Source organism: Micromonospora sp. RHAY321, assembly GCF_023896955.1.
GTDB lineage: Bacteria > Actinomycetota > Actinomycetes > Mycobacteriales > Micromonosporaceae > Micromonospora.
In genome coordinates, this window is sequence record NZ_JAMHIW010000011.1 from 57,246 (window position 1) to 113,897 (window position 56,652).

General features: G+C 73.6%; 49 protein-coding genes and 2 pseudogenes (2 of these 51 running past the window's edge). 17 read left to right on the top strand and 34 right to left on the bottom strand.

What is annotated here, in order from left to right:
- On the bottom strand, positions 1-316 hold the 5' portion of the coding sequence (locus tag M8C17_RS21795; protein ID WP_252418384.1) for a hypothetical protein. 71 nt of this gene lie to the left of the window's left edge; only the first 316 of its 387 coding nucleotides appear in the window; its start codon is at positions 314-316; its stop codon lies beyond the left edge, outside the window.
- A gap of 200 nt (positions 317-516) precedes the next feature.
- Between M8C17_RS21795 and M8C17_RS21800 the strand changes: the two genes are divergently transcribed.
- A complete protein-coding gene (locus tag M8C17_RS21800; protein WP_252418385.1) occupies positions 517-1,938 on the top strand; it encodes a pyridoxal-dependent decarboxylase in 1,422 nt (473 codons plus the stop codon).
- Between the two features lie 144 nt (positions 1,939-2,082).
- On the opposite strand, the gene M8C17_RS21805 is transcribed toward M8C17_RS21800, so the two are convergent.
- Positions 2,083-3,060 (bottom strand): sulfite exporter TauE/SafE family protein, encoded by a 978-nt coding sequence (locus M8C17_RS21805; RefSeq protein ID WP_252418386.1) that lies wholly within the window; start codon positions 3,058-3,060, stop codon positions 2,083-2,085.
- A 97-nt stretch (positions 3,061-3,157) separates the two neighbouring features.
- Positions 3,158-3,622 carry an Rrf2 family transcriptional regulator gene (locus M8C17_RS21810; protein WP_252418387.1) on the bottom strand — a complete coding sequence of 155 codons (465 nt, stop codon included), beginning with the start codon at positions 3,620-3,622 and terminating at the stop codon, positions 3,158-3,160.
- 271 nt (positions 3,623-3,893) lie between these two features.
- On the opposite strand from M8C17_RS21810, the gene M8C17_RS21815 reads away from it, so the two are divergent.
- Positions 3,894-4,562, top strand: coding sequence for a YceI family protein (locus M8C17_RS21815; protein ID WP_252418388.1), 669 nt, complete (start codon positions 3,894-3,896; stop codon positions 4,560-4,562).
- A gap of 60 nt (positions 4,563-4,622) precedes the next feature.
- Here the strand turns inward: M8C17_RS21815 and M8C17_RS21820 are convergent, their stop codons facing one another.
- From M8C17_RS21820 to M8C17_RS21835, 4 genes are all read right to left on the bottom strand, one after another.
- Positions 4,623-5,507, bottom strand: a complete 885-nt coding sequence (locus tag M8C17_RS21820) for an acyl-CoA thioesterase II (protein WP_252418389.1) — start codon at positions 5,505-5,507, stop codon at positions 4,623-4,625.
- The gene (gene pyk, locus M8C17_RS21825; protein WP_252418390.1) at positions 5,504-6,952 is read right to left on the bottom strand and encodes a pyruvate kinase; all 1,449 of its coding nucleotides are present in this window, start codon (positions 6,950-6,952) and stop codon (positions 5,504-5,506) included. Before pyk ends, M8C17_RS21820 begins: the two co-directional genes overlap by 4 nt.
- Before the next feature lie 199 nt (positions 6,953-7,151).
- Positions 7,152-8,534, bottom strand: coding sequence for an FAD-binding oxidoreductase (locus tag M8C17_RS21830; RefSeq protein WP_252418391.1), 1,383 nt, complete (start codon positions 8,532-8,534; stop codon positions 7,152-7,154).
- 132 nt (positions 8,535-8,666) lie between these two features.
- Positions 8,667-9,032, bottom strand: a complete 366-nt coding sequence (locus tag M8C17_RS21835; protein ID WP_252418392.1) for a YciI family protein — start codon at positions 9,030-9,032, stop codon at positions 8,667-8,669.
- A 263-nt stretch (positions 9,033-9,295) separates the two neighbouring features.
- Here M8C17_RS21835 and M8C17_RS21840 point away from each other — a divergent pair, with 263 nt between their 5' ends.
- Positions 9,296-9,616, top strand: a complete 321-nt coding sequence (locus tag M8C17_RS21840) for a hypothetical protein (protein ID WP_252418393.1) — start codon at positions 9,296-9,298, stop codon at positions 9,614-9,616.
- Positions 9,613-10,110, top strand: a complete 498-nt coding sequence (locus M8C17_RS21845; protein WP_252418394.1) for a hypothetical protein — start codon at positions 9,613-9,615, stop codon at positions 10,108-10,110. The genes M8C17_RS21840 and M8C17_RS21845 overlap by 4 nt, the downstream gene beginning before the upstream one ends.
- Before the next feature lie 24 nt (positions 10,111-10,134).
- Here the strand turns inward: M8C17_RS21845 and M8C17_RS21850 are convergent, their stop codons facing one another.
- Positions 10,135-14,244, bottom strand: a complete 4,110-nt coding sequence (locus tag M8C17_RS21850; RefSeq protein WP_252418395.1) for a CHAT domain-containing protein — start codon at positions 14,242-14,244, stop codon at positions 10,135-10,137.
- 207 nt (positions 14,245-14,451) lie between these two features.
- On the opposite strand from M8C17_RS21850, the gene M8C17_RS21855 reads away from it, so the two are divergent.
- Entirely contained in the window at positions 14,452-15,324 is an 873-nt protein-coding gene (locus M8C17_RS21855) for an aldo/keto reductase (protein ID WP_252418396.1), read from the top strand.
- A 24-nt stretch (positions 15,325-15,348) separates the two neighbouring features.
- Here the strand turns inward: M8C17_RS21855 and M8C17_RS21860 are convergent, their stop codons facing one another.
- From M8C17_RS21860 to M8C17_RS21870, 3 genes are all read right to left on the bottom strand, one after another.
- Positions 15,349-15,741 (bottom strand): hypothetical protein, encoded by a 393-nt coding sequence (locus M8C17_RS21860; RefSeq protein ID WP_252418397.1) that lies wholly within the window; start codon positions 15,739-15,741, stop codon positions 15,349-15,351.
- A 13-nt stretch (positions 15,742-15,754) separates the two neighbouring features.
- Positions 15,755-18,007 carry a M48 family metalloprotease gene (locus M8C17_RS21865; protein ID WP_252418398.1) on the bottom strand — a complete coding sequence of 751 codons (2,253 nt, stop codon included), beginning with the start codon at positions 18,005-18,007 and terminating at the stop codon, positions 15,755-15,757.
- 171 nt (positions 18,008-18,178) lie between these two features.
- The gene (locus M8C17_RS21870; RefSeq protein WP_252418399.1) at positions 18,179-18,958 is read right to left on the bottom strand and encodes an alpha/beta fold hydrolase; all 780 of its coding nucleotides are present in this window, start codon (positions 18,956-18,958) and stop codon (positions 18,179-18,181) included.
- 202 nt (positions 18,959-19,160) lie between these two features.
- On the opposite strand from M8C17_RS21870, the gene M8C17_RS32195 reads away from it, so the two are divergent.
- Positions 19,161-20,516 (top strand): pentapeptide repeat-containing protein, encoded by a 1,356-nt coding sequence (locus tag M8C17_RS32195; protein ID WP_252418400.1) that lies wholly within the window; start codon positions 19,161-19,163, stop codon positions 20,514-20,516.
- 23 nt (positions 20,517-20,539) lie between these two features.
- Here M8C17_RS32195 and M8C17_RS21880 read toward each other — a convergent pair whose 3' ends face one another.
- Positions 20,540-21,121, bottom strand: a complete 582-nt coding sequence (locus M8C17_RS21880) for a TetR/AcrR family transcriptional regulator (protein WP_252418401.1) — start codon at positions 21,119-21,121, stop codon at positions 20,540-20,542.
- 217 nt (positions 21,122-21,338) lie between these two features.
- Here M8C17_RS21880 and M8C17_RS21885 point away from each other — a divergent pair, with 217 nt between their 5' ends.
- A complete protein-coding gene (locus tag M8C17_RS21885) occupies positions 21,339-22,805 on the top strand; it encodes an MFS transporter (protein WP_252418402.1) in 1,467 nt (488 codons plus the stop codon).
- A gap of 81 nt (positions 22,806-22,886) precedes the next feature.
- Here M8C17_RS21885 and M8C17_RS21890 read toward each other — a convergent pair whose 3' ends face one another.
- Positions 22,887-24,017, bottom strand: a complete 1,131-nt coding sequence (locus M8C17_RS21890) for a hypothetical protein (RefSeq protein WP_252418403.1) — start codon at positions 24,015-24,017, stop codon at positions 22,887-22,889.
- Between the two features lie 224 nt (positions 24,018-24,241).
- Between M8C17_RS21890 and M8C17_RS21895 the strand changes: the two are divergent.
- Together M8C17_RS21895 and M8C17_RS21900 are read left to right on the top strand one after the other, a co-directional pair.
- Positions 24,242-24,655: pseudogene (locus M8C17_RS21895) on the top strand (ASCH domain-containing protein); the annotation flags it as partial.
- 59 nt (positions 24,656-24,714) lie between these two features.
- Complete coding sequence (locus M8C17_RS21900; protein WP_252418495.1) at positions 24,715-25,122, top strand: hypothetical protein; 408 nt, start codon at positions 24,715-24,717, stop codon at positions 25,120-25,122.
- A 141-nt stretch (positions 25,123-25,263) separates the two neighbouring features.
- Here M8C17_RS21900 and M8C17_RS21905 read toward each other — a convergent pair whose 3' ends face one another.
- From M8C17_RS21905 to M8C17_RS21915, 3 genes are all read right to left on the bottom strand, one after another.
- On the bottom strand, positions 25,264-25,710 hold the full coding sequence (locus M8C17_RS21905) for a hypothetical protein (protein WP_252418404.1): 447 nt from the start codon (positions 25,708-25,710) through the stop codon (positions 25,264-25,266).
- Between the two features lie 345 nt (positions 25,711-26,055).
- The gene (locus M8C17_RS21910; RefSeq protein ID WP_121657199.1) at positions 26,056-26,319 is read right to left on the bottom strand and encodes a DUF6244 family protein; all 264 of its coding nucleotides are present in this window, start codon (positions 26,317-26,319) and stop codon (positions 26,056-26,058) included.
- A 202-nt stretch (positions 26,320-26,521) separates the two neighbouring features.
- On the bottom strand, positions 26,522-26,740 hold the full coding sequence (locus M8C17_RS21915; RefSeq protein ID WP_252418405.1) for a winged helix-turn-helix domain-containing protein: 219 nt from the start codon (positions 26,738-26,740) through the stop codon (positions 26,522-26,524).
- Positions 26,741-27,082: 342 nt separating this feature from the next.
- On the opposite strand from M8C17_RS21915, the gene M8C17_RS21920 reads away from it, so the two are divergent.
- The 3 genes from M8C17_RS21920 to M8C17_RS21930 are packed head-to-tail and all read left to right on the top strand — an operon-like array spanning position 27,083 to position 28,292.
- A complete protein-coding gene (locus tag M8C17_RS21920; RefSeq protein WP_252418406.1) occupies positions 27,083-27,238 on the top strand; it encodes a hypothetical protein in 156 nt (51 codons plus the stop codon).
- Entirely contained in the window at positions 27,235-27,855 is a 621-nt protein-coding gene (locus M8C17_RS21925; protein WP_252418407.1) for a hypothetical protein, read from the top strand. The genes M8C17_RS21920 and M8C17_RS21925 overlap by 4 nt, the downstream gene beginning before the upstream one ends.
- Entirely contained in the window at positions 27,852-28,292 is a 441-nt protein-coding gene (locus M8C17_RS21930) for a hypothetical protein (RefSeq protein WP_252418408.1), read from the top strand. Before M8C17_RS21925 ends, M8C17_RS21930 begins: the two co-directional genes overlap by 4 nt.
- A 58-nt stretch (positions 28,293-28,350) precedes the next feature.
- On the opposite strand, the gene M8C17_RS21935 is transcribed toward M8C17_RS21930, so the two are convergent.
- The 4 genes from M8C17_RS21935 to M8C17_RS21950 form a co-directional block, all read right to left on the bottom strand.
- Positions 28,351-29,259, bottom strand: coding sequence for a hypothetical protein (locus tag M8C17_RS21935; RefSeq protein WP_252418409.1), 909 nt, complete (start codon positions 29,257-29,259; stop codon positions 28,351-28,353).
- A gap of 31 nt (positions 29,260-29,290) precedes the next feature.
- Positions 29,291-30,136 (bottom strand): hypothetical protein, encoded by an 846-nt coding sequence (locus M8C17_RS21940; RefSeq protein ID WP_252418410.1) that lies wholly within the window; start codon positions 30,134-30,136, stop codon positions 29,291-29,293.
- Between the two features lies 1 nt (position 30,137).
- On the bottom strand, positions 30,138-32,669 hold the full coding sequence (locus M8C17_RS21945) for an FtsK/SpoIIIE domain-containing protein (RefSeq protein WP_252418411.1): 2,532 nt from the start codon (positions 32,667-32,669) through the stop codon (positions 30,138-30,140).
- 156 nt (positions 32,670-32,825) lie between these two features.
- A complete protein-coding gene (locus tag M8C17_RS21950; protein WP_252418412.1) occupies positions 32,826-33,623 on the bottom strand; it encodes an SGNH/GDSL hydrolase family protein in 798 nt (265 codons plus the stop codon).
- 202 nt (positions 33,624-33,825) lie between these two features.
- Here M8C17_RS21950 and M8C17_RS21955 point away from each other — a divergent pair, with 202 nt between their 5' ends.
- Positions 33,826-35,355, top strand: coding sequence for a M1 family metallopeptidase (locus M8C17_RS21955; RefSeq protein ID WP_252418413.1), 1,530 nt, complete (start codon positions 33,826-33,828; stop codon positions 35,353-35,355).
- 95 nt (positions 35,356-35,450) lie between these two features.
- On the opposite strand, the gene M8C17_RS21960 is transcribed toward M8C17_RS21955, so the two are convergent.
- From M8C17_RS21960 to gltB, 4 genes are all read right to left on the bottom strand, one after another.
- Entirely contained in the window at positions 35,451-35,987 is a 537-nt protein-coding gene (locus M8C17_RS21960; RefSeq protein WP_252418414.1) for a hypothetical protein, read from the bottom strand.
- 101 nt (positions 35,988-36,088) lie between these two features.
- The gene (locus tag M8C17_RS21965; RefSeq protein ID WP_308209579.1) at positions 36,089-37,564 is read right to left on the bottom strand and encodes an MFS transporter; all 1,476 of its coding nucleotides are present in this window, start codon (positions 37,562-37,564) and stop codon (positions 36,089-36,091) included.
- A 217-nt stretch (positions 37,565-37,781) separates the two neighbouring features.
- The gene (locus M8C17_RS21970) at positions 37,782-39,299 is read right to left on the bottom strand and encodes a glutamate synthase subunit beta (protein ID WP_252418415.1); all 1,518 of its coding nucleotides are present in this window, start codon (positions 39,297-39,299) and stop codon (positions 37,782-37,784) included.
- A complete protein-coding gene (gene gltB / locus M8C17_RS21975; protein ID WP_252418416.1) occupies positions 39,292-43,983 on the bottom strand; it encodes a glutamate synthase large subunit in 4,692 nt (1,563 codons plus the stop codon). Before gltB ends, M8C17_RS21970 begins: the two co-directional genes overlap by 8 nt.
- A gap of 144 nt (positions 43,984-44,127) precedes the next feature.
- Here gltB and M8C17_RS21980 point away from each other — a divergent pair, with 144 nt between their 5' ends.
- Positions 44,128-44,973 carry a GNAT family N-acetyltransferase gene (locus tag M8C17_RS21980; protein WP_252418417.1) on the top strand — a complete coding sequence of 282 codons (846 nt, stop codon included), beginning with the start codon at positions 44,128-44,130 and terminating at the stop codon, positions 44,971-44,973.
- A gap of 31 nt (positions 44,974-45,004) precedes the next feature.
- On the opposite strand, the gene M8C17_RS21985 is transcribed toward M8C17_RS21980, so the two are convergent.
- Both M8C17_RS21985 and lgt read right to left on the bottom strand, forming a co-directional pair.
- Entirely contained in the window at positions 45,005-46,192 is a 1,188-nt protein-coding gene (locus M8C17_RS21985) for an NAD(P)/FAD-dependent oxidoreductase (protein WP_252418418.1), read from the bottom strand.
- Between the two features lie 15 nt (positions 46,193-46,207).
- A complete protein-coding gene (gene lgt, locus M8C17_RS21990; RefSeq protein ID WP_252418419.1) occupies positions 46,208-47,392 on the bottom strand; it encodes a prolipoprotein diacylglyceryl transferase in 1,185 nt (394 codons plus the stop codon).
- Between the two features lie 101 nt (positions 47,393-47,493).
- Between lgt and M8C17_RS21995 the strand changes: the two genes are divergently transcribed.
- Positions 47,494-48,087, top strand: coding sequence for an NUDIX hydrolase (locus tag M8C17_RS21995; RefSeq protein ID WP_252418420.1), 594 nt, complete (start codon positions 47,494-47,496; stop codon positions 48,085-48,087).
- 161 nt (positions 48,088-48,248) lie between these two features.
- Here the strand turns inward: M8C17_RS21995 and trpA are convergent, their stop codons facing one another.
- Genes trpA through trpC form a run of 3 tightly spaced genes read right to left on the bottom strand, consistent with a single transcriptional unit; the run spans position 48,249 to position 51,132 of the window.
- Positions 48,249-49,052, bottom strand: coding sequence for a tryptophan synthase subunit alpha (trpA, locus tag M8C17_RS22000; protein WP_252418421.1), 804 nt, complete (start codon positions 49,050-49,052; stop codon positions 48,249-48,251).
- Position 49,053: 1 nt separating this feature from the next.
- Positions 49,054-50,292 carry a tryptophan synthase subunit beta gene (gene trpB, locus M8C17_RS22005; RefSeq protein ID WP_252418422.1) on the bottom strand — a complete coding sequence of 413 codons (1,239 nt, stop codon included), beginning with the start codon at positions 50,290-50,292 and terminating at the stop codon, positions 49,054-49,056.
- Positions 50,293-50,328: 36 nt separating this feature from the next.
- Positions 50,329-51,132, bottom strand: a complete 804-nt coding sequence (gene trpC, locus M8C17_RS22010) for an indole-3-glycerol phosphate synthase TrpC (protein WP_252418487.1) — start codon at positions 51,130-51,132, stop codon at positions 50,329-50,331.
- Between the two features lie 488 nt (positions 51,133-51,620).
- Here trpC and M8C17_RS22015 point away from each other — a divergent pair, with 488 nt between their 5' ends.
- Positions 51,621-51,893, top strand: a complete 273-nt coding sequence (locus M8C17_RS22015) for a hypothetical protein (protein WP_252418423.1) — start codon at positions 51,621-51,623, stop codon at positions 51,891-51,893.
- 28 nt (positions 51,894-51,921) lie between these two features.
- Here the strand turns inward: M8C17_RS22015 and M8C17_RS22020 are convergent, their stop codons facing one another.
- The 5 genes and pseudogenes from M8C17_RS22020 to M8C17_RS22040 all read right to left on the bottom strand — a co-directional run bounded on the left by M8C17_RS22020 (position 51,922) and on the right by M8C17_RS22040 (position 55,908).
- The gene (locus M8C17_RS22020) at positions 51,922-52,536 is read right to left on the bottom strand and encodes a Trp biosynthesis-associated membrane protein (RefSeq protein WP_252418424.1); all 615 of its coding nucleotides are present in this window, start codon (positions 52,534-52,536) and stop codon (positions 51,922-51,924) included.
- Entirely contained in the window at positions 52,533-54,089 is a 1,557-nt protein-coding gene (locus M8C17_RS22025) for an anthranilate synthase component I (RefSeq protein WP_252418425.1), read from the bottom strand. The genes M8C17_RS22020 and M8C17_RS22025 overlap by 4 nt, the downstream gene beginning before the upstream one ends.
- 58 nt (positions 54,090-54,147) lie before the next feature.
- Complete coding sequence (gene hisI / locus M8C17_RS22030; protein WP_252418488.1) at positions 54,148-54,579, bottom strand: phosphoribosyl-AMP cyclohydrolase; 432 nt, start codon at positions 54,577-54,579, stop codon at positions 54,148-54,150.
- A 180-nt stretch (positions 54,580-54,759) separates the two neighbouring features.
- A pseudogene (locus tag M8C17_RS31940) lies at positions 54,760-55,446 on the bottom strand (phosphoribosyl-AMP cyclohydrolase); the annotation flags it as partial.
- 69 nt (positions 55,447-55,515) lie between these two features.
- Positions 55,516-55,908, bottom strand: a complete 393-nt coding sequence (locus tag M8C17_RS22040) for a MerR family transcriptional regulator (RefSeq protein ID WP_252418426.1) — start codon at positions 55,906-55,908, stop codon at positions 55,516-55,518.
- Positions 55,909-56,017: 109 nt separating this feature from the next.
- Here M8C17_RS22040 and M8C17_RS22045 point away from each other — a divergent pair, with 109 nt between their 5' ends.
- Positions 56,018-56,652, top strand: partial view of an ABC transporter ATP-binding protein gene (locus tag M8C17_RS22045; protein WP_252418427.1) — the 5' portion only. It continues 124 nt past the right edge of the window; 635 of the gene's 759 nt are visible here — the first part of the coding sequence; it begins with the start codon at positions 56,018-56,020; its stop codon lies beyond the right edge, outside the window.

A 56,652-nucleotide genomic window follows, 5' to 3' on the forward strand; every position in this document is an offset into this window, starting at 1 on the left:
TCTGGAGCAGATCACCGTAGTAACGGTAGTAGTTACCGGTGCACTGCAGCGCGAACGTGTCCGTGTCCCTCTTGTACTTCGTGGAGACCTCACCCGGCTTGAGCAGGTAAGACGTGCCACAGGAACCGGTACCGTCGCACCAGTCCGCAATTGTCACCGGGTGTGCCGAGTCGTTGCGCACCACTCCGCAACCGGCAATTGAGCAGTTACCCGCCAACGCGGGGCCAGCTCCGGTCAACGTCGTACCGGCCACCGCGACGGTCGTCAGGAATCCGGCCATCGCCAGCCGAACAGCCTTCCGGGATGCCACCTTCACTGATTGTCCACCTTCCATGTATCAAATCCCCCGAGCCATCGAACCTAGTAGCTGGGGATTGCTGGGTCAACAGGCCCGCGACACCGATTTGGTGTTACCGGGGGTGGCAATACGGCACGGGTTGTGTTATCGATGCTGGCCTGTCTGACGTCTTGCCCCGCGGCGGGCGCACCTGATCGACTCGTCGGATGGTTGCCCACATGACCCCCGACGAGTTTCGTCGCGCTGGCCACGCCGTCGTGGACTGGATCGCCGACTACTGGGCGACGCTGGAGCAACGACCCGTCACCCCGGCCGACCCGCCGGGCACCGTGGCAGCCGCCCTGCCGGCCACGCCGCCCACCGCCGGCGAACCCGTCGAGGCGGTTCTCGCCGACCTGGACGCGATCGTCGTACCGGGGCTGACCCACTGGCAGCACCCGGGCTTCTTCGGCTACTTTCCGGCGAACACCTCCGGCCCCAGCGTGCTCGGCGACCTGGTCAGCTCCGGGCTCGGCGTGCAGGGCATGCTCTGGGCCACCAGCCCCGCCTGCACCGAGCTGGAGACCGTGCTGATGGACTGGCTGGCGCAACTGCTGGACCTTCCGTCGCGGTTCCGCTCGACCGGCGCCGGTGGCGGGGTCATCCAGGACTCGGCCTCCTCGGCGACCCTGGTGGCGACCCTGGCCGCGCTGCACCGGGCCAGCGGGGGCCGCTGGCGCGAGACCGGCATCGACCGGCGCTACCGCGCCTACACCTCCACACACGGGCACTCCTCCATCGAGAAGGCCGCGCGGATCGCCGGGCTGGGCAGCGACGGGGTCCGCGCGATCGAGGTGGACCCGGAGACCCAGGCGCTCCGGCCGGCCGCACTGCGAGCGGCGATCGAGGCCGACCTCGCCGCCGGGGACGTGCCCGCCATCGTGGTGGCCACCATCGGCACCACCTCCACCACCGCCGTCGACCCGGTGGCGGAGATCGGCGCCGTCTGCGCCGAGTACGGGATCTGGCTGCACGTGGACGCCGCGTACGCCGGTGCCGCCGCCGTCTGCCCCGAGCTGCGCTGGTCGCACAACGGTCTGGAGTACGCCGATTCGTACTGCTTCGACCCGCACAAGTGGCTGCTCACCGGCTTCGACTGCGACGCGTTCTGGGTGGCCGACCGCGGCGAGCTGGTCGAGGCGCTGACCGTGCTGCCGGAGTTCCTGCGCAACGCGGCCAGCGAGTCCGGCGCGGTCATCGACTACCGGGACTGGCAGGTCCCGCTGGGCCGCCGGTTCCGGGCGCTGAAGCTGTGGTTCGTGCTGCGCTGGTACGGCGTGGAGGGGCTGCGGGCGCACATCCGCTCCGGGGTGGCGCTGGCCGCCCGGTTCGCCGACCGGATCCGGGCCGACGACCGGTTCGAGCTGGCCGCGGCGCACCCGTTCTCGCTGGTCTGCTTCCGGCTGTGCGCCGACGACGACGCCAACACCGAGCTGCTGACCCGGATCAACCGCACCGGGCGGGTCCACCTGACGCACACCCGGGTCGCCGGCCGGTACACGCTGCGACTGGCGGTCGGTTCACCGCAGACCACCGAACGGCACGTCGACGAGGCGTGGACGCTGCTCGTCGACACCGCCGACGAACTGCTGGCCCGCTGACCGGCGTCAGTCGCGTCCGGCAGACTCCATCGAGCGCGATACCTGTGCGTCATGGTGATGACTCACAGGTATCGCACCGCCGCCGAACCGTGGCGGGTCTCCTGAACCGGCCGACGTGGCGGGCGGCGCCCGTGGTCGCCAGGGTCAACGGGCGGTCGGCGTACCGGCGGCGGTCAGGCGGACCGGCGCGGCGTCGCCAGCCACGCCCGGCCGGCCGGGCGTCGGGACCGGGGCCGGCGGCGGCGGGGCGGTGGCGACGCGGGCGTCACGGGTACGCAGGAGCGCCCGCACGGCCAGCACGAGTGCGGCCACCCAGCCGGCGACCAGGACGGCGTAGAGCACGGGGCGGACCGGGCCGTCCAGCCCTGCGGACCGGATCAGGGTGCGGGCGTTGGTCAGCACGATCACGCCACCGATCGCCGCGCCGAGCAGTTGGGCCGGCACGATGCGCACCAGCCAGGCGGCCAGCGGGGCGGCGATGAGCCCTCCGATGAGCAGGGCGGCCACGGTGGGGAGCAGGAACCCCTCTGTGCCCAGCCCGATCAGGAAGCCGACGCTGGCCGAGCCGGCCACCACGAACTCGGCGGTGTCCACCGAGCCGATCACCTTGCGCGGCTCCATCCGGCCGGAGACCAGCAGCGCCGGGGTGGCCACCGGGCCCCAGCCCCCGCCGCCGGTGGCGTCGACGAAGCCGGCGACCAGGCCGAGCGGGCCGAGGAAGCGCCCGCGCAGCCGCCCGCCGGCCCGGTTGGTTCGCAGCGGTCGGGCGAAGCGCACCAGCAGGTACGCGCCGAGCGTGAAGAGGATGCCGGCCATCCACGGCGCGGCCGACTCGGTGGAGATCGAGCTGAGCAGGGTCGCGCCGGCGAACGCGCCGATCGCGCCGGGCAGGGCGATGCGGGTCACCACCCGCCAGTCGACGTTGCCGAACCGCCAGTGCGCCACCCCGGCGGCGAGCGTGGTGCCGATCTCGGCCAGGTGCACCGACGCGGAGGCGGCGGCCGGGGAAACCCCGACGACCAGCAGCAGGGTGGACGACGTCAGCCCGTACGCCATGCCGAGCGAGCCGTCGACGAGCTGCGCGGCGAGCCCGACCAGAGCGAGGACCAGCAGCTTGCGCACGAGCGCCCCCTTTTCGGCATCTCCTATCGACTTGGTCGACAATGCGGCACGGAGAGGCCCGGGTCAAGGGTCTGATCGGTGGATGGGACGCCGGCGGTCAGATCCAGGCGCGGGGGTCGGCCGCCAGCTCGGTGACCCGGGCGGGCAGCGTGCCGGCGGCCACGTCGGCGACGCTGACCAACTCCAGGATCTCGCGCTCGCTGGCGCGCAGCGCGATCCAGACCTCCTGGAGCGCGCGTGCCGGACCGTGGTAGCCGAGCTGCTCCGGGCGCTGCCCGCGTACGTGCGCGAGCGGCCCGTCGATCACCCGGATCACGTCGGCCAGCGAGATCTCCTCGGCCGGGCGGGCCAGCCAGTAGCCGCCCTCCGGGCCGCGCTGCGCATGCACGATGCCGCCCCGGCGCAGCTGGAGCAGGATGCTCTCCAGGAACTTCGGCGGGATCTCCTGCGCCCGGGCGATCTGCTCGGCGGTGACCGGCCGGCCCCGCCCCGGGCCACTGGCCGTCGCGGCGAGCTCGGCGGCCGCGCGGAGGGCGTAGTCGACCCGGGCGGAGAGGCGCATGCCGGCAAGGTTAGCCCTCCGCCCGGCCAGCCGGACGGGCGACCCTGGGCCGATCGGCCACGCATCGACGACAACCGCGTCTGTTCGTACGCGTCGCCCCGGGCCGTCCAGGAATGGTGAAGTGCGTCATGAACCACCGTTAGGTGGGGCCCGAAACGCCGCTCGGGAGCGTCCCTATGCTGGGCGTGAAGTGCGACTGTCTGACCGTTTGCGCGACGCTCCGGCAGATATTGATAAACACCCGTGTGCAGCTCGGGGGGAAGGCAACACGATGACCGATATCGCGACACGCACCTGGGATGGAATGACCATCCCGGTGGCCGGCACCTATCGTCTCGATCAGGCGCACAAGCGGATCGGTTTTCTGTCCCGGCACATGATGGTGAGCCCGGTACGCGGCGAGTTCGCCGAGGCGACGGCCCAGATCTCGGTGGCCGAGGATCCTCTGCTCTCCTCGGTGACCGCGACCATCCAGACGGCGAGCATCACCACCGGCAGCGTCGACCGGGACACGCATCTGACGAGTGCCGACTTCCTCGACGTGGAGCGCTATCCCACTCTCGAATATCGAAGCACGGGCATCAACTGGAAGGGCAACGAGGACCCGATCTTTCAGTGGGCCCGGCTACGAAACCACCGTCTCGGCGCACGAGGCAGACGTCACAATGTGCCCCCGCAGCCAGAGCCCGCTCCCGGCCGATTCGTGCTCAGCGGTGAGTTGACAATCAAGGGGATCACCCGGCCGGTCGACCTTCAGGTGAATTTCGGTGGCGCCCGTCGTGATCCGTACGGGCAGAACATCTTCGGATTCAGCGCGACGGCCGACATCAACCGCGAGGACTACGGCCTGCTCTGGAACGTGGCGCTGGAAAGTGGCGGAGTTCTGGTGGGCAGGACGGTGCAGATCGAAATCGCTGGCGAGGCCATCCATCAGCCGTGACGCCTGCGTCCGGACAGTGATCCCCGCCGGGTGAGCACCCGGCGGGGATGACCGACAGCATCAGGCGCCGACGCGGCGCAGCAGACCCTCCTGGACGGCGCTGGCGATCTGCCGGCCGTCGGTGGTGAACATCCGGCCGGTGGCCAGCCCTCGCGCGCCGGACGCCGACGGGCTCCAGCAGTCGTAGAGGAACCACTCGTCGGCGCGGAACGGCCGGTGGAACCAGAGCGCGTGGTCGAGGCTCGCACCGACCACACCGCCGGGCCCCCACACCTCGCCGTGCACGGAGAGCACCGAGTCCAGCAGGGTGAGGTCCGAGGCGTAGGTGAGCGCGCAGGCGTGCAGCAGCGGGTCGTCCGGCAGCTTGCCGTCGATGCGCATCCAGACCCGCTGGTGCGGGTCGGCGGGCCGGTCACCGGGGCGGACCCAGCCGGGCTCGCCGACGTAGCGCACGTCGATCGGACGCGGGATCTGACCCCAGATGCCCAGCCGCTCCGGGTAGCGGGACAGCCGATCGGTCATCGTCGGCACGTCCTGCGGCGACGGCACCTCCAGCGGGGCCGGGGCCTGGTGGTCCAGACCCTCCTCGGCCCGCTGGAAGGACGCCGACATGAAGAAGATCGGCTTGTCGTGCTGGAGCGCGACCGCGCGGCGGACCGAGAAGGACCGGCCGTCGCGGATGTTCTCCACCTGGTACTCGATCGGCTCGACCGGGTCGCCCGGCCGGACGAAGTAGCCGTGCAGCGAGTGCACGAACCGCTCCGGGTCGACCGTGCGGCCGGCGGCGACCAGGGCCTGACCGGCGACCTGGCCGCCGTACACCCGCTGCGGACCGACCGGCGGGCTCATCCCCCGGAAGGTCATCTCGCCGGTCGGGTCGAGGTCGAGCACCTCCAGGAGCTGGTCCACCGCCGCCTGGCCGACCGCGACCGGGCTGTCGCTCACTGCAGCGCCCGCGCCGACGCCGCGTCGACCAGCGAGCCGAGCTGGTGTACGCGCAGCGTGTTGGTCGAGCCGGGGGTGCCGGGCGGGCTGCCCGCCACGATCACCACGTAGTCGCCCGGGTTGGCCCGGTTGAGACCGAGCAGCGCCTCGTCGACCTGGCGGAACATGTCGTCGGTGTGCTGCACGAACGGCATCAGGAAGGTCTCCACGCCCCAGGTCAGGGCGAGCTGGCTGCGCACCTCGGGGACCGGGGTGAAGGCCAGCAGCGGCAGGTCGCAGTGCAGCCGGGACAGCCGACGGACGGTGTCACCGGTCTGCGAGAAGGCGACCAGCGCCTTGGCGTTGATGGCGCGGGCGATCGACGAGGCGGCCACGGTGAGCGCGCCACCGTGGGTACGCGGGTCGTGCTGCAACCGGGGCACGCCGATCGAGCCGGACTCGGTGGTCATCACGATCTTGGCCATGGTGCTGACGGTCAGGACCGGGTACTTGCCGACGCTGGTCTCGCCGGACAGCATCACGGCGTCCGCGCCGTCGAGGACCGCGTTGGCCACGTCGGAGGCCTCCGCCCGGGTAGGGCGGGAATTCTCGATCATGGAGTCGAGCATCTGGGTGGCCACGATGACCGGCTTGGCGTTCTCCCGGCAGAGCTGCACGGCCCGCTTCTGCACCAGCGGAACCTGGTCCAGCGGCATCTCGACACCGAGGTCACCACGGGCGACCATGACGCCGTCGAAGGCCAGCACGATGGCCTCGAGGTGCTCCACCGCCTCCGGCTTCTCGACCTTGGCCAGCACCGGCCGGAACACGCCCTCCTCGGCCATGATGCCGTGCACGAGCTTGATGTCCTCGGCGGAGCGGACGAAGGAGAGGGCGACCAGGTCGACGCCGAGCCCCAGGGAGAAGCGCAGGTCCTCGGCGTCCTTCTCCGACATGGCCGGCACGCTGACCGCCACGTTGGGCAGCGAGACGCCCTTGTTGTTGGAGACCGGCCCACCCTCGGTGACCAGGCAGCGGATGTCGTTGCCCGTGACGTCGGTGACCTCGACGGCGACCCGGCCGTCGTCGATCAGCAGGCGGTCACCGGGCTTCACCTCGTGCGGCAGCCTGGTGTACGTGCAGGAGACCCGCTCCTTCGTGCCGATGATGTCGTCGCCGGTGATCACGACCGAGTCGCCGGTGCGCCACTCGTGCGGGCCGTCGGCGAACTTGCCGAGCCGGATCTTGGGACCCTGGAGGTCGGCGAGGACGGCCACCGGCTTACCGGCCGCCTCGGACGCCTCCCGGACCAGTCGGTAGACCGCCTCGTGGTCGGCGTGGCTGCCGTGGCTGAAGTTGAGCCTGGCCACGTTCATGCCGGCCTCGACGAGGCCCCGGATGCGCTCCGGGGACGAGGTGGCGGGACCAAGAGTGCAGACGATCTTCGCGCGGCGTGTCACGCCCATCAGGCTAGTCTCTCCTTCGGGTCGGACTCGGGGCCGACCCCTTGCAGGCAGCGGAACAGTTGTCCAACGACGCGCGGTGCGCGTCGGGCCGGCGGGCGGAACCGCACCGGGAACGTTGTGGCGACGGGCATCGGCGACCGCGCGCCGGGAATCGTACGCCTCTGCCGCCGCACACCCTCGGGGTGCTCCCGCCGGCCGCTCACCCGGCGTGCCCCACCGGCGGCAGGGTGGGCACCGCGGTGAGCAGGTCACGCGGGTCGTAGCGCCGCTTGGCCCGGCGCAGCCGCGCCCAGTTCGCGCCGTAGGCCGACCGGACCCGGTCGGTCTCCTCCGGGGCGAGCAGGTTGGGGTAGCCACCGGGCAGGGCGTGCGGGGCGAGCGCCGCCGAGGTGCGCTCGGCCCAGTCCCGGTGCGGCCCCACCACCCCGCCCGGTGGCCACACGGCGATGATCTCGGTCAGCAGGTGGTCGGCGCGCAGGCCGAACGCCGTGTCGGCGAGCCGGACCCGGCTGGCCGCGCCGTGGAAGTGGTGCAGGGCCAGCGCGGAGAACGGCGAGCTGACCTGCCGGGCGGCGTCGACCAGCACGTCGACCGCGCCGTCGGTGAGGGTGGGCAGCCAACGGGTCCGCAGCAGGTAGTGGTTGCCGTCGACCATCCCGCCGTCGAACATCCGCAGCGCCTCCGCGTACGGCAGCGGGCCGACCTGGTCGAGCAGCGGAACGCCCAACGCGCGCAGCCGGTCCACCCACGGGCGACCCAGGTCCAGGTCCGGGCCGCTGTAGAACGGGCAGACGAAGATCACCGGCTCGCCGGCCGGGCCGGGCAGGAAGCCCGCCATCACGGTGAGCTCGTCCGGGGCCTCGGCGAGGAGCGCGGCGTACCCGCGCAGGACGGCGGGCGCCTCGGAGAGCGCGAACATGATCATGCCGGCCAGGACGGCGGGCAGCCGGTGCGCCCGGTAGCGCAGCGCGGTGACGACGCCCAGGTTGCCGCCGCCACCGCGGAGCGCCCAGTACAGCTCGGCGGCGTGGTCGGCGTCGGCGGTGACCCGGCGGCCGTCGGCGAGAACCACCTCCGCCCCGATCAGGTTGTCCAGGGCCAGACCGAACCGGCCGCACAGCGGGCCGTACCCGCCGGCGAGGGTCAGCCCGGCCATTCCCACATCGCGGACCACCCCGGTGGGCACCACCAGGTCGTACGGGCCGGCGGCGGTCAGCAGGTCGTCGGCGGTCGCGCCGCCGGCCACCGTCACCGTGGCCGCGTCCGGGTCGACCTGGACCGCGCGCAGACCGGTCAGGTCGAGCACCAGGCCGCCGTCGCGCAGTGCCCGGCCGGCCCAGTCGTGCCCGCCGGAACGGACCGACAGTGGCAGGTGACAGCGGGCCGCGATGCCGACGACGCTGGCGACCTCGTCGGCGTCCAGGCACCGGGCGACCAGCGCGGGCGCACGCTCCACGGCGGCGTTCCACAGGCGGGTGGCGGCGACGAACCCGGGATCGCCCGGCTCGTGGAGCCGGTCACCGAGCAGAGCGCGCAGCCGGGCGGTGGCCGAGGCGACATCGGGGGTGGCGGCGGAGCTCATGGCGACTCCTCGACCGGGGCCGGTCGACGACGCGGGGTGCGCCCCGACGGTGGTCCTCGGTGGGCGCGACCGTAGCACCGGCGGGCCGCCGACCGCCGTCACCATCACGACAGGCGCCGATGGCTCGATCGGTCAGCTCTGGGCCTTGGCCAGCGGAAACTCCAACGAGCCCGCCGGGCAGAGGAAGGTCAGCACGTCCAGCCGGTAGAGCCCGGCCTGCACCGCCGGGTCGGCCTCCAGCACGCTGCGCACGTCCTCGACGCTGCCGGTGCGGGCCAGCCCGAAACCGATCGGCGGCTCCGGGTTGTTGGTCGTCCCGTCGATCGAGCCGGCGACGAGGATGATCCCGCGGCGCTGCAACGCCTGCATGTGCTCGGCGTGCTCGGCCTGCAACCGCTGCACGGTCTCGGGGGGCAGGGCCCGTCCGGCCGCGCCGGGATAGATCACGACGCACTCGTACGTGTCGAGCGCGAAGTCGACCTGCGGCACTCCCGCCATGGGTGCTCCCTCCGCCGTCGGCCGGGAACCCACCGGCCCGGCTGCCCGGACCGGCGTCACCGGCACGCGCCCAGCGTCGCACGCCGGTGGCGGTCGCACCTGTCGCTCCGCTCAACTGGCCCCGGTCGGGCCTGGCGGTGGCCGCGCGACGCGGTGGTCGCCTCCCGACGATCAGGCCGCTGGTGGCCATCCGACACGTCGGCCGAGCCGGTGCCGGCACCGACTACGGTGGACGGTCCGGACGGCGGCGGTGGGAGGTCGGGATGCGCGACGACGAGCCGGCGGCGGGCACGCTGCCGTACGTCGAGGTCACCGACGAGGCGTACGCGGCGCAGGCCGCGGCGGGCTTCACGGTGCGGGAGTTCGGGTTCGCGGTGCTGCTCAGCGGGCGGTGCCCCCGCTGCGACCACACGATGACCAGCACGGTGGTCGACGAGCTGTTCCGGCGGGAGACGCCGGCTGCCGCCCCGGACCCGGGCTACCGGACGGTGCTCTGCGAGTGCGAGGCCGACCATCCGTCGCGCCCCGCCGGGCTGCGCGGCTGCGGCGCGTACTGGACGCTGCGGCTGGAGGTCGAGGCGTGATCCGGCTCCGCCCGGGGCCGCCCGCGACCGTCGACGACCTGCACCGGGCGCAGCAGCTGGCCGGGTTGCTGCGCGGCGAGTTGGAGCGGGTCCGCGCGGCGGCGGTGGCCTGGCGCAACGGCCTTGGCGGGCTGCTGGTGGCGCTCGTCGGGTTCAGCCTGATCCGGGGCCGCACCGACGTCACGACGCTCGCGCCGGGGTGGGGTGCGCTGGTGGGGGTCCTGCTGCTCGCCGCGCTGGTGGCGGGCGTGGGCGGGGCGCTGGCGCTGCTGCGCGCGGCGCACGGCCGGCTGGCGGTGACCCCGGTGGCGGCGCTTCCGCCGACCCCGCTCGGCGACCACCTGGAGGCGATGGCGGCGGTCCGGTCGCTGCGGACCGGGGTATGGCTCGTGCTGCTCTGCACCGCGCTGCTCGTCGCCGCGGTGGGCGTGACCTGGTACGCGCCCGCCCGCCACGATCCGCCAGCCGCCGTCTCCACCGGGCCAACGCGGTAACTCCGCACCGGGTGGCGGCACCGGTCAGGGGCCGAGGTGGGCGTAGCCGGCCCAGGTGTCGGGCCGGTCGGGCAGGACGGCGCGGAGCCGGCGGACCGCCTGGTGCAGGGCCACCGCCGCCCGGTCCGGTGCGATCCCGCCGGGCACCGCCAGGCCGGCGTACAGGTCGGCGCAGAGTCGCACGGTCAACGCGTCCGAGATGGACCAGAGCGCGCCGATGACGTGCCGGAACCCGGCGAGCTGGAACGCGGTGCCGAGGGTGAGCGCCTCGTCGGGCAGGGCCGCGCCGCCGCGCACCGTCTCGCAGGCCGACAGGACGGCCAGCGCCGCCGGGCTGCCGGCGGGCCGCCACAGGTCCCGCACGTGCAGCGGGCCGCCGGCCAGCGCGAGGCGGCCCCACGCCGGGGCGCGCAGGTCCTGGGTGCCGTGACAGGACAGGTGGGCGACCGGCTGGCCGGGCAGCGCGGCGAGCACCGCCGCCGGGCTGGCCGCCGGGCCGAGCAGTGCGCGGACCCGTGGCAGGTGCCGACGGACGATCTCCACCTCCCGGTCGACGCCGGGCAGGTCGGCCAGGCCGGGGGTCTGCGGCATGCCGACGACCAGCGCCGAGCCGACCGGCTCGGGCCGGGCCGGAACGCCGCGTCGGGCGTGCCCCAGCGCTCGCAGCGACGCGGTGTACGACGGCACCACCCGGTCCAGCACCCCGTCGCCGCCGTCGAGCGGGCCGGCCGCGTGCAACGGGAGCAGGGTGAGCAGCCCGGTCGGGCACCACCACAACCGTGGCCAGTCCGGTACGGGGCCGGACGGGTCGACGGTCGACGCGTCCGACGGCCTCGGGCCGGGGGTGGCGGCGTCGAGCACCGGTGCGGCGACCACCCTCCACAGCCAGTCCAGTGTCTGGCCGACCTCCGTCCGCGCCGCCGCCCGGCGTCGCTGTGCCGCCGGCTCCGGGCCGTCCGGCACCGCCGCCCCGGTGAGCACCGCGATCGCGGTCAGGAAACCCGCCGTGCGGGCGACCAGGTCGACCAGGGTCAGCCCGGGCAGCGGCACCACGGTGGCCCGACCGTCGGCGACCACCAGTGCGTCGCACCGCCGGGCGGCGACGTTGACCAGCACCACCGGACCACCGACAGCGGCCCCGGCCAGGGTGGCGAACGGCGGTGGACGGAGAAAGTCGGCGAAGCCCGGCTGGTCGCGGATCTCGGCGAGCAGGTCGCGTCGGCGGGTGGCGAGGTCGTACCGCTGCTCCGGGGTCGACCCGGCCGCCGACGCCACGCCGCTCCCCCACCCGCCCGGTGACAGCACGCCGCCGGAGGACAGCGGGTCGACCGGTGACACCGAAGCGAGCGGCGGCGGCGTGGCGAAGCCGTCGAGGGCGGCCTGCAGGTCGGTGAGCCGGGCGGCCAGCCGGGGAGCCCGGGCGCGCAGCGCGGCCAGGTCGGCGCTCGCGTCGTGCGCCCGGGTCAGCAGGACGCCCCGGCCGTACTCCAGCAGTTCGACGGCGCGCTCCGGGCGGTCGAGGGCGACGGCGACCGCCGCCGCGTCGCTGGCCAGCCCGGGGAACAGCCCGAGCAGGCGGGCCTGGTCGTCGGGGTCCATGCCGTGCCAGGCCACCAGGTCGATCAGCTCGATGGCCGTGGCGTACCCGTCGAGCGCGGCCGGCAGGTCGCCCGCCGCGGCGGCGTGTTCGGCGTACCGGCTGGCCGCCGACGCCCGCAGCAGCGACGGCGCGGACTCCGTCGCGGCGGCGGCACGCAGCGCGGCGGTCGCCTCGACCAGCACGGAGGGGTCGCCGGCACCAGCGCCGGCGGCGGGGCCCGCGACGGCCTCCAGGGCGGTGGCCAGGTTGCTCAGGCACATGGTGCGCGCGGGGTGCTCGACGGGCAGCGCCTCGACCGCCGCCCGGTAGGCGGCGAGCATCGCGCTGGCGTCCGCGTCGTCGCGGCCGGCCCGGTAGCGCAGCAGCAACGCGCTACCGAGGTTGGTGAGGATCCGGTGCCGGTCGCCCCCGGCCGACGGCTGGTGCTCGCTCAACCGTTGCAGCAGCCGGACCGCCTCGTCCAGTGCGGCCGGGTCGCCGCGCAGGCGGTGGCGCAGCAGATGGGCCAGCGCCAGGGTGGCGACCGCCTGGGTGTACTCGGCGGGCTCGGCCTCCTGCTCGGCCAGCTCCACCGCCTCGCGTAGCGCCGTCACCGCGGCGTCGGAGTCGTCGGCGATGCCGGCCGCGACCTCGTCGGCGGGCTCACCACCGGCGGGCAGCGCGCCGTCCAGGGCGAGCTCCACGCGGCGGTTCAACGCCGAGCCGTAGTTGGTCAGCGCCGGCAGCCGGTCGGGGTGCCCGGGCGGCACGGTCCCGGTCACCTGTCCCAGCACCTGGATCGCCTCGGTCAGGGTGGCCAGGTCCTGGGTGGAGGCGAACAGGCCCTGCAGCACCAGGCCCAGGTTCGAGCGGTACCGGGGCAGCAGGACGGCGTCCGGTGCCACGGCGGCAACCGCGGCCCGCAGCGCCACGGCGGCGGGCTCCAGCAGCGCCGGTTCGCCCGCCAGGTCGGACAGTTCGCGCAGGGTGTTGCCCAGGTTGTTGAGCACCTGGTGGCGCAGCGGGTCGGCGCGGGCGAGCAGCGTCTCGGCCTCGGTCAACGCGTCCCGGGCGGCCCGCAGCGCGGTCACCCCACCCAGGTCGGCGTGCCCCCGGCCCAGCGCGTAGCCGAGGTCGGCGAGGCGGCGGGCCCGTTGCGCCGGCTCCCCGGCGACGGTGACGCTGTCGCGGAGCAGCCGCACCGCCTCGGTGATGTCGTCGGTCCGCCGCCACCGCTCGTACCGGGTCACCAGCAGAGCGGCCACCGCGTGCCGTATCTCGTCGGGGTCCATGCCGCCGTGGGCCGAGCCCCTACCGGCGGCCGCCGCCCGGTACGCCTCGATCGCCGCGTCGAGGTCGGCCGGGTCGCCGTCGGCCTCGTGCCGCTCGGCGAGCAACGTGGCCAGCCCGGCCCGCGCCGTCCCGGCCAGCTCCGGTTCGAGCCCGCCGAACCCGGTCAGCGCCGCCCGGTACGCCTCGATCGCCGCATCCCGGTCGGCCGGCGCGCGGTCGCGCAGAAACCGTTCGGCGAGCGCCGTGCCGTGCAGCGCGGCGAACCGTGGATCGCCCGCTGCCCGGGCGGCGGCGAACGCGTCGACCGCCTCGTCGAGGTCAGCCGGCCGGCGCCGCAGCCGCCACCGGTCCCGCAGCCGCTGCCCGAGGTTGGCGCGCGCCATGGCGCGCACCGACGGGCTGACGCCGGCAGCCCGGGCGGCGTCCCGCAGCAGGATGATCGACTCGTCCAGGTCCCCCGGGGCGGCGTCGACCTCGTACCGGTCGCCCAGCACGTTGCCGAGGTTGAACAGCCGGACCGGACGTTCGGGATCGCCGGCCGGGGTGGACTCCAGGCTCTCCCGGTGCGCGTCGATCGCGGCCGCCAGGGCGCGCCGCCGGCCGAGGTGCTGGAACTGGTCGCGGTGCACCCTGCCGAGGGCGGACAGGTAGTGCAGCCGCTCCGGTTCACCCGGGGGTGTGCCGTCCACGGCCCGCCGCAGCAGCGCCGCCGCCTGATCCGCGCCCCGGTAGTCGCGGTTGTTCTCCGCGGCGGCCATCAGCATGACCGCCTCGACGAACAGCGCGCCGGCCTCCCCGTCGGGCGACCCGCCCGAACGCCCTCCGGTCCCGGCGCCGCGACCGGACCGGGTCGGCGTGGGCGCCGACCCGCCCGCGACGCGCGGGCCGGGAATCCGGCCGGCGTCCGGCGGTGACGCTCGGTGCGCGTGCAGCATCGCCAGCAGCGGCGGGGACACCAGCTGCGGGGCGATGCCCAGCAGGGCCTCGGTGAGCGTGACCGCCTGCCCGAGATCGTCGGCGTCCTCGCCGGAGGGCAGCAGCTGGTAGCGGTACCAGTGCAGGCAGGCGAGGAGGAAGATGCCCTCGGCGACCGGCTCCGGCAGCGGCCCGTCGGCCGGCGTGGCCGTCACCAGCTCCATGACCGCCTCGGCGTCGCGGATCGCGCCGGAGTCGAGCACCGCGCGGGGGTCCCTGGTGGCGCCGAAGTCGTCCAGCCGCTCCCGCAGCCGACTCAGCGGGTCGGACCTGAACCGTCGCCACATCGCGCCTCCCCGACCGGCCGCACCGATGGGATCAGGCGTAGCAGATCGGACACGGCGGGCGCCAGCGGTACGACGACGCCGATCGGATCGGGCCGTGTCCAGGCACACAGTCGACCGACACGCGGTATGACCGTCGCATTCCGGGGGATGATCACCTGGTGGCGGAGTTTCCATCCCCGCCGCGACGACACGATTGGGGATCCGCGTATGGCGACCGACATCGGCAAACAACCCGCGAAGGCTTCCGGCACGTACCGGATCGGCGGCGACGTCACCGTCAACCGGCTCGGCTACGGGGCGATGCAGCTCACCGGGCCGGGCGTGTGGGGCGACCCGAAGGACCCGGCCGAGGCGCTCCGGGTGCTGCGGCGGGCGGTGGAGCTGGGCGTCACGTTCATCGACACCGCCGACTCGTACGGCCCGTTCGTCTCTGAGCTGCTGATCCGCGAGGCCCTGCACCCGTACCCCGATGACCTGGTCATCGCGACGAAGGGTGGGTTCACCCGGGCCGGGCCGGGCGACTGGCGCGTGGTGGGTCGCCCGGAGTACCTGCGCCAGCAGTGTGAGCTGAGCCTGCGGCACCTCGGCCTGGACACCATCCCGCTCTACCAGCTGCACCGGATCGACCCGCAGGTGCCGCTCGCCGATCAGCTGGGCGAGCTCGCGCTGTTGCGGCAGGAGGGCAAGATCCGGCACATCGGACTGTCCGAGGTGAGCGTCGCGCAGATCGAGGAGTCCCGCGCGATCACCGACATCGTCTCGGTGCAGAACCTGTACAACCTCGCGAACCGCAGCGCCGAGGACGTACTGGAGTACTGCGAGCGCAACGACATGGCGTTCATTCCGTGGTTCCCGATCGCCACCGGTGAGCTGGCCCGCCCGGGTGGCCCGCTGGACGCGATCTCCAACGCGCACGGCGCGACGCCCGCGCAGCTCGCGCTGGCGTGGCTGTTGCGCCGGTCGCCGGTGATGCTGCCGATCCCCGGTACGTCCTCGGTGGCGCACCTGGAGGAGAACGTGGCCGCTGGCGACGTGCGGCTCACCGACGACGAGTTCGAGGCGCTGGCGAAGGCGAGCTGACCTGCCGGTTCGGGCGCCGTCGGCTCAGCCGGCGGCGTCCGGGCCGGGCTCGCGGGCGGCCCGCAGCGCCTCGGTGGCCTGGGTCAGCAACCGGGCCGAGTCGGTGCGCCCGTTCACCTGGATCTCCACCTCGGTGTCCCCGGCCTGGATCCGGATGCTGGCTTCGGTGCGCTGCTGATCGACCCAGGACTGCAACAGGTTGAACAGCCCCGGGAGCAGGCCCTGGGCCAGCACCGCGATGATGACCGCGTCGCTGAAGCCCGGCCGTCCCCCGCCACCGCCGGCCTGGCGGGCCACCGGCCGGTACGCCGGGTCGCGGTGGATCCAGTCGAGCAGGGCGACCGGCGGTGGCTGTCGGTGCCGGGGGTTGATGGTCAGCCGGACGGGCTGCCGCGCGGCGGCGTCGTGGTCGGTCACGGTCTCTCCCTCCTCAGTCGGCGGCGGGTCGGAAGGCGATGGTGTCCCCGTCGGCGGTGGCGACGCCGGCGACGCTGAGCTCCTGCTCCTCGCTGAACGGTGAGCTGCTGCCGAAGTAGGTGGTGGTGCCGCTGACCTGTACCTTGCCCCGGGCCTCGAACGGCGTGCCGACCTGGGCGGTGCCCGGGCCGGTCAGCTCGACGGTGAGCCGCGGGTACTCGATGATCTTCCAGGTGACCTTCTGGGCGGCGCCGCCGCTGAAGTAGCCGAACGGGCAACCCGGCGGCGCGGCGACGGTCTGCTTGGCGCACTCGTCCAACCAGGTCCGGACCTGGGCCTCGACCGCCTCGACCGCCGCCGGCTTGAGCACCGGGACCAGTCTCAGGGTGGCGCCCTCGGTCTGTTCCGGGGTGATCGGCAGGGTCTCGGGTGGCACCTCGCTGAGCGCGTCGGACGGGCCGGTGGCGGTGTAGCCGCCGGGCAGCAGCACCAGCGTGGGCCCCTCGGTGGCGACCGGCAGCTCCACCCCGTTGAGCCGCACCCCGGGGCCGGCCACGGGGGCGTTGACCGGAATCAGCCCGCCGACGAGCTGCCAACCGTGGAACAGCCCGGCGGTGGCGTCCTCGTCACGGCGCACGGTCATGTCGACGGTGCGGCGTTCGCCGGCCAGCCGGTACGCCACCGTGGCGGTGGCGGTGTCGCCGTCGCGCTTCAGCGAGCTGATCTCGACGTCGGTGGGTGGCTGGTAGCCGTCCCCGCGCAGCAACCGGGCGAGGAGTCCCCGGTCGGTTACGCCGGCCCGCTCCTGCTCGGTGAGGACGCCGAGCGCCGCGTCGCTGTCCCGGTCGGCGAGTGCCGAGAAGTAGTCGTCGATCGCCGCCTGGGGACGGAAGAACGCCCACTGCACCACGCTCAGCCCGCCGGTGCCGAGGCAGGCGGCCAGCACCAGGGCGCCGACCACCAGCCAGGTCCGCCGGGTGCCGACCGGGCCGGAGCGGCCGAACAGCCGCTCGGCGGTGACCGGGGCCGCCTCGCCCACCCCGACCGGTGCACCGGCCACCGTTGCCCGGTCGAGGGCGTCGAGCCGGAGCTCGTGCGGCGGGTGGGTCGCGCAGACCGCCTCGTCCCAGCCGCTGCGGCCGCTCTCGAAGGACAGGCGGCGCTCCAGGATGCGTCGCATCCCGTCGACGTGCCCGGTGAGCACCGCACCGAGGTCGGCCCGGTACTCCGCTGCCCGGACGTCGCGTGCGTGCAGGGGCAGCACCAGGTACCGCATGGTGAGCAGCACCGGCCAGAAGAACAGGAAGACCACGAGGTTGGTGGCCGGGTGCGGGAAGGTGCGCATCAGCCAGGTCGGCAGGGCGTGCGCGAGGGTCAGCGGCAGGCCGACGCCACGGACGAACGCGCTGGTGATCTCGTCGCCGGTGCGCCAGTGCACCAGCTCGTGGCTGAGCAGGGCGGCGACCTCGTCGTCCGGCTCGGTCAGCACGGCGGTGGTGACCACCACGTGCCGGGCGTACGTGCGGGCGTTGCCGAGGACGGGGTCGTCCTCCATCAACAGGCGCGGCACGGTGGGCAGGCCGAGCCGTTGCGCGCAGTCGTCCAGCACCGGGCGCAGCCGCGCGTACTCCCGGCGGCTGGGCTGGCGAGCACCGGAGACCACCAGCAGGCGCGGCTCCAGCAGCACCCGGTAGAGCGTGTAGAGGACACCGATCAACGCCGCCGCGACGACCGTGCCGACGAGCCCGGTAACCAGCGCGATCGGCTCGTCGGAGGTGCCCAGCCAGGGCAGCACCAGCACGCTGAGGAAGCCGACCAGGAACCCGACGACGAAACCGACGACACCGCCGAGCACCCCACCGGAGCGGGTCAGGAACGCCTCCGTCAGCGGGCCGATCAGCGGGGCGTCCCGCAGCACCGAGGGCACCTGGTCATCGACGCCGAACCCGCCGGCGAAGAGGCCGACGACGGCGAGGGTGAGGCCGCCCCAGACCGCCAGCAGCAGCGCGACGGGCAGGTAGAACCAGGTGGCGACGAAGGCGCCGAGCACGCCCCGCCAGTCCCGCAGGATGCCGGCACGCAGCCAGACCAGCGCGTTGGGGTAGCCGGGTGGCCGGTCGGCGAGACCGCCGGTGGCGGCCGGCGCGGGGTTCGCGGGTGGTTCGGCGGCCCGCACGTCGAGCTGCGGCACGGTGGGCGGGGTGCCCGCCGGGGGCTCGGCGTGCGGCGGTTGGCCCGGTGGCACGGCGGCCGGCGGCTCGGTCATGCGCGCTGCTCCTTCGGGGGTGACCACGCCCACTGTCGGGAATGGACGGCCGGAGCAGGCTATCGAGCGGTCCTGATGTCTGCCACACCGTTTCCGCGCGATGTCGGTTACCCGACGCGGGTGGCCACGGCGAGCGGGAGGCCCCGGCCGGGGCCTCCCGCGCCGACCGGGTCAGAGCGCGAGGCAGTTGGGCCGCACCGGGCCGTCGACCAGGGCGCCGCGCACGATGGTGTACGAGGTGCCGTCGAGCACCAGACCGAGGTGCCCGACCACCCGCAGCGGGCAGTACGCCTGGATCAGCACGTTGGTCGCGCCGTCGTTGACGGCGGCGTTCCCGGTCGGCCGGACCAGCTCGTCCTGCAGCGTGCGGATGGTGGTGTAGCGCACCGTGCCCGGGGTGTCGTCGCCGGCGTTGAGGTCGGCGAGGAAGGCGGAGCCGATCGTCATCTGCTGGCAGGCCACGATGCCGGCGCAGCTGCCGAGGCCCAGGAACGCCACGATGTTCGCGACGTAGGTGCCGTACTGCGGTGAGCCCAGGCTGACGTACCGGCCGACGGTGGCGGTGCCGCCGAGCCGTTTGAGGTAGTAGCGGGCGACCAGGCCGCCCTCGGAGTGCGCGACGACGTCCACGGTCGCCGCGCCGGTGCTGGCGCGTACCTGACCGACGTAGGTGGCGAACGCGCGGGCCGAGGTGGGGATGTCACCGAGGCCCAGCCCGGGCAGCTGGTAGATGAAGGTCCGGTAGCCGTCGGCGCGCAGGCGGGCGGCGATCGGCTCGTACGCGACGGCGACGCCGCTGAGCCCGCCGACCACGATGACCGGGTTGGCCGCCGCGGCGACGGCCACCGGGGTGGGCTCGGGTGCGGCGGGGGCGGCGGTCGCCGTGGCGGTGGACGCGAGCAGGGCGGCGGTGGCGAGGGACAGGACGAGGGCGGTCTTTCGGAGCAGCATGGCTGCACCTCCGGGGGGAGGCACCCGGCGAGCCGGGCAGGTGGGTGGGGTGTCCGGTCGACCGTGCGACGATGATGCCCGTAACAATTTAGAAACGTCAATGACTTGTTACGCGCCGGTAACCCGTTGTTCCGGCGGGAGTGCAAACCGGCATATCGGCTCGCTCCACTTCGGACCGCCGGCCGGATGGCATGCTGTGCCCGTGGCCGCTGACGAACCCACCGAGCGCCCGCTGCGCGTGATGCCGTGGTGGCTGGTCCTGGTCGGCCTGCTGCTGGCCGCCGCCCTGGGTTGGCTGGTGCTGGACCTGCTGCTCACGGAGGCCGATCGCGCCACCCAGCCGGACACTCGCGCCACGCTGCGCATCGACGCGATCCGCACCGGCTTGACCGTGGTCGCCGGCACCGGCGGCGGCCTGGCGCTGCTGCTGGCCGCCCGCCGCCAGTGGATCGCCGAACGCGCGCAGCGCCATCAGGAGAGCGTCGCCACCCGGGACCAGTCGCACCGGGACCGGGTGCAGGCGCACGCCGAATCGGTTGCGGAGGCCGCGCAACGGCACCAGGACCGGCAGTCCGGAGCGGCCGAGCACGACGCGGCCGAGCGCCGGCTGACCGAGCTCTACACCCGCGCGGTGGAACTGCTCGGCAACGACAGCGCGGCGGTACGCCTCGGCGGCCTGCACGCGCTGGAGCGCCTCGGCCAGGACAACCCGGCGCAGCGGCCGACGATCGGGGCGGTGCTCTGCGCGTACCTGCGGATGCCGGCGCCGGACGACGACCCGCGTGAGACCGAGGTCCGGCGGACCGCGCAACGGGTGCTGACCCGGCACCTGCGCGCGGACGACCCGGCCCACTGGCCGGAGATCACCCTGGACCTGACCGGTGCCCGGCTCGTCGACTTCGACGCCACGGGCTGCACGCTGGTCGACGCGAACTTCATCGGGGCGGTGTTCACCGGCGTCACCAGCTTCGCCCGCGCGACCGCCCGGGGGCGGCTCGACCTCGGGGCGGTCTTCGGCGAGGTCACCTTCGACGACCTGACCGCCGACGCCGAGGTGGTGCTGGACGACGCCCGTTTCGAGGGTCAGACCAGCTTCGACCGGGCCACGTTCACCGCCGGCCTGTCCTGCCGGCGGTCCCGCTTCGCCGGCCCGACGTCATTTCACCAGGCGAGCTTCCACCAGCCGACCAGCTTCGACGCGACCCGCTTCGGCGACGGCGCCCGGTTCCGTCAGGCCGCCTTCCTCGGCGGGCTGTCCATGGAGCACACCGAGTTCGCCGGGTACGCGGGGTTCCGCTCGGTCCGCTTCGCCGACATGGCCCTCTTCCGGTGGACCGTGTTCGCCGCCGAGGCGTGCTTCGAGCACGCGCGCTTCGAGGGGGCGGCGAACTTCGGGCGGGCCCGGTTCCACGGGCCGGGCAGGTTCGACGGCGCCGAGTTCGGTCAACCGCCGCAGGTGGACCAGGCGCGGGCGGCGGCCGGCGGCGGGCACGCCTGGCCGGCCGGGACGACGGTCGAACGGCTCGACGACGAGTGGGTGCTGCTCGTCGACCACTGACGCCACACGCGGGCGGCGGAGGGTCAGCGGGTGGTCGCCGGAGGGCGCAGGCCGTCGAGGGCCACGCCGAGCACCCGGTCACGCTGGTCGGTCGACGGGAACTGGGCCATGGTGAGGCCGCTGATCAGCCGCACGACGTCGTCGAAGCTGACATCCTCGCGGACCACCCCGGCGGCCTGGGCGCGGCGCATCATCGGCTCACCGGCGGCGTAGATCTCCAGCCGGCAGCTCCGGAAGACCTCGGAGTCGCGCAGCAACTCCTCGGCGAGTGCCCGCTTGGTCGCCACGTACCCGACGAACCGGTGCAGCCACGCGACGAGGGAATCCCACGGGGGCAGCTCGGCCAGGTCGGCGGCCGAGCGGCTGAGCGCCCGGACCTCCTCGACGTAGACGGCCTCGAACAGCTCACGGCGGTTGGCGAAGTTCCGGTAGAGGGTGCCGATGCCGACGCCGGCGCGGCGCGCCACGTCCTCCAGCGACGCGGACGCGCCGTTGTCGGCGAACGCCTCGCGGGCAGCGGCCACCAACGCGTCGTAGTTGCGCCGTGCGTCGGCCCGCTTCGGCCGGCGAGCGAAGACCTCGGGCACCTGCCCCGCGCTGGTCATGACGTGCGTCACCTCACCTTGGTTGCATCCGGAGGCACCCCTCCGCTAACGTAGTGGAGGCACCCCTCCGGAATGTCCGGAGCCTTGCCTCCGGTTAGCTTACCTCGGGACCCGCCCGATCCGCCTGGCCACCCGATCGCCCGGCCCCGACACCCCTGCCCGCCGCGCACGACGGGCGACAAATCTCCTTCCGTACGCAACCAGGGAGTTTCCTCTCGTGGCAGTGACCTCCCGACGCGGCTCGCGTCGGCTCACCTTCTCCGTGCTGGCCGCCGGCGCCGGGTTCTTCGCGATGCTCCAGTCGCTGATCACCCCCGTGCTGCCGACCATCCAGCACGACCTGCACACCTCCCAGAACACCGTCACCTGGGTACTGACCGCCTACCTGCTGTCGGCGTCGATCTTCACGCCGATCCTCGGCCGCGTCGGCGACATGGTCGGCAAGGAGCGGATGCTGGTCGTCTCGCTCGCCGCGCTCGCCCTCGGCTGTCTGCTGGCCGCCATCGCGCCGAACATCGGCGTACTGATCATCGCCCGGGTCGTGCAGGGCGTCGGCGGCGCGGTCTTCCCGCTGTCGTTCGGCATCATCCGTGACGAGTTCCCCGCCGCACGGGTCTCCTCCGCCGTCGCCGCCATCTCGGCGATCGTCGCCGCCGGCGGCGGGCTGGGCGTCGTGCTCGCCGGCCCGATCGTGGCCGCGCTGGACTACCGGTGGCTGTTCTGGATCCCGATGGTCGTGGTGGGGCTGACCGCCGTCGCCGCGCACCTGTTCGTGCCCGAGTCGCCGGTGCGTACCCCCGGGCGGATCGACTGGCGAGCCACCCTGCTGCTGTCCGGCTGGCTCGTCGCGCTGCTCCTGCCGATCAGCAAGGGCGCGGCCTGGGGCTGGACCTCCGGCCGGGTGCTCGGCCTGCTGGCGCTCGCCGTGGTGCTGTTCATCGGCTGGCTGGTCGCCGAGGTGCGCTCGGCCAACCCGCTGATCGACATGCGGATGATGCGCCTGCCCGGCGTCTGGACCACCAACCTGGTCGCCCTGCTCTACGGCGCGTCGATGTTCTCCGTGTACGCGTTCCTCCCGCAGTTCGTGCAGACCCCGACCGCCGCCGGCTACGGCTTCGGCGCCAGCATCAGCCAGGCGGGCCTGCTCATGCTGCCGATGCTCGTCGCGATGTTCGTCGCCGGCCTGGTCGCCGGCCGGCTCCAGTCGGTCTTCAGCGCCAAGGCGCAGCTCGCCACCGGCGCGGCCTTCAACGTGGCCGCCTCCGCGATGCTGGCCGCCGCGCACGACACGCGCTGGGAGATCGGCGTGGCCGGCGGCCTGGTCGGCCTCGGCATCGGTCTGGCCTTCGCCTCGATGGCCAACCTGATCGTGGCCAGCGTGCCCGCCAGCCAGACCGGCGTGGCGACCGGCATGAACGCCAACATCCGCACCATCGGCGGCGCGATCGGCGCCGCCGTGGTCAGCGGCGTGATCACGGCCCACCCGCAGGCCAACGGCCTGCCCCGGGAGGCTGGCTTCACGATGGGCTTTCTGGTCCTCACGGCCATCGCCCTCGCCGCCGCGTTCGCGGCCCTGGCCGTCCCGTCCGCCCGGCGGGCGTCGTCCGGTCGCCGGCCGTCCACCGCGACGATCGTCGAGTCGGAGCTAGCCGGCGAGTTCGCCACCATGCCCGCGACCCGCTGACCCGGCAAACCAGAAGGGGCAGGCAGCTCATGCTGCCTGCCCCTTCTCCGGCTACGGATGACCCGGGCCGCCTGCCCTTCCCTACGAGAACAGCAGCACCGACCTGCGGGTGGCGTTGCCGAAGCTCAGGTTCCGTCCCCCGGTGTTGGGCGCCGGGGTGACCGCCACCTCGAACGTGACCGTCGTGCCGGCGGGAACCTGATGGTTCTCGTTGGCGCTGATCGTCACGTAGCCACCGCCGATGAGGGTCGGGTCGACCGACACCGTCTGCTGGTTCAACATCTGGACCGTCGGCGTGGAGCTGCCCGGGAAGCTGTAGGCCGCCCGGAGCCGGACCAGGTCGCCCTTCTGCAGACCCACCAGGTCGATCTTCGACTGGTGACCGATGAGGCCGGCCGCCGTGATCCGGTAGGCGGTGTTGCCGTCGCTCCACCGGACGGGGTGGAAGGCGCCGTCCGCCGCGAGCGCGGAGCCGGGATAGATGGTGACGATGGAAACTGTCTGCACGTCCGTGCCTCCTGCTGAGGTAGCGCCGATCATCACCGCGAAGTCGGTGTCCGTGCCCCGGAAAGCGTTCGCGTCGCAGGTGCGCTGCGCCCCGATCCGCGCGGTGCTGGTGTACTGCCAGATCCGTGGCACCGCGGACGGCGTGCCGTACGCCTGCCAGCCGACCCCGGTGTCCCCACCGGCCCTGTTGTAGGCGGCGGTGAAGGTCTCGTCGAGGTTGTGCGGGTAGTTGGCGTTCCAGCGGGGGAACCCGCCCAGCTCGCTGGATCCGTACTGGCCCCTGGAGGCGTACATCACCACGGCCTTGGTGGTGCGCGCCTCCAACTCGGTGGCGACCTGGACACCCACCGACGGCGCGACGCTGTCGTACGGCCACCGCTCCAGGTCGACCTGCCAGAAGAAGCCGGGCCAGGTACGCCACCAGGCCAGGTTCGCGTCCGCGTAGGCGATCGCGGTCTGTGCCTGGGTGGTCGCCGGCACGCCGGAGCGGACCACGATGTACATCCCCAGGTAGGGAATGCCGGCATCGCGGCCGGCGGCGAGGATCCAGCCGCAGCCCTGGCTCCGGAACACGCTGGACGGTGACTGTTCCGTCCCCTTGCTGGTGAGAAAGTGGATGCCCAGTCCCGACGCGGCGGCCACCCGGGCCGGGGTCAGCCCTCGGCCGACGTCGTAATCACTGGTATCCCATCCGTAGAGCGTCACGGGCGGCACCTCCGGCGCCGAACATCGAGGGGAGACGCCGCAGCACCGAGGCGGATTTCTGCGCCTTCCGGCGGCCATAGTCGCCAAAAGCGCTATTTCACCGTACGTCCCGGGCTACGGAACAAAAGCCCTGGTCAGTGGCCCATTTCGGTGGGTGCGAATTGCGGCTTCGGAGCTGTCCGGCAGCCGACAGGAAGGCGGGACCGAGCCGTACCCTCGGCGGCATGGATCTCGACGGTCTTCCACTGGCGGAGTTCGCGTTTCCCGGGCCGCTCCGGGACCAACTGGTGGCGGCGATCCTGTCCGGCGCCAAGACGGCGACCTCCGGCCTGCTGCTCGGATACGAGCGGGAGAACGAGCCACTACCCACGGTCGGCCAACGGTGCGCGGTGGTGGATTCCCAGAACCGGCGGGTCGCGGCGATCGAGCTGACCGACGTACGGGTGGTCCGGCTCGCCGACGTGGACCTCCAGCACGCCCTCGACGAGGGTGAGGGCGACGAATCGGTGGCGCAGTGGCGGGCCGGGCACGAGAGCTTCTGGCACAGTGCGGAGGTCCGCGCTGAGCTGGGCGACCCCGACTTCTCCGTGAACGACGACACCCTGGTGGTGACCGAGCGCTTTCGGCTGGTACACACCGCAGACATCGAGGCTATGGTGACCGCAGGTAAGCACTCACTCCGGCAAGGAGGACGTTCGTGCGCCGCATCGTCACCACCATCGCACTGCTGGCACTGTCACTGGTCGTGTTCCTGGCGCCAACGCCAGCGAGCGCGGCGGGCCCCGTCGAGGTCACGTCCGCGACCCTCGTTGCCCGAGGGGTCGCCGTCGACGTCACCCTCACCGTCACATGCCCGGTCAGCGCGAACGGCAGCGCCGAGGTGAGCCTCAGGCAGCGGTCGGGCACCATCGTGGCGCACGGGTCAGGCTGGACACCCCTGCACTGCACAGGTGAGCCTCAGGCCGTGACGGCGCGGGTGCTGGCCGACGCTGGCGGGGCCGTCTTCCACAAGGGTGAGGCGCTGGCCACCGGACTGATCGAGCTTTGTAGTGACGACGGCTGCGACGGCGGGCCGTACAGCAACACGGTCCGCATCACTCGCTGAAAGCCGCACGACCGGTGGCGATTGAGCCCGCAAGCATGCCGAACTTGAAGGTCTCGAGAGGTTGAGCCCTCTCGAGAGGTTGAGCCCGTCCTGAAGCGTCGTGTTTCCCCACGTCTCAGCGCCGGCAAGGTTGACCAGGCGTCACCCGGCGGCTTCGATCGCCGCCTCCACCTTGTCCAGGTAGTTGAACCACCACTGTCCCTCAGGCAGCGGACGCGCGGAGAGCAGGCTGCCCGCAACGACGAACGCCAGCACCACAATGTCGTCCGGCGCCAACCGCTCGGTCAGTGACCTGCCCGCCACGACAGCGTTCATGAAGGAAGCCGCTTCATCGGCGCTGACTGATGCCCATGCCTCCATTCGGCCGATCTCCGCGGCCAGCACAGCGACCTGGTCAGGCGTGGGCCTCGCATTGTGCAGATCTATGAGAACGAAGCCCGAAATCGCGACCACCAACGCGAGAGCCGCCTTCCGCGCCGTCTCGTCGGGGAACGCCTTCAGCGCAGCGTCGAGCTTGTCCAAGTCCCGCTTCACCACCCAGTGAAGCGTGTCGCGGACGAGCTGTTCGGTGCGGTCATCGATCTTCATCGCGCCTCCCCTGTTCTCGATGCTTAGCCTGCCACGCCTTGTACGCACCCGTCGTGGCCACACCCGCCAGCAGAAAGCCACCGATGGCCTTGGGTACAAGCGGCAGAAACTCGACGAAGGTGGCCCAGGCAGTCGTAGCTACCGAACCACCGAGCGCGATCGCCTCGGAGCTGACCCGCTCCCTGCGCGTCGGTTGCGGTGCTTCAGCAGCACTCCGATCCCGGAACGCCTGGGACAGGCCGCTGGCGCTGGGCGTAGAGGCTGTTGCCTGGCTTGGCACTGCCGGTCGCAAGGTAACTTCGACTGCCGCGGGTGGCTGGTGGGTTGGGCTACCACCACCCGTGGTCAGTTTCCCAGAGCGCGGACCTTGGCGATCGTCTCCTGGACGTGCTGCTTGGCCGGGTCGCCGCCCTGCGACGCCTGCGCGAGAGCCTGGCGGTACGCGTCGATCATGCCGATCAGCGGGCCGGCGGCCACGCCCTCCAGCGCTCCGGCGACGAGCGCACGCGCCTCGGCCGCGTCCTGCGCTGCCGCAGCGGTCTTGGCCTTCGCCTCGTCCAGCTTCTGCGACGCCGCCGCCAACCTCGCGATGATCTGTGCTGCGCTCACGCGCATCCTCCCCGTGGTCGACCATCGCCTCCACCACCGCACCGGCGGAGACCACAAGGGAGCGTACGAGATTCGCGCACTGAGCGCGACCGCGTGATCGCTTACCAGCAACTGCGAGGAGCAGTGAATTTTGGAAGGTTTCGGCCCACAGACGGGCGAAATCCTTCCAAGATCTCAAGCGACACAGGGAGAGCGGGCGCGCTCAGCGCTCGGCGACGTATACGCCGACGCCAGGCACGCCGACAACGAGCCCTTCGGCCTTCAGGGTGAGCATCGCATTGCGTACGACGATCGCGGAGACGCCGTGAATCTGGCAGAGCTGGGTGGTCGACGGCAGCTTGTCGCCGGGCGACAACTCGCCCGAGGCGATCTGCTTGCGGATGTGTTCGGCAAGCTCAACCCACTTGGGGCTTGGTGGCATGGCGGTACTCCCTGGTCAGCACCGCCATTCGACCACTCTTCACCTTGTTATCGCAAGTGATAGCTTGACTGCGATAGCTTGTTATCCTAGGCTCCGAACTGACCGGCTCCCTGGTCAGCACCCGAGGAGTTGGTTCTTCCCCACCGCGCACAGAGCGCCCGGTCGGTCGGTCCCCCCGTCCGGCCGGGCGTGCCGGGGCGCGCCCGCATGCCGCCCCGACGCAACGCCATGAGCACAACGCCATTAGCAGCAAGGAGACCGACCCGACGGGAGCACCGGATGGCCGATCAACCTGACAGCCCACAGGAACCACCCGCCCGCCAACAGCCGGCGAGATCCCTCGTGTCCCATCAGGACGTGGAGGATGCCGACGACATCCTCTTCGCCCATCCACCTCGCGTGGTACGCCGCTGGCTCTGCGGGTGCGGCGCTGACTACCCCTGCCCCGATGTGCGTTTCGCCCTCCTGGTCAAGTCCACCGCCGAGGCGGGCGAATGAACGCAGACACCGTGGAAGACCTGCGCGACGCCTGGCTGGCGACGATCACCGCCGCCGACCGGGCCGGCTCACAGTTGCACGGCGCGGGGCCGCCCGGCCGACGGCTGCCCTGGCAGGACGCGGTCACCGAGTGCTGGCGAGCACTGACCTTGGTCTACGCCGGCCTGGCCGCAAGCCGTGACCCAGCCGGCGCGCCCAAGGAAGGCGGATCGGCGGGTGAGCTGCTCGCTGGCCTACGTGCGGCCCACGTCGACGCCGACCGGGCCGCCGCGCTGGCCGCCCGTGTCCGCTGGCGGTTGGGGGCGACCGAGGACCGGCTGCGACGTACACAAATCGTGGCGGACGCGGTCGCGGCACGGCACTTCGCGGCGGCGATCACCCGTCTGGACCTGGTCGTAGCCCGGCTCGCGGTGGGCGCCTGCCGCATCGACCGCTCGGTGGCGGCACTGACCGGCGAGCCGGCGGCACCGCCCGCACCCCTCAGCGCCAGCGACGCCACCAGCACCAGCACCAGCACCGAGGAGATCGAGCGCGGCTGCCAGGCGGCACGCATCCTCGTGGCCAGGCGACGGCGACACAGGAGGGCACTCACGATGATCAGGGAGCGACGACGGTGACCGACCCTCACGCGGCGCTGCGTGGCCTGCTGACCGGCCGGTTGCGCGGCCACGAACGGCGGCTGCGCCGGTTCGCCGAGCCGGACTGGCGGCGGTACGCCGATCTGCTCGCCGGGGCTCTGCTGGTGGCGGTGCGGCGACGGTTCGTCGCCGGGCAGGATCGGGCACCGGTGATCCGGTTCGTGGCGTCCGCGCGGGAACGCTACGACGTCACCGGACGCGACGTCGACCCGGTGCTGGCTGAGGCGCTGGTCTGGGCGGCGCTCGGCGAACGCCCACCCGTGCCCGAGAGCGCGGCGGTGATCGTCGCGCGGACGGTGTTGCTGCTGGGCCTGCTCGAAGACGAAGGTCTCACCGACAGCGAGCGCGACGACGTTCTCGCCGCCGCCGCGCACACCGTCGACAACTCAACGCAGGATGTGACTCACGAGCGGTGAATCGTGGATGGGAAGGGCGCCCTCCCATCCACGATGGCGACAGGCGCCGGGCGTCGCTCTAGGGAGACTGCGGCCCGTTCTGCACCCGGTTGACCAGGTCGTGCAACGGTTTGGTGCCGCTGCCGACCATCACACCGGTCACGATGGCATCGACCCAGACTGCCATTCCGTTCCAGTCGGCACCCGCGACCGCGTGCAGGACGTAGAACCCGCCGGCACTGGACGCCACGGTGGCCAAGCCGCTCGCGAGACCCCACGCGACGATCGTGCGGTTCGCCTTCGCCTGCGCCACCGCCGCCGTGGCCATGGCGACCGCCTCGCGGTCAGCCTCCGTCGGGCCGGCGACCCGGCCGTTCACGTCGGTGACCGTCCGGGCCAACGCGGCCTCGGCGGCGCGTCCCGGCAGCCATCGCGAGAACGGTTCCAGAATCCGCTCGACGGCTGCGGCGAAGACCAACAGGGTGAGGAAGACGCCCGTGGTGTCCTTGGGCTGGATCTTCGCGGCGGAGGCGCCGCTACGCCAGATCATCCAACCGGCGACAGCGCCGACGGCGATCAACCCGAAACCCGCGACCACCGCGCCGGGGCCGGCCTGCCGCGACGCCGCGACAACGGACAGCCCTGGCTCCTGGTCGGAGCGGGGCGTGGGCGTCGCTGCGGCAGCATCGGCGTCTGCCGGCGAGACGGCCGCCCTGCCCCATGCCGCCACCGGCTCAACGTTGGTGGACATCTGTCCCTGCAATTCCCTGACCAACCTTTCGACGTGCCGTTTGCGGAACGTCGATGCGTGACGTCCCAGAACCTCGGCCCAACCAAGACGGATCGCGTACTGATAGCGCTCGGGGCGCGAGACTACGGCAGCAGAGCGCGCACAGTGGACGCCGGCCGAAGATCGACACGACTTCGGCGATGTCGGGGTGTCCCAGCGGCTCGGATACCGCGATGTCAGCGATACCGAGTGGATCATGCCCCGGGGCCGGGCTGGGCCCGCCGAAGGCTCAGCGCAGGCCACGGACCAGCAGCAGGTAGCCGCAGTAGGCGACCGGGACCAGCAGGAAGCAGATCAGGAACCCGAGCGGCAGGTAGCGCGGCGGGGTGCCGGCGACCATCGCGGGCCGGCCCCACTGGCCGAGCACCAGGTACCCCCCGAAGAACGCCAGCGCCGGCAACCCGGCGCAGATCCACGCGCCGAGCGTGAACCCGTCGACCAGGCCGACCCCGGAGGCGAGCACCAGGGCCAGCATGAGCACCCCTGCCGCCGCCCCGCACCCGGCGTAGACGGCGACCGCCCGCGCCAGCGGTGACCACGTCGGCAGCAGCGCCGGGCGCTGGGCCAGCAGCTCCGCCTGCTGCCCGTGCCGGTCCGCCTCGTCGGCCATCCGCCGGGCCAGCTCCAGCTCCACCGCCGGGTCGACCGCCACCGCACGCTGCGCCGGCACCCCGGCGCCCGCCGGGCTCACCGCCGTCGGCAGCGCCAGCCGCGCCTCCCCCGCCGGCAACTGGGGGTACGCCCCGGCATCCGCCCGCCCCGGCGCGCCGGCTGCGCCGGCGGATCCCCCGTCCCCCGGTCCGGGTGCGGCGCCCGGCTGCCCCGACCCAGGCGCCCCCGGTGCGGTGCCCGACGGCCCGGGCGTCGGCCCCGGCGCGCCCGCCGGCTGGTCGATGCCGATGGCACGGCCGAGCTGGTCGAGGCGGTGGCCCTGGGCGGTCAGCCGCTGGTGCAGGTAGTCGACGGTGGCGTGCAGGTCACGGCGGCGCTCGGACTCGGCCGCGGCGTCGCGCTCGCCGGCTCGGCGCTGCTCGGCGAGTTGTCGGGCCAGCGCCGCGTACTCCTCGAAGGACACCTCAGTGCTCCCCGTCCGGCTCGTGCTCGTCGCGGGCGAACGGAACGATCAGCCGGGTGCGCTGGTCGTGCCGGTCGATCAGCAGCGCCCGGTCGGGGCGGGGCGTGTAGGCCAGGTCGTGCATCCCGAGGTGCAGGGCCAGCTCGGCCCCGGGCACGTTGAGCGCCACCAGGCAGGCGACGTCGTCGCGGTTCTGGGTGCCGCCGAGGTCGTCGGCGAGCCGTCGCAGCCCACGCCACCAGCCGAGCAGGTGCACACCCTGCGCGGGCCCCTGGCGCAGCAGGACGCGCAGGTCGTCGAGGCCGGAGCGGAAGGTGACCGGGTCCGCCGCTCCGAGCACCGACGCGGCGGCGTCCATCCCGAACACGACGAGGTATTCGCGGCCGGCGGATGCGTCGGCGACAGCGGCGATCCGGTCGCGCAGGCCGGCCGCGTCGAGCCGCCGCACCGGGTGGCCGGCGGCACGCAGCGCGGCCTCGGTCTCGTCGGCGACCGGGTCGGCGGCGGTGACCAGCGAGGCCAGCAGGAACCGGGCGTCGCCTGCGGCGTGTTGGCGCGCCAGGCTCAGCGTGGCGGCGCGCAGCACGTCGGCGCCGGCCGCCGCGGTGCCCACCACGGCGAGGTGCCGGCCGGGGGTGGTGTCCATCAGGAACAGCGCGGTGGTGCCGTGCACGTCGACCGTCCGGCCGACCAGCGCCATCGGGCGTCGGCCACCGGGGCGCAGCCCGGCGAAGGTGGGGTCGTCCTCGACCCGCGCCGCCTCGTACCCCTTGAAGACCGCCGGCGCCCGCGAGCCCGGCGGGCGGGCCTGCCACAGCTCGTGGCGCAACGCGGCGAGGTCGGCGGCGGCGGCGTGCGCGTCGGGGAAGCGCAGCACGGTGTCGGCGCCGACCGCGCCGGCGGCGGTGTTGACCACGGCGGAGCCGACCGGCAGCGCCGCGGCGGCGTCGTTGAGCGGGTCGAGCACGCCGCCGCCACCGGGCAGTGCCACCCGCAGCGCGAACTGCCCGAAGATCGCCTCGGCCCGGCCGTAGAGGGCCTCGATGCCCGTCATGCTCTGGCTGGCCAGCACCAGGTGTACGCCGTAGGAGCGACCCTTGCGGGCCAGCTCCTCCAGCAGGTCGACGGCTTCGCGGGCCAGCGCGTCGTTGCCGGCGAGCAGCACGTGGAACTCGTCGATGACCGCGACGACGCGGGGCAGCGGGTTGTCCCGGGGCAGGTCGGCGAGCTTGGTGACGCCGTGCCGCTTGAGGGCGGTGGCTCGGCGCTGTGCCTCCCGGCGCAGCTCGCGGAGAACGGCGAGGCCGTACTCGCGGTCGGATTCGATGCCGACGGCGCGGGCGTGCGGCAGCCAGGACGGGTCCCGCTCGGTGGGCACGAACTCGGTGAAGCTCACGCCCTCCTTGAAGTCGAGCAGGTAGAGCTGCAGCTCGGCCGGGGAGTAACGGGCGGCCAGCCCGTACAGGACGTCGAGCAGGAAGACGGTCTTACCGGCGCCGGTGCGCCCGCCGACCAGCCAGTGCGGGGTGGCGTCGTCGAAGGCGACGGTCACCGGGGCGCGGCCGGTGCGGCCGATCACCGTCCGCAGGCCGTTGCCGGCGGACTCGGCCCAGCGTCGCTCGGGCAGCAGGTCGGCGAAGTGCAGCGCCTCGGTGCGGCGGGTGGCTTCGCCCAGGTGTTCGGCGAGCGCGCGTACCGAGGCCGGCGGCGGGTCGCCGTCGAGCAGCACCGGCGCCGCGAGACCGCTGCCGTCGACGCTGAACGGGGCGCCGGGCGGGTCGCCGACGTGCGCGTACCCCTCGGTGAGCCGCAGCGCGGTGGTGCCGCCCAGCGGCGGCGAGGTCTCGCCGGGCAGCCGGGACGGGTGGCCGGCGAGCAGCACGCAGACGGCGGCGGCCGGGCCGGCGTGGGTGAGCGCGGCGAGCCGGGCCAGCTCACGCGGCGGCGGGGCGGCGGTGGCGACCACCACCAGCAGCTGCCGGCTGCCGGGCTCGGCGTGCTGCGCGGCGCGGGCGTGCCGTTCGGCGGCGTCCAGCAGCGCGGCCACCTCGGCCTCGCCGGTCGCCGGCGGGTCGAGCACCCCGGCGTCGAGCAGCGGGCGCAGCGGGCCGAAGGTGGCGCCCAGAGCGGCGGTGTCGATGCCGGCGACCCGGACCTGCCCGGCCGGGGCGGTGGCGACCAGGCGCAGCACCAGCGCCCGGAGCAGCCCGGCGACCCGCGGGTCCCGGGCGTCGGTGTCGAGCGCCAGGTGGTGGCCGCCGCCGAGCGGCAGCAGCACCGGGAAGCCGCCGTCGGGAGTGGACGCCTCGCCGACCCGGACCGCGGTCGGCGCGTCGGTCAGCGGGGTGGCGCCGGGGGTGGGGGTGGCCAGCGCGCCGCCGACCCGGGCCAGCCGGGCGACCAGCTCTTCGGCGCCGACCGGCGCGGCGGGAGCTGGTGCCGCGCCGAGCGCGCCCCGGGCGGTGTCCAGGTGTGCCCGGGCCGCCCGGTGGGCGCTGACCGCCTGCCCGTACGCCGACGCGAGCCTGCCCACGCTCTGCCTCCCACGCCACGGCTGTCCGGTTCGCCGAAACCCTAACGGACGGCGGTGACACCGGGACAGTACCGACGCGACGCGACCGGGCCGGGTCGCCGCGCGACGGTCGACGGTCCGGGGTGGACCGTCGACCGCCTGGGACGTGTGTGCGGGTCAGCCGGTGACCGCGTTCAGAGCCGGCAGGTAGCCGTACCGGTAGCCGTCGGCGTCCGGGTGGTACGCCTCGATGATGCCGCTGACGTCGTTGATCCAGGGGTCGCCGGCGCAGACACCGTGCCCGGCGAAGTAGGGCCGGGTGTCGGCGAAGGTGGCCCCGGCCGCGGTGGCCCGGCCGGCCGTGACCGAGGCGAGCACGTCGGCGGCCTCGTTGAGGATGGTGCGCTTGTAGGTGCTCATCGCCAGCCAGCCGCAGGAGGACGTCTCGAACAGTCGCGGGTAGCCGAGGACGATCAGCCGGGCGTTGGGTGCCCGGTTGCGGATGGCGGCGTAGGTGGCGTCGAGCCGGCCGGGCAGCGTCGTGGTGGCGAATGCCTTGGCGGTGTTGACGGCGTTGGTGCAGGACGTGGTGCTGCCGAACCGGCAACTGGTGATCACGTCGACGAAGCCGGCGTCGTTGCCGCCGATGGTGATGGTGACCAGGGTGGTGCTGGCGCTGAGCGCGTTGACCTGGCTGTTGAGCACGTCCGCGGTGACCGCGCCGCCGCAGGCGGGGAAGCTGAAGCTGGTCACCCCGTGGGCGGCCGCCCAGAGCGGGGCGTACGACTTCTGGCTGCGAAGGCAGCTGGACCAGTCGTACGGGCCGGCGCCGACGCCGGAGGAGTACGAGTCGCCGAGCGCGACGTAGTTGACGGCGGCGGCCTGCGCGGTGCCGGGGACGAGCACGGCGCCGAGGGCGGCGGTGAAGAGGGCGACCAGCGCGGCGAGGGCGCGGGCCAGCGGGCGGTGGGGCATGACGGACCTCCACAGGGCAGGGGTGGTGGGATCCTGCGACCGCGCGCGTGGCCAGGGGTGGAACGGTTGTTACCAGGCAGTAATGCTATCGAAACATTTAGATCAATGGAATAGCGTCGGTACGCCGCGCGGCGGGTCGGCGACGTTCACAGTTGTCGATTAGGTTGGCGGTGCGAACACCCCGATGGAGGGAGTCCACCTCGTGCGACGAGTCCTCACGGCGGCCACCGCCGCCCTGACCCTCACCACCGCCGGCACCATGCTCGCCGGCACCCCCGGCCAGGCCGCTCCCACGGGCTGGGGCCGGCCCGTCGTCACGGTCGCGCCGCAACCCGGCGCGCCAGGCCTGGGCGACAGCTACTTCCCCGACTACGGCAACGGCGGCTACGACGTCTCCCACTACGACGTCCGGCTGCGCTACGACCCGGCCACCGACCGGCTCACCGGCACCACCACCATCCTCGCCACCGCCACACAGGACCTGTCCCGGTTCAACCTGGACTTCCTGCTCGACGTCGAGTCGGTGCGGGTCAACGGCTGGGCGGCGAGCACCAGCACCGCGGGCACGCACGAGCTGGTGGTCACCCCGTCCCGCACGGTGACCCGGGGCCAGCAGCTCACCATCGTCGTGCGCTACGACGGCATCCCGTCGGAGACGCTGGTCGGCGGCTACACCGGCTGGACGCGTACCGACGACGGGGCCCTGGCGGTCAACGAGCCGGAGTCGGCGTGGTGGTGGTTCCCGAGCAACGACCACCCGCTGGACAAGGCCACCTTCGACGTCTCCGTGTCGGTGCCCACCGGCGTCGAGGTCATCAGCAACGGCGTACAGCCACGGCCGCCGCTGGCCGAGGCCGGCAACCGCACCCGGTGGATCTGGCGGACCACCTCCCCCACCGCCACCTACCTGGCCTTCATGGCCATCGGCCAGTACGACATCGTCACCGACACCTCGCCGAGCGGCCAGCCGGTGATCAACGCGTACAGCACCTCACTGGGCGAGCTCGGGCCGGCCGCCCGGGCCAGCATCGAGCGGACCGCCGAGATCGTCGACTGGGAGAGCGGGATCTTCGGCCCGTACCCGTTCGAGGCGCAGGGCGGCGTGGCCGGGCCGGTGGACGGCATCAGCTTCGCGCTGGAGACGCAGACCCGACCGGTGTACGGCCCGGGCTTCTGGCGGCGCGGCGCCAACACGTACGTGGTGGTGCACGAGCTGGCCCACCAGTGGTTCGGCGACTCGGTCTCGGTTGCCGACTGGCGCAACATCTGGCTCAACGAGGGCTTCGCCTCGTACGCCGAGTGGCTCTGGTCGGAGGAGCAGGGCGAGGGCACCGCCCAGGAGGTCTTCGACTTCACCTACGCCAGCTACCCGGCCGACTCCGAGTTCTGGCAGGTGCTGCCCGGTGACCCGGGCGCCGGCCGGGTCTTCGACGACGCCGTCTACGACCGGGGCGCGATGACCCTGCACCAGCTGCGCCTGGCGGTCGGCGACGACGCGTTCTTCGAGATCCTGCCGGCCTGGACCAGCGAGCACCGGTACGGCAACGGCACCATCGAGCAGTTCCAGGCCCTGGCCGAGCGGATCTCCGGTCTGGACCTGGACGAACTCTTCACCACCTGGCTGTTCACCGCCGGCCGGCCCGACGTGGCCTCGGCCGCGCGCAAGGCCGCCCCGCCGGCCGAACCGAAGTCCTGGGCCAAGATCCGTGAGGCCCACCAACTGATGCACTGAGCACCGACACCGGCCGGGAGGTCCGCCGCCCATGGGTGGCGGGCCTCCCGTCGTCAGCGCCGCCGCCAACCGGGCGGGCCGAGCGCTCGCGCGATTCAGGACGCCTGAGCGGGTGACCCGGTCACCGGCACCGCACCGGTCGCCTCGGCCGTGCTCGCCTCGATGGCACGGATGTGCCGGTAGGCGAACCAGAGCGGGGGGAACGCGCCGACGGCGAAGGAGAGGTCGATCAGCGTCCAGAACCAGGGAATGTCCCGGAGCGGGCCGCAGATCAGCGCCAGGGGGACGATTCCGGCGCAGGCGATCATGCCGACCTGCACCACCCAGACGTTACGCACCGGGTCGCGCAGCGGACCCCAGAAGGCCACTGCCAGCACCAGGTGGGCGAAGGCCAGCCAGTCGGTGCCGTAGAGCAGGAACGGATAGTCGTCGCCGGCCGTCACGAGCCCGGTGTGCACCCGCTCGATCCAGTCGACCAGCGCCGGCAGTTGGCCGGCGAGCGGGTCCAGCGCACGCAGCAGCCAGCGCACCTCGATCTCCAGCGGGAACGCGGTCACCCCGCTCAGGAAGAGCCCGATCAGCACGATCCACAGCCACCGGCGGGTACGCCGTAGCCGCTCCTCGATGTCCATGATCGCAGCGTAACGATGATCTTCGTATCGCTCGGCCCCGTACGCCGACCGACCGGGGTGACCGCTGTCTCAGCGGCAGCCACGCCCGCGAGCCGGGCCGGTCAGCACGGGCTGACACAGCCGGCGCCGTGCCGGACGTCCCGGGCCGGCGGCACCGGTCGGCTCCGAGCGGGCGACGGTGCGCAGACGGGGCACACCCGGGCCAGGCGGATCGACCGAACCCGGCTCGCCGGCACCGGTCGCGGCGTCGGCCGGGCCCCACCGACCGCCCGGGCGGGCCGGACGATGCGCGCCACCTGCCGTACCGGGCGCCGCAGCGGCGGCGCGGCCAGCGCCAGAGCGACCCGGCTGCGCAGCCGGCGAACGCGCTGCTGGTCCAGCGCCACGGCCGCCGCGGTCGTGGCGATGGCCGCGACGGACCCGGCCAGGACGAGCGTCTGCCGGGGGCCGGCGTGTTCGGCGAGCCAGCCGAGCAGCGGCGCGCCGACCGCGGCGGAGACCGAGCCGGTCACCGCCAACGCGGCGAGGACCCGGCCGCGCATCGCGGCGTCGGTGTCGAGTTGGGCGCGGGTGCCGACGGTGGTGTCGATGACCACGGCGGCGGCGGCGATCGGCAGGATCACGGCGGCGAAACTCCAGGTCTCCGGAGCGAGACCGGCGACGATCTGCAAGCCGCTGGCCAGCAGGCCCGCGGCGACCAGCGTCCCGTAGCCCAGGGCACGCCGGCGCGCCGCGACGAGGGCACCCACCACCGTCCCGATCGCGAAGACGGTCGACAGGAAGCCGTAGCCGGATGCCCCGGCGGCGAGCGGTCCGTCGCTCATCGCCGCCATCGTCACCTGGTAGTTGCGGCCCAGGCTGCCGAGCACGAACGACAGGGCGAGGGCCAGGAGCAGCACGGGCTGCCGCCGCAGGTACGCGAACCCGGCCCGGGCGCCGCCCCGGTGGGTCGCCGCAGCGTCCGGCTCCGCCTCCGCCTGGTGCCGCAGACTCCCCGCCCGTACGGCGAACAGCGCCACCACCACGGCGGCGAAACTCGCCGCGTTGATCCCGAAGAGCAGCGCGGGGCCGACGGCGGCCACCACGACGGCCCCGAGGCTCATGCCGAGGATGCGGCCGGCGGAGTTGGTGAGTGAGCCGAGCGCCAGGGCGTTGCCGAGGGTCTCCCGGTCCACGAGGGTGGAGGACCAGCGCCCCATCACCGGGCCCTCGATCGCCGAGACCGCGCCGGTGCACAGCGAGATCGCGAAGATCAGCGGCAGGCCGCCGACGCCGGTGAGGGCGACCGCCGCCAACCCCGCGGCGAGGGCCGCGTGGGCCACCTGGGCGGTGATCAGCAGCGGACGGGCGGGGAGCCGGTCGGCCAGCACACCGCCCCAGACGCTGAGCAGCAGCGTGGGTGCCGCCTGGAGCAGCACGGCGAAGCCCATGGACGTCGCGGAGCCGGTCTCCTTCAGCACGTACCAGTTGACACCGAGCACCTGCATCCACGTCCCGATGACCGAGACAAAACCGGCAAATGCCCAGATCCGGTAGTTGCGGTGGCGCAGCGCAGCGAAGGTGGCACCTCTGGCCACGACAAACCCCCGGGGCGATTGACGACAGAACCAACACGCCCCAACACGGCGCAGCCGGCAAGTCTTGCCGGCTTAAACCGATTTACCCACATCTGTGAGTGGCCTCACCGGCCGTGCCGCTGCACGCCGACAGGGACAACCGGCCGGCGGGCAGAAGACTGCCGCACCGGCCGGACATCCCGGGCCACCTGGTGGAGCCGTCGTATAACGCCCCGGGTCAGCGCGCGGCGAGCGGCTGCGCGGCCGGGGCGACCGGGGCCGGCAGCGCCCCCGCACCGCCGAGGTAGCCGTGGATGGCGGCGGCCGCCGCACGCCCCTCGGCGATGGCCCAGACGATCAGCGAGGCACCCCGGTGCATGTCTCCGGCGACGAACACCCCGTCGGCGTCGGCCTGCCAGTCGTCCCGGGCATCGACGGCGCCCCGGGAGTTGCGGGTCACCCCGAACTGGGCCAGCAGCGGCTGCTCCTCGGTGCCCTCGAAGCCGATCGCCAGCAGCACCAGGTCCGCCGGCAGCTCCCGCTCGGAGCCGGGCACGGCGGTGACCACCCGCCGGCCGTCGCGCTTCTCCACGGTCACCTCGGCGATCCGCACCGCCCGCACCTGACCGGTGCCGTCGTCCACGAACTCCTGCACCGCCACGGCGAAGACACGCTCGCCGCCCTCCTCGTGCGCCGGGTAGCTGCGCAGCACCCACGGCCAGGTCGGCCACGGGTCCCGCGCCTCGTCACGCTCCTGCGGCGGCTGCGGGTACAGGTCGAGCTGGTGCACACCGGCGGCACCCTGCCGGTGCGCGACACCGAGGCAGTCGGCCGCCGTGTCACCACCGCCGATGATCACGACGTGCTTGCCGGCCGCGTCGATCGGGGTGCCGTCCGGCAGCACCGCGGTCGCCGGCCGGCCCTCGCCCGCGGCGCCGGGCCCGCCGGCGACCGCGCGGTTCGCCGCGACCAGATGCGCCATCGCCTGGTGTACGCCCCGCAACGCCCGCCCCGGGGTCTCCGGGGTGTCCCGGCCCTGCAACGCGCCGCAGGCCAGCAGCACCGCGTCGTGCTCGGCACGCAACTGCTCGGCGGTGACGTCCACGCCGACGTTCACGCCGGTGCGGAAGCGCACCCCCTCGGCGGTCAGCTGAGCCAACCGGGCGTCGATGTGCCGCTTCTCCAGCTTGAAGTCGGGGATGCCGTACCGGAGCAGGCCGCCGATCGCGTCGTCGCGCTCGTACACCGTCACGGCGTGACCGGCGCGGGCCAACTGCTGGGCGGCGGCCAGGCCGGCGGGCCCGGAACCGACCACGGCGACCGACCGGCCGGACGGCGCCGGCACCGGGCGGGGTGTGAACCCGCGCGCCGCCGCGGCGTCGGCGATCTCCACCTCGACCTGCTTGATGGTCACCGGCTGACCACCGGCGATGCCCAGGACGCAGGCCGCCTCGCAGGGCGCCGGGCAGAGCCGGCCGGTGAACTCCGGGAAGTTGTTGGTGGCGTGCAACGACTCCACCGCGGCGTCCCAGTTGCCGGTGCGGACCAGGTCGTTCCAGTCCGGGATCCGGTTGCCCAACGGGCATCCGTCGTGGCAGAACGGGATGCCGCAGTCCATGCAGCGGGTGGCCTGCTCGCGGACCAGCTCCTCGCCGGCCGGCGGGTACACCTCACGCCAGTCGCTGATCCGCACCGGCACCGGGCGGCGCGCCGGCAGTCGCCGGTCGTAGCGCAGGAAACCGTTCGGGTCAGGCACGTGCCACCTCCTGGGCAGCCACCCGCGGGGCGGGCGGCACCGGCATCGCCGGCTGAGCCGACGGCGTCAGTTCTTTCATCACCGCGTCGTCGACGTCGCGGCCGGCGGCTTCGGCGGCCCGCATGATCTCCAGCACCCGGCGGTAGTCGCGGGGCACCACGGCGGTGAACTCGGCCACCGCCTCCGGCCAGCGCTTGAGCAGCTCCTCGGCGACCGCCGAGCCCGTCTCGGCCACGTGCCGCTGGACCAGCTCGTGCAGCAGCGTCTGCTCCTGCTCACCGAGCGGCGCCAGGTCGACCAGCTCCGCGTTGACCCGCGCCCGGTCCAGCTGGTGCACGAACGCCGTGCCACCGGACATCCCGGCGGCGAAGTTGCGGCCGGTCGCGCCGAGCACCACCACCGTCCCACCGGTCATGTACTCGCAGCCGTGGTCGCCGACGCCCTCGACCACCGCGACCGCGCCGGAGTTGCGCACCGCGAACCGCTCCCCCACCCGGCCCCGCAGGAAGACCTCACCGGCGGTGGCGCCGTACAGGATGGTGTTGCCGGCGATGATCTGGTCCTCGGCCCGCTGCCCCGGCTCGGCGTCGTTGTCGAGGAACGGCGCGGCGGCGTCCGGACGGACGATGACCCGGCCGCCGGAGAGGCCCTTGCCCACGTAGTCGTTGGCGTCGCCGTGCAGCCGCAGGGTCACCCCGCGCGGCAGGAACGCGCCGAACGACTGGCCGGCCGTGCCCCGCAGCACGAACTCGATGGTGTCGTCGGGCAGGCCGGCGCCGCCGTAGCGACGGGTGACCTCCCCGCCGAGCATCGCGCCGACGCTGCGGTGCTCGTTGCGCACGGCGACCTCGACCCGCACGGGCGCGCCGTCGGACAGCGCCGGACGGGCCAGCGCGATCAGTTCGTTGTCCAGGGCGTGCTCCAGGCCGTGGTCCTGGGCGCGCACCCCACGCCGGGCGGCGCCGGCCGGCAGCTCCGGCAGGTGCAGGACGGGTGCCAGGTCCAGCCCCTGCGCCTTCCAGTGCGTCAGCGCGGGGACCACGTCGAGCAGCTCCGTCTGCCCGATCGCCTCCTCGATGGACCGGAAGCCCAGCTCGGCCAGGTAACCGCGGACCTCCTCGGCGAGGAACAGGAAGAAGTTCTCCACGAACTCCGGGGTGCCGGTGAACCGTTCCCGCAGCACCGGGTTCTGGGTGGCGATGCCGACCGGGCAGGTGTCCAGGTGGCAGACCCGCATCATCACGCAGCCGGCGACGATCAGCGGCGCGGTGGCGAAGCCGAACTCCTCCGCGCCGAGCAGCGCCGCGATCAGCACGTCCCGGCCGGTCTTGAGCTGGCCGTCGACCTGCACGGTGACCCGGTCGCGCAGCTTGTTGAGCAGCAGCGTCTGCTGCGCCTCAGCCAGCCCCAGCTCCCAGGGGGTGCCGGCGTGCTTCAGCGAGTTCAGCGGTGACGCCCCCGTGCCGCCGTCGTGACCGGAGATCAGGATGACGTCGGCCTTGAGCTTGGCGACACCCGCCGCGACGGTGCCCACGCCGACCTCGCTGACCAGCTTGACGTGCACCCGGGCGGCCGGGTTGACGCACTTCAGGTCGTGTACCAGCTGGGCGAGGTCCTCGATGGAGTAGATGTCGTGGTGCGGCGGCGGGGAGATCAGGCCGACACCCGGGGTGGCGTGCCGGGTCCGGGCGATCCACGGCCAGACCTTGTTGCCGGGCAGTTGCCCGCCCTCGCCGGGCTTGGCGCCCTGGGCCATCTTGATCTGGATGTCGTCGGCGTTGACCAGGTATTCGCTGGTGACGCCGAAGCGGCCGCTGGCGATCTGCTTGACCGCCGAGCGGCGGCTCGGGTCGTGCAGCCGCTCGACGTCCTCGCCGCCCTCACCGGTGTTGGACTTGCCGCCGAGCCGGTTCATCGCGATGGCGAGCGTCTCGTGCGCCTCGGCGGAGATCGACCCGTACGACATCGCGCCGGTGGCGAACCGCTTGACGATCTCGGTGGCCGGCTCGACCTCCTCGATCGGTACGGCCGGACGGACCCCGGTACGCAGGGTGAACAGCCCGCGCAGCGAGCCGGCCTGCGCGGCGAGCGCGTCGACCTTCGCCGTGTACTGCCGGAAGACGTCGTACTGCCGGCTGCGGGTGGCGTGCTGGAGCAGGAAGACCGTCTCCGGGTTGAACAGGTGCAGCTCACCCTCGCGGCGCCACTGGTACTCGCCGCCGACCTCCAGCCGATCGGACGCCGGGGTGCCCGCCGGCGGCCAGGCCAGCGCGTGCCGGGCGGCCACCTCGGTGTGGACGCCGGCCAGCCCCACCCCGCCGATCCGGCTGGGGGTGCCCCGGAAGTAGCGCTCGACGAGCCGCTTGTCCAGGCCAACCGCCTCGAAGACCTGCGCACCGCAGTACGACGAGACCGTCGAGATGCCCATCTTCGACATGATCTTCAGGACGCCCTTGCCGAGCGCCTTGGCGTAGTTGCGGACCGCGGCAGCGGGCTCGACGCCGACCAGCGCGCCCGTGGAGATCATGTCCTCCACCGACTCGAAGGCCAGGTACGGGTTGACCGCCGCCGCGCCGTAGCCGATCAGCACCGCCGCGTGGTGCACCTCGCGGCAGTCGCCCGACTCCACGATCAGCGCCGCCTGGGTGCGGGTCTGCTCACGGACCAGGTGCTGGTGCACCGCGGCGGTGAGCAGCAGCGACGGGATCGGCGCCAGGTCGGCGTTGGAGTCCCGGTCGGAGAGCACCAGGATGCGGACCCCGTCCTCGATGGCCTCGGAGACGTGCCGGCAGATCTCGGTCAGCCGCGCCTTGATACCGGCGGCACCCTCCCGGATGCGGTACAGCCCGGAGACCCGGACCGCCTTGAAGCCCGGCAGGTCGCCGTCCTCGTCGATGGAGAGGATCTTCGCCAGCTCGTCGTTGTCGATCACCGGGTGCGGCAGCACGATCTGCCGGCAGCTCGCCGCGCCCGGGTCGAGCAGGTTGCCCTCCGGCCCGATGGTCGACACCAGGCTGGTCACCAGCTCCTCCCGGATGGCGTCCAGCGGCGGGTTGGTGACCTGGGCGAAGAGCTGGTGGAAGTAGTCGTAGAGCAGCCGCGGTCGCGTGGACAGCGGCGAGATCGGGGTGTCCGTGCCCATCGAACCGAGCGGCTCGGCGCCGGTGCGGGCCATCGGCGCGAGCAGGATCTTCAGCTCCTCCTGGGTGTAGCCGAAGGTCTGCTGGCGGCGACGGACCGAGTCGTGGGTGTAGACGGTGTGCTCGCGGGCGGGCAGGTCGTCCAGCTCGATCAACCCGGCGTGCAGCCACTCACCGTACGGCCGCTCGGCGGCCAGCTCCGACTTGATCTCCTCGTCGTGGACGATCCGGCCGGCGACGGTGTCGACCAGGAACATCTTCCCCGGCTGGAGCCGCCCCTTGGCGACGACCCGGGCCGGGTCGAGGTCGAGCACGCCCGCCTCGGAGCCGAGCACCACGAGCCCGTCGTCGGTCTGCCACCAGCGCCCCGGGCGCAGCCCGTTGCGGTCCAGCACCGCACCGACGATCTCGCCGTCGGTGAAGGCCACCGACGCCGGCCCGTCCCAGGGCTCCATGAGGCTCGCGTGGAAGCGGTAGAAGGCCCGCTTGTCCGGCTGCATGCCGGGGTCGTTCTCCCACGCCTCGGGGATCATCATGAGCACCGCGTGCGGCAGGCTCCGCCCGGCGAGGTGCAGCAGCTCGAGGACCTCATCGAAGTTCGCCGAGTCGGAGGCGCCGGGGGTGCAGACGGGGAAGACCCGTCGGATGTTGCCGGGGATGTCCGGGCTGGCCAGCAGCGCCTCGCGGGCCTGCATCCAGTTGCGGTTGCCGCGGATCGTGTTGATCTCACCGTTGTGGGCGATGAACCGGTACGGGTGCGCCAGCGGCCAGGAGGGGAACGTGTTGGTGGAGAACCGGGAGTGCACCAGCGCGATGGCGCTGTCCACCCGCTCGTCGCGCAGGTCCGGGTAGAACGCCGGCAACTGGTCCGGGGTGAGCATCCCCTTGTAGACCATGGTCCGGCTGGACAGCGACGGGAAGTAAGCCGGCACGCCCCGCTCGGCGGTCTCCCGCTCGGCCTGCTTGCGCAGGCAGAAGGCCACGCGATCCAGGTCGATGCCGCGCAACGCGGAACCGGCCGGCCCGGCGGGCGAGTCGGTGAGCCGGTGCGCGGCCAGGAAGAGCTGCCGCACGCGGGGCATCGCCGCCAGGGCGGTCTCGCCGAGCCCGTCCGGGTCGATCGGCACGTCCCGCCAGCCGAGCAGGTCGGCCCCCTCGACCAGCGCGTACTTCTCGACCACCCGCCGGGCGCGGGCCTCGGCCGCGTCGTCGTCGGGCAGGAAGACCAGGCCGGTGGCGTACTCGCCGACCGGGGGCAGCGCGACGCCCGCCACGGCACGCAGGAACGCGTCCGGGACCTGGATCATGATGCCCGCGCCGTCGCCGGTGTTGGGCTCCGCGCCACGAGCACCGCGATGGTCCAGCCGGCAGAGCGCGCCGAGCCCGTTGGCGACGACCGAGTGCGAACGCCGACCGTGCAGATCCGCCACGAAGGCCACACCGCAGGCGTCGTGCTCCTGGGCCGGGTCGTACAGGCCCTGCGCGGGTGGGCGGGGGCCGGGCGTCGGGGACGCTTGCGGGCTGTGCGGGTACGGAAAGGCCACCGGGCCTCCTGTCGTCACTCAGGTTGGATCATGGTGGGGACGACGTCGGCCCGTGGGTCTATTGAGTCTACGTTAGGGCGGGCGGCACAAGGCCACCCAAGATTGATCACACCGTCCAGAGTCTGGGACGTGTAGTCTCGCGCGGTGGATCCTCTCAACAAGGATATCTTCGACCGGCTGGAACGCTTCTACGACGCGGTGCCGCGCGACGTCGCCGGTGCGGAGGAGCACGGCGGGCTCGTCCTGTTCGTCCGCGACGGTGCCGGCTGGCCGTTCTACGCCCGCCCCCGCATCGACGCCACCGAACCGCCGTCACTGGCCGACGTGACGTCGGTCCGCGAGCGGCAGCGGGAGCTGGGCCTGCCGGAAGCCTTCGAGTGGGTGCACGAGACCACCCCGGAACTGCTGGCGGTGGCCCGCTCGGCAGGGCTGAACGTGCTGGAGGCGCCGCTGATGGTGCTCGATCCGGCCGCGCTGCCCGACCCGGCGACGCTGTCCGACGTACCGGTGCGGGTGTTGACGCCGGACTCACCCGACTTCGCCGCCGACGTGGCCGGCCGGCGGGCCGTGGCGGCCGTTTCGTTCGCCGCCCCCGGTACGGAGCGGGGCGACGCCGGCCCGGCCGAGCGGGACGCCGCCGTCACCGAGCTGGAGCAGGCCGCGCTCGACGAGGAGCGCTCCCGGATCGCCGACGGCCGGCGGATCTCGGCGCTGGCGGGCACGCCGACCGAGGGTGCGCTGGCCAGCGGCATGGCGATGCGGGTGGGCGACGTCGCCGAGATCGCCGGCGTGGCCACCCTGCCGGCCGCCCGGCGGCGCGGACTGGGCGCCGCGCTGACCGCCACCCTCGCCCGGGAGCTACGCGCCGCCGGCACCGACCTGGTCTTCCTCTCCGCGGGCAGTGAGGACATCGCCCGGGTCTACCTGCGGGTCGGCTTCCGACGCATCGGCACCGCCTGCATCGCCGAACCCGCGGCCCTCATCCCCTGACCCGTCGCCGGGGTCGGCGCGCACCTACCGGTCAGGCTGGCGGGCGCCACTGCGCGGCAGACGCGGCGGCGCTGGAAAGCAGACGCGTGTTGATCGTGCCGAGCGCGGCGTCCCGCGCGCGCAACGCCAGCCGGCCCCGCGTCTGGAGCACCGCCGACATCCGCCGGGTCTGCCGGACCACGGTCGCCGCCCGGGGGCGGCGCACCCGGTCGTACGCCTGCACGGCGTCGGGCAACCGGGCCTCGCGCAGCAGGGAGGCGAGCGTGGCGGCGTCCTCGAAGGCGAGGCAGGCGCCCTGGCCGAGATGCGGCGGCATGGCGTGCGCCGCGTCGCCGAGCAGCACCACCCCGCCCGGCCCGACCGGGAAGCCGTACGCGCGCGGCAGCGGCCGCAGTTCGCGGACCTCCTGCTGCACCAGGTCGGTCGGGTCGGTGGCGTCGAGAAGCGCGCCGATCGGGTCCGGCCAGCCGGCGTACCAGCGGCGCAGGAGGGCGAGTTGGATCTCCGGAGGCTCCGGGCGGGGCGCGCCGGCGGCGGTGGCCACCCAGTAGATGCCGCCCCGTGTGGAGCCGCCCGAGGAGCCGCGCTCCCCCAGCGAGGCGGCCACGAACCGGTACCCGGCGCCGAGGACCTCCCCGGCGATCGGCTGGTCGGCGGGCAGCCGGGGTGCCCGGTACCAGGGGATGACGGCCCGCCACGCGGCACAGCCGGAGCTGACCACCCCCGACTCGGGGGCGAGCTGGCGGCGGATGGCGCTGTCCGTGCCGTCGGCGGCGACCACCAGGTCGGCCTCGATGGTGTGCCGGCCGTCGCCGACCGCCGGGCGCTGGCCCGGGTCGACCCGGACGTGGCGCACGGTCACCCCGGTGCGCAGCTCCACCCGGTCACCGAGCCCCGCGATGAGCGCGTCGTGCAGGTCTTCGCGGTGCACCACCACCGGCATCCGGTCCGCCGGGACGGGTCGGGGCTGCACCAGCCAGTGCCCGTCCGGGCGGCGGACCCCGCCGTCGGGCAGCGGGGTGGCGATCGCAGCCAGACCGGCACCCAGGCCGAGGGACTGCAACGCGCGGACGCCGTTGGGCCAGAGCACCACGGCGGTCGGCTCGGGGCGGACCCGCTCGGCGCGTTCCAGCACGGTGACCAGCCACCCGGAGCGGGCCAGCGCGCCGGCCACCGCGAGGCCACCGACCCCTGCGCCGACCACCACCGCGCTTCGCATCGGTGCCGCCCCCGCTCAGCTGTCCCGGTCGGCGGGGCGGACGCCGGCGGCGTCGGCCCGGTCGGCGCGCGTCTCCGGCGTACCGTCGCCGTCGCCGTCGTCGGCCGAATTGGCGTCGTCGGCTTCCCGCCCGTCGAGCGGCTCGCCGTCACCCGGCCGGGCGTCGTCGGCGGCCGGCTCGGGCGGCACCACGCCGCTGTCCCGCCAGGCCTGGTACTGCTCCTCGCTGACCACGCGGTAGCCCTCCGGGGCGGCGGCCTTCGCGCCGGCCTCCCGCTCGGAGAGGTCGACCTGGGACAGGTCGGACGTCGTGGGCGGGGTCGGCGTCGCCGCCGCGCCGAGCGGGATCAGGTACTCCCGGGGGCCACGGACCCGCACGAAGTAGATCAACGCGCCGAGGAAGACCAGCGCGGCGGTCCAGACGTTGAGCCGCACGCCGAGGATCTGGTTCGCCTCGTCGGTCCGCATCAGCTCGATCCAGAACCGGCCGACGGTGTAGCCCATCACGTAGAGCGCGAACGCCCGGCCCCGGCCGAGCCGCAGCCGCCGGTCGAGGACGAGCACCAGGGCGACCACGCCGAGGTTCCACAGCGCCTCGTAGAGGAAGGTCGGCTGGTAGAGGCCCGGTTCGAGGATCGGTTGGCCGGCGTCGTCGCGCAGCGCGTGCCCCGGGTTGTCCGGATCCATCCGGTGGATCTCCAGACCCCACGGCAGGGTCGTCCGGCCGCCGTACAGCTCGTTGTTGAACCAGTTGCCGAGCCGGCCGACCGCCTGGGCCAACGCCAGACCGGGGGCCACCGCGTCGGCCACCACGCCGAACGGGATGCCCAGCTGCCGTGCCGCGATGAGGGCGCCGACCGCGCCACCGGCGACCGCGCCCCAGATGCCGAGGCCGCCCTCCCAGATGGCGAACGCCTTGATCGGGTCACCGCCGGCGCCGAAGTACTTCTCCGGCGAGGTGATCACGTGGTAGATCCGGGCGCCGATGATGCCGGCGGGCACCGCCCAGACGGCGATGTCGAGCACCGCGCCGGGGGCGACCCCGCGCTCACGCAGCCGGCGCTCGGTCACCCAGCAGGCCAGCACGATGCCGAGGATGATGCACAGTGCGTACGCCCGGATCGGTACCGGTCCGAGCTGCCACACGGCGGTGCTGGGACTGGGCAGGGCCGCCTGGGGGGACAGCGAGGCGAGGTTCACGGGTGCACACGCTACCGCTGCACACCCCCGAAGCGGCACCCCGGGCCGCTTCGGGCGCATGCCGGTGACTTCTGGTTTGCGCCGCCGTAGGCTCTTTGTCCATGAGCGCGCTCACCTGGGCGGTCGCCGCGGTCGTCACCGACGACGCCGGTCGGGTGCTGCTCTGCCGGCAGGGCCGGGGCGAGCGCCGGTACGCGTTACCCGGCGGGCGGCTGCGCCCGGCGGAGAGTCCGGTCCGGGCGGCACTGCGGGACATCCGCGCCGAGACCGGCTGGGACATCGAGCTTGCCGACCTGGTCGGCATCTACCACCTGACCAGCCCCGTGGCGGCCACGCCGGCCGGGCACGCCGGCCCGTTGCCGGACGTCCTCGTGCACGTGTTCCGGGCCCGCGTGGCCGGGGTCCGACCGACCGCGGACCCCCTTCCGGGCTGCCGGCTGTCCTGGCACGCTCCCGCGACCCTGCCCGAGGCCGTCACCCCGCTCACCCGGGCCGCCGTCACCGACGCGGTGGCCGGCCGCTCGGGGGTGCTGCGCGACGCCCGGTGGGCACCCGGCGACGACGAGCCCGCAAACGACTCCGACGGCCAGCCGGCGGACGGTACGGACGGACGGACGGCCGTCGGGGGCAACGGGGCGGCGCAGCCGCCGGAGCAACGGGGCGAAGTGGCGGCCGATCCCTCGCTACGCCCCTGAGCGCTGGGCGACCGTCCGGCGGCCACTGGACCGGCGCCCGGTCCGGCGGGCATCACCAGGTCGAGCGTGATACTTGTGAGGCATAAATATGACCCACAGGTATCACGCCCAAAAGACAGACATGCCGGGAGCCCGCGCCGCTCGCGGCCGGGCCTGAGCCGTCAGCGGACGGGGTTTCGGACGCCCTCGGCGAGTTCGGTGCTGAGGGCGCGCAGGGCGGCCAGCCCGTCGGCCTCGGAGGGCGCATCGAGCACGCAGCGGACGAGCGCGCTGCCGACGATCACTCCGTCGGCGTACCCGGCGACGGTCCCGGCCTGCGCGCCGGTGCCCACGCCCAGACCGACACCGACCGGCAGATCGGTGACCCCGCGGACCCGGGAGACGAGCGTCGGCGCGGCGTCGGAGGTCTGCGCCCGGGCCCCGGTCACCCCCATCACGGCTGTGGCGTAGACGAAGCCCCGGCAGTGCTCCACGGTCATCGCCAGCCGCGCATCCGTGGACGACGGCGAGACCAGGAAGGTGCGGTCCAGCCCGTGCGCGTCGGAGGCGGCCAGCCACTCGTCCGCCTCGTCGGGGATCAGGTCCGGAGTGATCAGGCCGGTCCCGCCGGCGGCGGCGAGATCCCGGGCGAAGACGTCCACGCCGTACCGCTCGATCGGGTTCCAGTAGGTCATGGTGACCACCGGCGCGCCGGTGGCCGCGACCGCCTCGACGATGCGCAACGTGTCGGCGGTGCGCACACCGCCGGCCAGCGCGATGTCACTGGCCTTCTGGATGACCGGCCCGTCCATCACGGGGTCGGAGTACGGAATCTCCACCTCGATGACGTCCACGCCGGCCTCGACCATGGCGGTCATCGCCGCGATGCTGCCCTCGACGGTCGGAAACCCCGCCGGCATGCAGCCGACCAGCAGCGCCCGCCCGTCGGCCCGCGCCTTGTCGAAGGCCACCCCGATCCGGCTCATCTCACCGCTCCTTGTCGAGGATGCCGAAGTAGTCGCCGGCGGTGTGCACGTCCTTGTCGCCCCGCCCGGACAGGTTGACCACGATGGTGGGCTCCCGGCCCAGCTCGGCGGCGAGCTTCGGGGCCAGCGCGACGGTGCCGGCGAGCGCGTGGGCGCTCTCGATCGCCGGGATGATCCCCTCGGTGCGGCAGAGCAGCTCGAACGCGGCCATCGCCTCGTCGTCGGTGACCGGCAGGTAGGTGGCCCGGCCGGTGTCGTGCAACCACGCGTGCTCGGGCCCGACGCCCGGGTAGTCCAGGCCGGCGGAGATGGAGTGCGACTCCAACGTCTGCCCGTCGGCGTCCTGCAACACGTAGGTGCGCGTGCCGTGCAGCACGCCCGACGACCCGCCGGTGATGCTGGCGGCGTGCCGGCCGGTGGCCACGCCGTCGCCGCCGGCCTCGAAGCCGTACAGCCGCACGTCCGCGTCGCCGACGAAGGCGTGGAAGATGCCCAACGCGTTGGAGCCGCCACCCACGCAGGCGGTGACCGCGTCCGGCAGCCCGCCGGTCAGGTCGAGGCACTGCTGGCGGGCCTCGTCGCCGATGCCACGGACGAAGTCACGGACCATCGCCGGGAACGGGTGCGGCCCGGCGGCCGTACCGATCAGGTAGTGCGTCTCGTCGACGTTGGCCACCCAGTCGCGCATCGCCTCGTTCATCGCGTCCTTGAGGGTGCGCGAGCCGGTGGTGACCGGAACGACGGTGGCGCCGAGCATCCGCATCCGGGCCACGTTGAGCGCCTGCCGCTCGGTGTCGACCTGGCCCATGTAGACCACGCACTCCAGGTCGAACAGGGCGGCGGCGGTCGCGGTGGCCACGCCGTGCTGACCGGCACCGGTCTCCGCGATCACCCGGGTCTTGCCCATCCGCTTGGTGAGCAGCGCCTGGCCGAGCACGTTGCGCACCTTGTGCGCACCGGTGTGGTTGAGGTCCTCCCGCTTGAGCAGCACCCGCGCGCCGACCTTCGCCGAGAACCGCCGGGCCTCGTAGAGCAGCGACGGCGTGCCGGCGTAGTCGCGCAGCAGCGCCCCGAACTCGGCCCGGAAGGACTCGTCCGCGATCGCCGTACGCCACGCCCCGTCGAGCTCGTCCAACGCGGCCACCAGGGCCTCGGGCACGAACCGACCGCCGAAGCGGCCGAAGTGGCCGGCGGAGTCGGGCTGCGGGCCGGCCACCGGGGCCAGCGCGTCGGCGCTCATCGGAAATCCTCTCGGTGTGGCGTCACCGGCGCGGGGTCAGCGCACCGGCCGGGGCGTTGCCGGGTGGTTACCGGCGTTGACCAGCTCGGCGACCGCCTCGCGGGGGCTCTTCTGGGTGACCAGGCCCTCGCCGACGAGGACCGCGTCCGCACCCGCGGAGGCGTACCGGATCAGGTCGTGCGGGCCGCGTACGCCGGATTCGGCGATCTTCACGACGCTGCTGGGCAGGCCGGGCGCGATCCGCTCGAACACCGACCGGTCGACCTCCAGGGTACGCAGGTCACGGGCGTTGACCCCGATCACCTGCGCGCCGGCCTCCAGTGCCCGGTCGGCTTCCTCCTCGTCGTGCACCTCGACGAGCGCGGTCATGCCCAGCGACTCGATGCGCTCCAGCAGACCCGTCAGCACGTTCTGTTCCAGGGCGGCGACGATCAGCAGCACCAGGTCGGCGCCGTGCGCACGCGCCTCGTGCACCTGGTAGCTGGAGACCACGAAGTCCTTGCGCAGCACCGGCACGGTCACCGCGGCCCGGACGGCCGCCAGGTCGTCCAGTGAGCCACCGAACCAGCGCCCCTCGGTCAGCACGCTGATCGCCCGCGCACCGCCGGCCGCGTAGTCGACGGCGAGATCTGCCGGATCGGCGATCTCGGCCAGCCGGCCCTTCGACGGCGAGGAGCGCTTCACCTCAGCGATCACGGCCACGCCGGGCTTACGCAGTGCCGCGTACGCGTCCAGCGGCGGCGGCGCAGCCGCGGCCAGTTCACGGATCCGCTCCAGCGGAACCTGTTCCTGGCGTCGGGCGACGTCCTCACGTACGCCGGCCAGGATCTCGTCGAGCACGCTTACGGACGCGGCCTGCCCGGCCTCGTCCCCCTCCGCGTGCGCATGCTCAGCAGTCACCAGCGGACTCCCCTCTCCGGGTGTCATGGGCCGATGCTAGGGGCAGCCGGCCGACGCCGGGAGCCGGGGGTATGGCGCTGCTCACGAAAAGGGCTGCGGCATAATGGCCGACTTGCCGTGAACGGGATGTCACGCAGCGCCACCTCCGGTGTCGGCCGCCGCCGTCCGACGAGAGCCGGGCGGGCCCGGTCGAGCCGAGCCGACCCACCGATCATGCCACCGGTCCGGGATCGACGCAGAACGACAGTGACGCCGGTCGATTCTGTGAGCAAGCTCAAGGCCGAACGGCCGGTGTCCGGCCGGAGCCGAGGCGGGACAGTTGACCGGGCGGTCACCCCGGCGAAACCTCAGCCGGCCAGCATCGTCCTCGGGCAGACTCGATGGCGCGCCTGCCCGACCGTCGCCAACTCCTCGTGCGGGGTGAACCAATGAGCATTGCCGAGCCCAACCCGAGCATCGGGCTGACCACCATCTCGCGGACCGTCGCGTCGCTCGCCGTCGGCGTGGTGCACACGCTGGAGCGGGCCGTGGTGGGCGAGGGACGGATGCGCACCGCACGCGGCAACGCCTGGGAGGCGGTCTGCGCCGACCGGGCCCGCGCCGACCGGCGCGCCGAACTGGACCGCCTGGTGGCCGAACTGGCCGCCGCCCGTGCCGCCGCCGCCCGCCGCCAACAGCGGGAGCGCCAACCGGTCGGCTGAGCCACCAGACCCACCGGCGGCCAGGCACTCAGCGGGCGGTCGGGTCCTCGCCCCGGTCCAGCGCGTCCCACGCCTCGGTGGTGCGTCGCCCGGCCATGGGGCCGGCCGGGCCAGGCGGTTCCTGCGCACTCTGCGTGACGGTCGGTGCCGGCCGCTCGTACCGGGCACCCATCGCCGGCCAGCCGCCGCCGCGCAGCGCGGTCCACCCGCCGCCCACCGCGGCCAGCAGGCCGCCGAGCAGGCAGAGCGCCGGCCACTGCCGGCTCACCACCCCGTCGAGGTCGGCGACCAGCCCGTACCCGCCGCCGGCCGCCACGGCCAGGCCGAGCGCGCCGAGCAGCACACCGAGCAGTCGCCGCGACCGTCCACGCGTGGCCAGCACCGCGCCACCGCCGGCCAGCGTGACCAGGGCCAGCGCCGGCAACCAGGGCAGCAGGGCCGCGCCGCTGCGGGCGTCGCGCACCGGTGGCAGCGGCGCGGGCCGCACGGTCAACTCCACCGACCAGCTCCGGGTCGCCGCCCAGAGCGCCAGGCCGGCGCCGGCCAGGCAGAGCAGCACGGCGTACGTCAGCTGACGCCGCCCCGCCGCGGCCGGTGACCCGTCGTGGGGTTGCGTCGCCCGGGGTTGCGTCGCGTCGCTCATCGGGCCGGCCGCAACGTCTCGGCGGCCGCGATCGCGGCCAGTACGGCGGCTGCCTTGTTGCGGGTCTCCTGGTCCTCGGCGGCCGGGTCCGAGTCGGCGACCACCCCCGCGCCGGCCTGCACGTAGGCGCGGCCGTCGCGGATCAGCGCGGTCCGGATGGCGATCGCCATGTCCAGGTCACCGCCGAAGCCGAAGTAGCCGACGGTGCCGCCGTAGAGGCCACGACGAACCGGCTCCAACTCCTCGATGATCTCCATGGCCCGCACCTTGGGCGCGCCGGAGAGCGTGCCGGCCGGGAAGGTCGCGGCGAGGGCGTCGAAGGCGCTGCGGTCGTCACGCAGGGTGCCGGTCACGGTGGAGACGATGTGCATGACGTGGCTGTACCGCTCGATGGTGGCGAACTCGGGGACCTCCACGCTGCCCGGCCGGCAGACCCGGCCCAGGTCGTTGCGGCCCAGGTCGACGAGCATCACATGCTCGGCCCGCTCCTTCGGGTCGGCGAGCAGTTCGGCGGCGAGCCCGGCGTCGGCGGCCGCGGTGTCACCCCGCGGCCGGGTGCCCGCGATCGGGTGCAGCAACGCCCGGCGTTCCCCGTCCGCGCCGGTGGTGACCTTCAGGTGCGCCTCGGGGGACGAGCCGACGATGTCGAACCCGTCGAACCGCAGCAGGTACATGTAGGGGCTGGGATTGCTGGTGCGCAGCACCCGGTAGACGTCCAGCGGATCGGCGTGGGTGGGCCGCTCGAACCGCTGGGAGAGCACGATCTGGAAGCACTCGCCGGCCCGGATCGCCTCCTTGGCCGCCTCCACCGCCTTCGGGTAGCCGCCGTCGGGCGTACGGCAGAGCACCTCACCGGCCGGTGGGCGTTCGACGGTGGAGATCATCGGTGGGATGGGCCGGGACAGTGCCGTGGTCATCGCGTCCAGCCGGCCCACGGCGTGGTGGTACGCGGCGGCGACCTGCGCGGCGCGGTCCGGGGCGTCGTCCAGCGGCGGCAGCACCGCGTTGGCGACCAGGATCGCCGAGCCGTCGTAGTGGTCGAGCACCACCAGGTCGGTGGCGAGCATCATGCCCAGCTCGGGCACGCCGAGGTCGTCGTCGGTCAGCTCGGGCAGCCGTTCGAAGCGGCGCACCAGGTCGTAGCCGAGGTAGCCGACCATGCCACCGGTGAGCGGCGGCAGCCCGCTGGACGGGTCGCCGACCGGGCCGGCCAGGGCCGCGACGGTCTCCCGCAGCACCCGCACCGGGTCGCCGTCGGTGGGCAGTCCGGCCGGCGGCTGGCCGAGCCAGGTCGCCACGCCGTCGCGCTCGACGAGGGTGGCGCTGCTGCGTACCCCGATGAACGAGTACCGCGACCAGGCCATGCCGGCCGACCCGACACCCTGCTCGGCGGACTCCAGCAGGAACGTGCCGGGCCCACCGGCGAGCTTGCGGTAGACCCCGACCGGGGTCTCGGCGTCTGCCAGGAGCCGCCGGGTGACCGGCACGACCCGCCAGTGCGCGGCCAGCTCGGTGAAGGTGGCGAGGTCGGGGTTCACGGCGCCGTCGGTCATGGCTGGGCTCGCCTCTCGTTCGCGACTGCGGGGCTTGGCCGCGCCGCACTGCTCGCACTCACCGTGCCTCCGGACTGCTGACCGGCAGCTCGGTGAAGAAGCAGGTCCGGTGACCGGTGTGGCAGGCGGCGCCGACCTGGTCCACGCTCACCAGCAGCGCGTCCCCGTCGCAGTCCAACGCGACCGAGCGGACGTACTGGTGGTGCCCGGAGGTGGCGCCCTTGACCCAGTACTCGCGACGGCTGCGCGACCAGTAGGTGGCCCGGCCGGTGGTCAGGGTGCGGTGCAGCGCCTCGTCGTCCATCCAGGCGACCATCAGCACCTCGCCGGTGTCGTGTGAACGGACGACGGCGGCGACCAGACCGTCGGCGGTGCGGCGCAGCTGGGCCGCGATGGCCGGGTCGAGCTGGGACGGGCGGGCCGGCACGGGCGCGGCCGGGCTGGTCGGTTCGCTGGGGACGCCGGTCACCGGCGCGTCAGGTACGGGCACAGTGACCCATTGTCCGGCACGCGGCGCGGGCACCACCGACGGCTCCCGACGGGGCCGCGGCGGGCGGGCGACGGGCCGGGCCAGTTGGGCCACGTAGCGGTCGAGTCGCCCGTCGACCAGGGCGTCGGCGAGGTCGGTACCGGCCGCCTCGGCGATCTCCTCGGCGTACGGGCGGACCAACGGCAGCGTGCCGGCGACCAGCCGCACGGCGGCGGCCCAGAGCTGCCCGGTGGCGGCCGGGCGCAGCCCGAGGCAGAGCAGCATGTCCTCCCGGTAGCCGGGCGGGGCGACCGGCAGTTCCAGCGCCGCGGCGAAGGCGGCGCGGCGGGAGGACACCCGCACCGACGGGTTGGCAGGGCGCAGCACCGAGGGGCAGAGGCGGGCCAGGTCGGCCACCGCGAGCCGGACGCCGAGGCGGTCGCCGGCGGCCCGGGCGGCGGCGGCCTTACCCAGCGTGGCGATCAGCTCCTCCAGCCGGGGCGGTTCGGCGGGCTGGCAGAGCACCGGCAGGTCGATGCGGGGCCGCCAGTGCGGGTCGGCCCAGAGCAGGCGCGCCGGCGCGGCGACCGGCAGCCCGAACGCCCAGTCGGCCGGCTCGCCGAGCCGGTGCACCCACGAGCGGACGTCCCGGGCGGCCACCGAGACGTGGGTGAGCCGGCCGGCGGTCTCGGCCAGGTACGCCCGTCGGGCGACGTACGGGGCGCCGCCGACGAGCACGTCGAGGTCGACGTCGCTGTGGGCGGTGGCGGCCCGCCGGGCGTGACTGCCGCGCAGCAGGATGCCGACGACCGGCCGCTCGGCGGCCTGCCGCAACCGCACGGCCCAGTCCTCGAGGAACCCGCTGTCCGGTAACGGAGGGTGACCCACGGCGTCATCGTGCCGTACGTCCCATCGGGGCGCAATGCCCGTTGGCGGACCTGGTGTCCGGTCCGAAGGCTACTGCCCGTTCTTCAGTTCGGCCCGGCGGTAGGCGTCGATCTTGTGGTTGAGCACGGTGAGGTCCTCCTCCAGGTCCGCCATCCGGGCCAGCACCCGCGCACGGTGCGCCTCGAACAGCGCCCGCCGGGCACCGAGGGTGCGCTCGCCCTGCCGGGCCAACTCGGCGTAGCGGCGCATGTCGCGCACGGGCATCCCGGTGCGGCGCAGCCGGGTGAGCAGGAACAACCACTCGACGTCGCCGGCGGTGTAGCGGCGACGCCCGGCGGAGTCCCGCCCGACCGGTGCGACCAGTCCCTCCTGCTCGTACCAGCGCAGCGTGTAGGTGGTCAGGCCGACCCGCTCGGCGGCCTCACCGACGGTGAGGGTGATCTCTCTGGTGCTGACGTCCACGTCGTCCAGGCTTCCAGTTCGAGTGCGCTCGAAGTCAACCATTGCGCTGACACCGGTATCTCATCTAGCGTTGAGTTCAACAGATGATGAGTTTCGTGGGAGGTGCGCGATGGGCGACGCGATAGCGGTCCGCGACCTGGTCGTCGACCGGGGCGGGCGACGGGTGCTCGACGGCATCAGCTGCGCCGTCCCGCGCGGCGCCGTCACAGGCCTGCTGGGTCCCAGCGGCAGCGGCAAGACGACGTTCATGCGGGCGGTGGTCGGGGTGCAGGTCGTCACCAGCGGGACGGTCACCGTCCTGGGCCAGCCGGCCGGCTCACCCGCGCTGCGGCGCCAGGTTGGCTACCTCACCCAGGCACCGAGCGTCTACGCCGACCTGACGGTGCGGGAGAACGCCCGGTACTTCGCGGCCCTGCACGGGCGGGGGCGTGCCGAGGCCGACCAGGCGATCAGCGACGTCGGGCTGAGCCGGGCGGCCGGCCAACTGGTCGGCACCCTCTCCGGCGGCCAGCACAGCCGCGCCTCGCTGGCCTGCGCCCTGGTCGGCGAACCGGAGCTGGTCATCCTCGACGAGCCGACCGTCGGCCAGGACCCGGTGCTGCGGGCCGACCTGTGGGCCCGGTTCCACGCGATGGCCGCCGCCGGCACCACCCTGCTGGTGTCCAGCCACGTGATGGACGAGGCGGCCCGCTGCGACCGGCTCCTGCTGATCCGGGAGGGCCGGCTGATCGCCGACGACAGCCC

What these genes read in the sequence shown, in the direction of transcription:
- M8C17_RS21905 (WP_252418404.1), bottom strand. Translation starts at nt 25,710, where the DNA reads ATGAAGATCGATGACCGCACCGAACAGCTCGTCCGCGACACGCTTCAC.
- M8C17_RS21985 (WP_252418418.1), bottom strand. Translation starts at nt 46,192, where the DNA reads ATGCGAAGCGCGGTGGTGGTCGGCGCAGGGGTCGGTGGCCTCGCGGTG.
- M8C17_RS21925 (WP_252418407.1), top strand. Translation starts at nt 27,235, where the DNA reads ATGAACGCAGACACCGTGGAAGACCTGCGCGACGCCTGGCTGGCGACG.
- trpA (WP_252418421.1), bottom strand. Translation starts at nt 49,052, where the DNA reads ATGAGCCGGATCGGGGTGGCCTTCGACAAGGCGCGGGCCGACGGGCGG.
- M8C17_RS21810 (WP_252418387.1), bottom strand. Translation starts at nt 3,622, where the DNA reads ATGCGCCTCTCCGCCCGGGTCGACTACGCCCTCCGCGCGGCCGCCGAG.
- trpB (WP_252418422.1), bottom strand. Translation starts at nt 50,292, where the DNA reads ATGAGCGCCGACGCGCTGGCCCCGGTGGCCGGCCCGCAGCCCGACTCC.
- M8C17_RS22025 (WP_252418425.1), bottom strand. Translation starts at nt 54,089, where the DNA reads ATGACCGACGGCGCCGTGAACCCCGACCTCGCCACCTTCACCGAGCTG.
- M8C17_RS21855 (WP_252418396.1), top strand. Translation starts at nt 14,452, where the DNA reads ATGGCGACCGACATCGGCAAACAACCCGCGAAGGCTTCCGGCACGTAC.
- M8C17_RS21815 (WP_252418388.1), top strand. Translation starts at nt 3,894, where the DNA reads ATGACCGATATCGCGACACGCACCTGGGATGGAATGACCATCCCGGTG.
- pyk (WP_252418390.1), bottom strand. Translation starts at nt 6,952, where the DNA reads ATGGGCGTGACACGCCGCGCGAAGATCGTCTGCACTCTTGGTCCCGCC.
- M8C17_RS21935 (WP_252418409.1), bottom strand. Translation starts at nt 29,259, where the DNA reads ATGATCCACTCGGTATCGCTGACATCGCGGTATCCGAGCCGCTGGGAC.
- M8C17_RS22020 (WP_252418424.1), bottom strand. Translation starts at nt 52,536, where the DNA reads ATGAGCGACGCGACGCAACCCCGGGCGACGCAACCCCACGACGGGTCA.
- M8C17_RS21840 (WP_252418393.1), top strand. Translation starts at nt 9,296, where the DNA reads ATGCGCGACGACGAGCCGGCGGCGGGCACGCTGCCGTACGTCGAGGTC.
- M8C17_RS21880 (WP_252418401.1), bottom strand. Translation starts at nt 21,121, where the DNA reads ATGACCAGCGCGGGGCAGGTGCCCGAGGTCTTCGCTCGCCGGCCGAAG.
- M8C17_RS21830 (WP_252418391.1), bottom strand. Translation starts at nt 8,534, where the DNA reads ATGAGCTCCGCCGCCACCCCCGATGTCGCCTCGGCCACCGCCCGGCTG.
- M8C17_RS22015 (WP_252418423.1), top strand. Translation starts at nt 51,621, where the DNA reads ATGAGCATTGCCGAGCCCAACCCGAGCATCGGGCTGACCACCATCTCG.
- M8C17_RS21870 (WP_252418399.1), bottom strand. Translation starts at nt 18,958, where the DNA reads ATGCTGCTCCGAAAGACCGCCCTCGTCCTGTCCCTCGCCACCGCCGCC.
- M8C17_RS21800 (WP_252418385.1), top strand. Translation starts at nt 517, where the DNA reads ATGACCCCCGACGAGTTTCGTCGCGCTGGCCACGCCGTCGTGGACTGG.
- M8C17_RS21960 (WP_252418414.1), bottom strand. Translation starts at nt 35,987, where the DNA reads ATGGACATCGAGGAGCGGCTACGGCGTACCCGCCGGTGGCTGTGGATC.
- M8C17_RS21950 (WP_252418412.1), bottom strand. Translation starts at nt 33,623, where the DNA reads ATGCCCCACCGCCCGCTGGCCCGCGCCCTCGCCGCGCTGGTCGCCCTC.
- M8C17_RS21995 (WP_252418420.1), top strand. Translation starts at nt 47,494, where the DNA reads ATGAGCGCGCTCACCTGGGCGGTCGCCGCGGTCGTCACCGACGACGCC.
- M8C17_RS21865 (WP_252418398.1), bottom strand. Translation starts at nt 18,007, where the DNA reads ATGACCGAGCCGCCGGCCGCCGTGCCACCGGGCCAACCGCCGCACGCC.
- M8C17_RS21915 (WP_252418405.1), bottom strand. Translation starts at nt 26,740, where the DNA reads ATGCCACCAAGCCCCAAGTGGGTTGAGCTTGCCGAACACATCCGCAAG.
- M8C17_RS21835 (WP_252418392.1), bottom strand. Translation starts at nt 9,032, where the DNA reads ATGGCGGGAGTGCCGCAGGTCGACTTCGCGCTCGACACGTACGAGTGC.
- M8C17_RS21850 (WP_252418395.1), bottom strand. Translation starts at nt 14,244, where the DNA reads ATGTGGCGACGGTTCAGGTCCGACCCGCTGAGTCGGCTGCGGGAGCGG.